Origin of the sequence: Trinickia soli (assembly GCF_002879855.1) — a bacterium.
Taxonomy (GTDB): Bacteria; Pseudomonadota; Gammaproteobacteria; order Burkholderiales; family Burkholderiaceae; genus Trinickia; species Trinickia soli.
The window spans coordinates 227,969-284,391 of the sequence record NZ_PNYB01000004.1 but is presented as its reverse complement, the minus strand read 5'-3'; the positions used below and the strand labels follow the sequence as shown (position 1 = coordinate 284,391).

Sequence of the window (56,423 nt, the reverse complement as noted above, 5' to 3'; positions counted from 1 at the left end):
GCGTCCCGCAGATAAGCGCGCGATTTCTGATACAGAAACTGGATCTTCTCGGGTGAAAAGATTTCGAGGACATGCGAAAAAATCACGCCATCGCAGCCTTGGGGCCACGAATCTGTGAACATGTCGACGGCTTCGCACGTGACGCGGTCCGACAGGCCCTGCGCCCGAATGTTCTCGCGCGCTTTCTCGATCACGGATGGCAAGTCGATCAGGGTCACCTTCAACGACGGATAGCGTTCGCAGAGGCGAATCGCATTGGTGCCGTCGCCGCCGCCGACGTCGAGCAGCCTCGTCACTTCACCGAACTCCTTCACCGCCATCATGCGCGGCGACAGCCTCGTATAAGCGCCCATCCCGTCATGAAAGAGACGTTCCAATGCGGGATCGACCGCCATGCGCCCATAGAGCGTCGGCGCATCGCCAGGGAACTCGTCGAGACCCGCGTTGCGCCCTTCGCGCAAAGCCTGCGTGAAATGCAGGCAAGCGCGATGTTGAATCTTGTCGTTCAAATGAACGAAGGGCACCATCGATTGCGCAGACCCGCGCAGCAGGCAGCGTCGCGCGAGCGCCGAGTTCGTCATCTTGCCGGTATCGTCGACTTCAATCAGCTTCAATTGCTTCAAGCCGAGCACCAGTACGCGGCAGCCATGCGCGTCGATCTCCAATTGCCGTGGCAATGAGGCCAGCGTTGCGCCGCGTTCGATCGCATCGAATACGCCAAGGTCGCATGCGCTCGAGAGCACCTGCGTCTTGATGTAGCCGTTCATCATTTCACACAGCGATTGCCACTCTTCCCACGACAATTCTTCCATTGCTGGATATCCTCGCTTCAAAAGGTTATGGATCAAGCCGTCGATCAAACGGTTGCGACGGAATCGTCAAACAACTGCGCTTTGCGTTGCGCGAGCCGCGCCTCGATGTGCTGCGCTTCACTTGTGGCCAAGCGATGCGCATTCCACCGCAGGTAGCATTCGAGTTCATGCACGCGCATGCCGAGCGACGTCGATTCGCCGTCGATGAACAGCGCATCGTGCAGCGCCATCGCGCGAATCACGAACAGCGGCACGTCCGCGCGCATCGGCCGAAATGTCGGAGAATGCGCACCGGCCACCGTGCTGGCGGGATGAAACTCGCCGAGCATCAGGCCGCACTCCATATAAAACGGCTTCAGAATTGCATGCGCGCAATCGATGAATTTGTAATAGGTGTCGGCGTTCAAGCCGATCGGAAAGATCGCGAGCGATAGCAAGTCGCTCGATTCCGCCCGCTGTGTGGCCAACTGATCGAACACTCGCGGCATTCGCATCAACGTGTCGATGTAGATATCGAACGACATGTCCGCGGCATCGAAGGCGCAAAACAGCAAAGCGCGCTCTTCATGCGCCGGCTTCGCGAAAGGGCAGACGGCGCCTTTGCGCCCAAGATCGGCATGAGGCCGCATGATGAATCGCTGCATCCACCCAAGTCCTTTGACATAGGTGGCGCGCAATGTGGGGTCCGCGATAGCGTCGATCTCGGTCGATCCGCGCAGCGATCGCTCGATCTGCGCAAGCGCGAGAGAAACCGATTCCTCACCCGGTGGCTTGGTCTTATCGTTCATATCGGGCTTCCTTAGTTAAAATCTTTGAGGTTCGTGCGTCGCTCTTCGTCGAGCATGTCCTTGAAGAGGCGCCCCCATTCGTAGTCGATTCGATCGGGATGGAACGGGAACACGCCGGCGCCTGGCGTGAAAGTCAGTTCGCCGAAAAACACTTTGCCGTCGGGCACGTAAAGGTCGACGCGTACAAAGCCGAGGCCGTCCGCGAGACGTGTGGCGAGACGAATGATTTCGTCCCAGTGCGGAGGGACGGGCAGCGGAACTCTGCTTTGCGGATAGTGGCCGACGGCGATATCGACGCGATTCCAATCGACATCGAACACGTCGCCATGCGGCGTGCCGAAACGGTCGGAAACGATGCCCGCGTAGATAATGGGTTTTCCGTTCGCGTCTCGGCCGAACATATTCATCTTCAGATCGGCCGGCACATGCCCATTGCAATCGAGCAGCAATCGTTCGAAGTAAAGCTTCGGCTTGATCGGTCGATAGTGCCGTTCGCGGGAAGCGCGTGAAAAATCCTCGGCGAGCCATTGATTGGCAAGGCAGCTCAATTCTTCGAATGAAACGCGCTGTTTATCTTCGACGATCCTGACGTAGCCGCAGCCATGATTCGCTTTCATGACGAATGCGGTGGGCAGCGCGTCGAATACGGCGCGATCGAACACGTCGGGCGTTGCGATCAGCTCGATCAGGTGTTCTTCGCCGATACGTTCTTTGACGAACTCGCGCACCGCGAGCTTATCGGCGAGCAGGGTCCAATGCGGTTCCGGATTCCGACAGCGTTGCAGGATGAATTCGTTGAACGTCTGGGGCGCAGCCAGGCGGGGAATACGGCCGACGCGACGCCAATGGGAAAGCGCGAGAAAAAGGGTGTCGGGCATGAGGCGCTTTGCGGTGCGCCATGTGGCTCGCAGGGCCGTCTCGAGCGCCACGCGCGGCGGCGAAGGCACGCGGCCGTCCGAATGCTCGCCGTTTGCCGCCGCGCGAGCCTCGACGCGCGCCGTCCGTGTCGTGCGGGCAGCGTGAAGCAGCACGAGTGCTGCGCTATCGCAGCCGGCTCGCTCGATCGGGCCCGATCGGTGCGGATCGGGTTCGGCTATGTTCGGCATGTCTATCCCTTCCCCTGACTGGCGTGTTTTGGGTTGCTTGGATGCACAGAGATAGAACCATTGCGCTTGGGGGCGAGCAACAAGGCGAGCCGGAAGTCGGGAATGTTTGGCGCTTTATGACGTGATTATTCGGCGTGTTGTTGCAGAGCAATTTTTGCTTACAGAATTAGCGAATTTGTTTAGTGTTGTTACTCATAACGTCAGCGTTATGAGACCCGCGCGCTATCGGTGATAGGTCGGATGAAAGCTTTAGTGTTGGCAAGTGTGTCATGTCCGATGTTTGGGATACGGCTTTTTCGGACAACTGTGCTGTGTATGAAAGCATGGGCACAAAAGGCGGAGAAGCTTGCAAGAAATAAATCAACAATTGAGGTCACGACGGGCCAGGTCGATGCGATTGAGTTGCGGCGGCGCTTCGGCCAAACCCAATCGGCCACGCCGGCCGTCGTGATGCCGGCGTGCGTGCTTCATTTTGCAGGAAGCGTGCCGCGCGGGACGGTAAGTGCTTGAATCGAAAGGCTGATCGGTAAGTTCGAAAGGGTGCGATTTATTGGGCAGACAAATCAATCGAACCCTCTGAACGATCTGATTTGAGCCGCTATAATGCGGCGCATCGCCTCATCCCGACTGTTCATGCCCCGATTTCTTTGCGCCTTGTTCATCTGTTTTGGTCTGATCGCACCCGCGATTGCGCAGGAGTCCGAAACATCACGCGCCAACGTAGCGGCGGCCTCGGTTGCCGCGCGCTCGGGAGGTGACCCGGTCGTCGATGAGACGCTCGCCGTGGAGCGCGCCGGCGTCGCCGCAAAGCCGGCGGCCGATGCTCCGGCTGCGGCAAGCGGCCCCGCCGTCGGGCAAATGCAGCGGGTGCGCGACCTGCTGACCCAGAAGTTCGGGCTGGCCCGCGCGAAAGCAGAGCAGATCTCGTCGGCGGTCATGTCGTCGGCTTCCAAGTACTCGTTGCCGCCGGCACTCGTGTTGGCGATCATCTCGATCGAGTCGCGCTTTCGGGATCACGCGCACGGTGCCCACGGTGCGACGGGCCTGATGCAGGTCGTGCCTGCCGCACATAAGCGTCTCGTCAAAAATCTCGACCTGACCGAGCCGGCTGCGAACATCGAAGCCGGCTCGGCCATTTTGCACGGCTACCTGGAATCGGCACGCGGCGACCTTGACGCTGCTCTCAAAAGCTATGGCGGCTCGACCGCCTATGCACGAAAGGTGAGTCTGCGCGTGAAGGATTTCCAAACGGCTGGCGCGGCGAGCGATGCCGACGCCGCCACCGGCACGAGCGCATCGCAGCAGTGAATGGCGCGGCGTCGCGTGCGCCCATTCCGCTTTCGGCTCTTTTCAGCAACACCGGTGCGCAAACCCCGCACTTTGCGCCAAGACCCCCTGATTTACCGGATATGGGACGTCGCACTTCTTGCATGCTCTGCTAGAATCCGAGACGTCATGCGGCAAAATATGCAGGACTCCAAAATAATTAGCGAATTCGCAACGCCGGGCCAATTTCGAACGTCGGGAAACAGAACATGAATTGGCTCCGTCCACTTATTGTCGCTTCGGTCGCGCTTGGCTCCATGGCCTACGCTGACGCCACCCAATGGACCGCATTGAAGAGCGCCAGCGACCTGGCCTACGCCGTCGATATCGATAGCGTTGCAACCGATTCCGACGGCTACGTCGAATACACGGCGAAAACGACCTGGAAGGCGCCCGCGATGATGCCCGGCGCGAATGCGCCCGTCGCCGTGTCGGTTATGCGATATCAAGTCGATTGCGCCGGCAAGCAGTGGCGCCCGCTCGAAACGCATTATCTGGATGCGCACGGTGCGCCGGCGGGTGCGTTGCGCTCGCCCGATTCGGCATGGGTTGCCGTCAGCCCGGGCACGGTCGTCGACACGATGTTCCGCAAGGTCTGCTGAGCGGCAGGTTGGTGCGCTCGGACGCGCGCTGTCGCTGATTGTTCTAGTATGTGGGAGGCCGCGGGTGTGATGCGGATGCGACGGCATCGGCGGCGTCTACTGACAGGGGAATAACATGCATGCAATGCGAAAGTTAAATGTCGCCGTACTGTTGTGGGCGTTCGCGTCCGGCGCTGCTCTGGCCGATACGGTCGCGCTCAAGGCGAATCTGCAACCGTCGAGCGAGGTGCCGCCCACCACATCCAAGGGGAGCGGCGCGCTGGAGGGCCAGCTAGATACGTCGAGCAAAGTGCTCAAGTGGCACATCACCTACGAAGGCCTGACGGGCCCGGCCACAGCGGCGCATTTCCACGGGCCCGCGGCCGTGGGTAGTAACGCTGCACCCGTCGTTCCTATCCCGAAAGACAAATTGGCAAGCCCGATCTCCGGCGAGCAAACCTTGACGGACCAGCAGGTAAACGAGCTCACGGCCGGCAAGTGGTACTTCAACGTCCACACCAAGGCGAACCCGGCTGGCGAGATTCGCGGCCAGGTCACACCGCAATAACGCGCGTTTAACGTTCGGGAGTGTCCGCTCGCGTCCAATACGGCGGCACCGGTGCGCTTAACATGGCGATTGTCGATCGTCATTCGTGGGGTGTGCCGCGATGAGCTGGCAAAGCGCGGTGGCCTGCTGGCTGCTCAAACGGCAGTTCCGTCCCGAAACGCTCAAACCGCATGTGAGCGTGGAGCGCGCCCGCGCCCACGCCGCTGCTCGCCTGCGACGGGTGTCGGTGCCAGCCGGCTGGCGGCTCGTCGTGCGCGATCGAGCCGCCGATGCCCCGTTGCGGGGCGAGTGGCTCGAACGCGAGGCCGACCTCGCGCAACACGTAGCAGTGCGCACGATGTTGTATTGCCACGGCGGCGGCTATTACTTCTGTTCTCCGGCCTCGCACCGGCCCCTCGTCTTTCGCCTCGCTGCGCGCTCGGGCGCGCGCACGTTTTCGCTCGATTACCGTCTGGCGCCCGAGCATCCCTTTCCTGCGGCGCTCGAGGATGCGCTGGCGGCCTATCGAGCGTTGCTCGCCGACGGCACGCCTGCCGAGTCGATCGTGATCGCCGGAGATTCGGCGGGCGGCGGCCTTGCCCTGGCGACGCTCGTTGCGTTGCGCGATGCGGGCGATCCGTTGCCGGCGGCCGGCGTACTGTTTTCTCCGTGGACCGACCTCGCGGCAACGGGGGCGACGATCGAGTCGAACGACGGGCTCGACCCGATGTTCTGCGGCGCTGCAATCGGTCGCGCGGCGCGGTTCTATATTGGCGATGCGGATCCTACCGACCCCTATCTCTCTCCGCTTTATGCCGATTTCACCGGGTTGCCGCCGCTCCTGATTCAGGTCGGCAGCACCGAAGTGTTGCTCGACGATGCGCGCCGCGTCGCCGACGGCGCACGCGCCGCGGGCGTGAAGGTCGAGTTCGAGGTGTGGCCTGCAATGCCGCATGTTTGGCATCTTTGGACGCCTTACGTGCCAGAGGCAAAGGCCGCGCTCGAGCGGGCGGCGCAATTCATCCGTCTGCACGCGGCCGAGCGCACCGCTCAGGTCGAGGTGGACTCCACGGCGCGATAGGCGGCCTGCACGGCGTCGGCGCCGTAGCGGCGTTCGAGCCGACGCACGGCGAAATGCCCGTGCGCCGTTTGCTGAAAGTGATCGATGAACACGGTGTTGACGACAGCGCCCAGCACGGCGCCGATCGCCGGGATCGACTTCGCCGCGACCTGCTCGCTCACCTGCGCCGAAAAACGCGCGGCAATGGTGTTCATCAAACGCACCAGTGCCGGCGCCCCATGCGCTGCGACGCCCTTGCTCGCCAATTCCGACGACGCTTTCGAAATCGCCTGCGCGAGTGCGCCGCGCGCAATGAAATAACCGAGGTCGGTCTCCTCATCCTTCGCGCTGCGGCCCATACCGAAGACGGCGAGGCACTGCAGCCGCGCTTCGGCGGCGCGCAAATCCTCGCCTTCGCTGCGCGCGATGTCGCAAATCGACCGGAACATCAGCGTGGTCGTCACGGGCAACTCGGCCGGCAGCGCCAGCAAGCCGAACGCGCCGCCGGCAGCTCCGGTCGTGGCGACGGCGACTTTATGCAGCCAATCGCGCGGCTTGGCGTTCTCGGCGGCGCCGGGCGCGGACGTGCCCTCGCTGCCGGTCAGATAGGGCGCGCCGAGCGTCGCAACAGCCGCCTGCAGGGTTTTGTCGAGCGCGCGCCGCGTCGCGTCGGCGATCGTGTCCTGCGCGAGCGCCGGCAACCGCGTCATGAGCCGCTCGATCGGCGCGCCGACGGCCGCGGCGAGTTTCATCGTCAGCGGCTGCGTTTCGAGCGCCCGTTTGGCCAGCGCCAGCGTGGCGAGGTCCTCGGCGGTGAGTCCTGAGACGGCGAAAGGGATCGGTTCCATTGGCGAAATTGACGAACGAACCACGAAGTTGCGTAAAGATGAGCAAGGAGCCGGCCGCGTAGCCGCCTGCGAATTGTAGGCTCTCATGCTATCATTTCGCATTCTTTGACTGATCAACGATTGCGGTTGCAAAAAATGGCCGTCTATACCGGTGCCCAGCACTCGCGCGGGCAATTGCTGCCGTTCCGGGAGTCGCTGCTGGCGATGCTCGGCATCTCGTTCGTGACGATGCTCGTCGCGTTCGATCAAACCGTGGTCGGTACCGCGCTACCGACGATCGTCGCCGAACTGCGAGGGTTCGAGCTCTACGCGTGGGTTGCCACATCGTATTTGCTGACATCGGTGATTACCGTCCCGATCTTCGGCAGACTCGGCGACTATTTCGGGCGCAAGCCGTTCGTCATCGCGTCCATCGTCGTCTTCACCGGCGCTTCGGTGCTATGCGGCGCCGCGAACAGCATGCTCTTTCTCGTGTTGGCGCGCGCGCTGCAGGGGATCGGCGGCGGCATGCTCGTCGGCACGGCATTCGCCTGCATTCCCGATCTCTTTCCGGACTCGGTGGTGCGCCTGCGCTGGCAGGTGCTCATGAGTTCCGCGTTCGGCATCGCCAATGCGATCGGCCCGTCGCTCGGTGGTTTTCTGACGCAGTACTACGGCTGGCGCTCCGCGTTCTATGTGAATCTGCCGGTCGGTTTGCTGTCGCTGATTTTCGTTTGGCGTTACCTGCCGCATCTGCGTCACATCGAAACGCGCGGCAGGATCCGCCTCGATTGGCCCGGCTCGCTGCTGATCGCAATCGCGCTCGGCTCGCTGCAGTTGTTTGTCGAATCGCTGTCGCAGCACGGTTTTTCGGCTGGCGTCGCCGCGCTGGCGGTGCTGGCCGTGGTCGCGGCAATCGGTTTGTGGAAGTGGGAAGCGCGCTCGGAGCAGCCGATTCTCCCGCCCGACATGTTCGCCAACCGTAGTCTCGCCGCGCTCTTCACGCTCTCGTTGCTGGGCGGGTTCTCGATGTTCTCGCTGATTTTCTATGCGCCGCTGCTGCTCCAGGGCGGCTTCGGGCTGTCGCCGAAGGATGCCGGCATCGTCGTCACGCCGCTTGTCGTGTTCATTACGATTGGCAGCATCGTCAACGGCCGCATCGTCACGCGCATCCGGCGCCCGAACGCGATGCTCTACATCGGCTGTGCGCTCGTGGCCTGCGCCTGCGCCGGGACCGCGCTCACCACGCGTGCCACGCCGCACGCGCTGCTGATGGGGCTCATGATGCTCTGCGGCGTGGGGCTGGGCTTCGTGTTGCCGAACCTGACCGTGTTCGCGCAGGAAACGGCCGGACGCGAGCACCTCGGCATCGCTACGGCGCTGCTGCAGTCGCTGCGCATGATCGGCGGGATGTTCGGCACGGCCGTCACGGGGACGCTGATCACGCATCTCTATGCGCGCGGCGTGCGCAACGCGCTGACCGCCGACGATGCGATGCAGTGGTGGCCGACCATGCGCGACCCGCAGATTCTCGTCAACCACGAAGCGCAACAGACGCTGCTCGGTGCGTTGGGGCGAGCGGGGCACGACGGCGCGGCACTCTTGGAACTGGCGCGCGAAGCGCTCGTCGGCGCGATTCACATGGGTATCGCCGTCGCGGCCTTGGTTGCGCTCGTCGCGCTCTGGCAGTGTCGGCGCGTGCCGCACGTCAGCATCACGCGCAGGGCGGAGCCCGCGCCCGCGGCGGAATAATCGGGAAACAAAGGTTGCATCATGGAAGATTACGTCGCCATCGTTCATCAGTTCGGCCGGACCTACCGCGCCTTCCTATCGGCCTTCGAGGCTCACGTCGGGCATGCGATGCCGCGTTGGCGCATCTTGCTCGCGTTGACCGATGCCGACGGAGAGTGGTCGCAGAAGCGGCTCGTCGAACGCTTGCGGATCGACCCGGGCGCGCTCACGCGGCAGTTGAAGGCGCTCGAGGCGATCGGCTGGATCGAGCGCAGCATCGACGCGCGCGACAACCGCATCACGAACGTGCGATTGACCGACATCGGGCGTAGCGCAGTGGACGCGAGCCTGCCGCAGCGCAATGCGTTCCTGCGTGAGACGATGGGTTCGCTGCCCGACGATGCGCTCGCCGCGCTCTCCGACGCGTTGACGAAACTCGAAACGCGCATCGGCGACGTTGCGCAATGCCTGCCGTTGTCGACCGAGGACGCCGAGTGCATCGATCCTGTCGCTGAGACGGACACGACCAACCCGCCGCAGGCCGCGCCGATCCGCTGAGGTCATCCCGATGCGATTCGCCGCAATCAGAAAAACGTTTCGATGACTTCCGTGACGCGGTAGCTCCGATCGACGACGAGCAACTGACGCCACTTGTCGAACGTCAGGCACGGGTGCGAAATGTCGAAGGAGAGCATGTCGCCCACCTTCAGATCGGCGCCCGGCGCGATGCGCAGATAGGCGTGCTGGTCCATCATCCCCGTCACTTCCCAGCCTTCGCTCTGCGCGATCGTGCGCGGCGCACGCGCGCCCGAGCCGGGCCGATAGTGGCGCGCGGGCACCGGCATGCCGGCGTCGAAGGCGGCATCGCGTTTGCCGAATCCGACGATCGCGCGATCGGCTTCGGGAATCGACTGGACGTAGGCCCAAAGCTGCAGCGCCGGCAGCAGCGCCTCGCCCATCTTCCTGGCGATCGGATTGCGCGCAAGGATCTCCGTTTGCGCTTTCTTGTAGACGCCGACGTCGTGCGTCAGATAACAGCCGGGCCGCAGGACGACTTCGATTTCGCCGGCTTTCGATTCGGCTGCGAATTCCTCCGCCACCACGTCGTACCACGCCGACCCGGCGCCCGACAGCACGGCCGGCGTGCGAGCGAATCGGCCCTCGGCGGCGAACTGCCGCGTGGCCTGCACTGCGCGGCGCAAGAACGTACGCACGGCTTGTTCGTCGGCGATGATGCCTTCATACAGCTCGATGCCCGCCAGCACGAGCGTCCCCTCATGGCCCGCGATGGCTGCCGCCACCGCTTGGAGCTGAGCTTCGTCGCGCACACCGGTGCGGCCGCCCGGTATGCCGAGTTCGATCAGCACCTGCAGCCGGCGGCCCGCCGCTTTGAAGAACGCCCCCAGTTGATTGACGCCGTCGACCGAATCGACGAGGCAGAAGAATTCGAAATCCGGGTCGCTCAGCAGTTCGGCGATCATCGCCATGTTGTGTTTGCCGACGAGCTGATTGGCCATCAGCACGCGTTCGATGCCGCCGTGGTAAGCCGCCCGTGATTGATGCGCCGTCGCAAGCGTGATGCCCCAGGCGCCCGTTTCGATCTGGCGCCGGAACAGTTGCGGAGCCATCGTCGTCTTGCCGTGCGGTGCAAGCCTGACACCGTATTCGGTAACGAAATCCTGCATCCATTTGAGGTTGTGCTCGATGCGGTCCGCGTACAGCACGGCGGCGGGCAGACTCACGTCCTCGTCCAGCAGGTTCCATTCGAGGTTCGCCGCTTGTTCGAGTGGCACGCTCGAGCTGGGGACCGTGCCGAGCCCTTTGCCGAGTGGATCGATGGAGGCGGTCGAGTAGCTCGTGATCGTCAGTGTCATTGGAATCGTCCTGATGAAATCGCACGCCAGCGCCAAAGGCGGCATACGAGGCTCCCATGGTACCGAAAGTGCGAGTAGGATTGCCCGAATCGTCGGCGTCGCGGTGCGTCGTTGCGCCCGCCGCCGTTCGGCGCCCCCTACGCCTATCCGCATTCGCAGTCGCTTTCGTATCCGGAGACGCCCCATGCATTCTCACCCCGAAGCCGCCGACACGCTGATTTACGGCGCCACGCTCTACGATGGCACGGGCAAGCCCCCTGTCGTGCGCGACCTCGCGATTCGCGGCGACAAGATCGCGGCCGTCGGCAATCTGTCGAATTGGATCGCGGAAGAAATCATCGAAGCGGACGGCCGTGCGCTTGCGCCGGGCTTCATCGACGTCCACACGCACGACGACACCCATGTCATCCGCGAGCCGCAAATGCTGCCCAAGCTCTCGCAGGGCGTGACGACGGTTATCGTCGGTAACTGCGGCATCAGCGCGTCGCCCGTGTCGCTGCGTGGGGAGCCGCCCGATCCGATGAACCTGCTCGGCGAGCGCGATACGTTTCGCTATCCGACGTTCGGCGCCTACGTCGAGGCCGTCAATGCCGCGCGTCCGGCCGTCAACGTGGCGGCGCTCGTCGGCCATACGGCCCTGCGCAGCAACCATATGGACCGGCTCGACCGTGCCGCGACGCCGGCCGAGATCGACGCCATGCGAGCGCAATTGACCGAGGCGCTCGACCATGGCGCGCTCGGACTGAGCTCAGGGCTCGCCTATGCCTCGGCGTTCAGCGCGCCGACCGAAGAAGTGATGGCGCTTGCCGAACCGCTTGCACAAGCGGGCGCGCTTTACGCGACGCACATGCGCAGCGAATTCGACGCCATCCTGGACGCCTTCGACGAAGCCTGCCGCATCGGTCGCCATGCGCGCGTGCCTGTCGTCGTCTCACATCTGAAATGCGCGGGGCCGCGCAATTGGGGGCGCAGCCTCGAGGTGCTCGCTGCGCTCGAGCACGCGCGGGCCGAACAGCGCATCGGCTGCGACTGCTACCCCTACGATCGCAGTTCCACCACGCTCGATTTGAAACAGGTTACGGGCGAGATCGAGATCACCATCACGTGGTCGACACCGCATCCCGAAGCCTCGGGCAAGCTGCTGTCAAAGATTGCGAACGAATGGGGCGTGACGCAGCAAGAGGCGGCGCAGCGCCTGCAGCCGGCCGGCGCGGTGTACCACAACATGTCCGAGCAAGATGTGCGGCGCATTCTCGCGCATCCGGCCACGATGGTGGGCTCGGACGGCCTGCCCAACGATCCGCTGCCGCATCCGCGGCTGTGGGGCACCTTCCCGCGCGTGCTCGGCCATTACGCGCGCGACGTGAAATTGATCCCGCTCGAGGAAGCGGTGCGCAAGATGACGGGGTTGTCGGCGCGACGCTTCGGTCTCGAGCGCCGTGGAGAGATCCATGTCGGCTTCCACGCCGATCTCGTGCTGTTCGATCCCGCGCGCGTGCGCGATGCAGCGACGTTCGACAACCCGCGCCAGGTAGCCGACGGCATCGACGCCGTGTGGGTGAACGGCGCGCTTTCGTATCGGGAGCGGGAAGTATCGGGCGCGCGTGCGGGCCGCTTCGTCCCACGCGGTGCGCCGGCGGCCGGCGACGCGAAGCAGGGCGCCGCCGAGCCGTTCTGAACGGAAGACAGCCGCCCGGGGTGCCCGGGTGTCCCCTCGGCCCCTCTCGCCCCGCCGCTATGGGATTCGCTACTGACGCGCCGTGCGCGCGTTGTCGGGCATCGGCAGGTTGTAGTTGGTGCGGAACGGATTGATGTCGAGCCCGCCGCGGCGCGTGTAGCGCGCATAGACGGCGAGCTTGACGGGGCGGCATTCGCGCAGGATGTCGATGAAAATCCGCTCGACGCATTGCTCGTGAAAGCCCGTGTGCGAGCGATACGAAATGATGTAGCGCAACAGGCCCGCATGGTCGATCTGCGGGCCGACGTAGTGAATCTGTACGCTGCCCCAATCGGGCTGGCCCGTCACAGGGCAATTCGACTTCAGCAGGTTCGAGTACAGCGTTTCCTCGACGGGCGCCTCGTCGAGCGCCGCTTTGAGCAGCGTCGGATCGGGCTGATAGACATCGGCGTCGAGATCGAGCCGATCGAGCGAGAGCCCGTCGAGTTCGTCGAATTCAAGCTTGGCGAACTCGGCCGGCGTGCTCAAGCGCACGGAAACGGTCGCGCCGCATGCCGCGGAGACGTCGCGCTTGAGGGTATCGCGCAGCGCGTCGATCGACTCGATGCGGGTCTGCGCGAACGAGCCGAGGTAGAGCTTGAACGACTTCGATTCGACGATGTTCGCCGATTCGGCGGGGACGAAGAACGTCGCGATCGCGATTTGCGGCTTGCCGCGCGCGTTGAGCCAGGACAGCTCGTAGGCGTTCCAGATGTCGGTACCGAAGAACGGCAGCGCGGCCGTGATGCCGATCGCCTCGCGCGCGCGGCCGCGGGCGATCGGGAACAGCAGCGCCGGATCGTACTGTTCGGTGTAGGTCGTGCTCTTGCCGAGCGGGGAGTGTTCGGGAGTCATTGCGTTCGCTTGATCAAGGGCACCGCCTGGAGCGCGCGGCGATGTCGCCTCATGCAAGAAAGAGCCGATAAACGGGATTGTCGCTCTCGTCCCAATGCGGGTAGCCGAGCGTCGACAAGAAGCGAGCGAACGCTTCGTTGTCGGCCTGCGGCACTTGAATGCCGACCAGAATCGAGCTGTAATCCGCGCCCTGGTTGCGGTAGTGGAACAGGCTGATGTTCCAGTCGGGCGCCATTGACGACAGGAACTTGATCAGCGCGCCGGGCCGTTCGGGAAATTCGAAACGGAACAGGCGCTCATCGCGCGCGAGCGGCGAGCGGCCGCCGACCATGTAGCGGATGTGCTGCTTCGAGAGCTCGTCGCCCGTCAGATCTACGGTCGCAAAACCGTGCTGCTCGAACGAGCTGGCGATCTGGGCCGATTCGCCGCGGCTCTTGATCTGCACGCCGACGAAAATATGGGCGGCGCTGGCATCGGCGATCCGGTAGTTGAACTCGGTGACGCTGCGCTCGCCGCCGACGAGTTCGCAAAACCGCTTGAAGCTGCCGCGTTCCTCGGGAATCGTCACGGCGAACACGGCTTCGCGCGCCTCGCCCACTTCGGCGCGCTCGGCCACGAAGCGCATGCGGTCGAAATTCATGTTGGCGCCCGACGTGACCGCGACGAGCGTCTGGCCCGTCACGCCCGTGCGTTCGGCGTATTGCTTCGCGCCGGCCACGGATAAAGCGCCGGCCGGTTCGAGCACGCTGCGCGTGTCCTGGAAGACGTCCTTGATCGCGGCGCACAGCGCATCGGTGTTGACGATCAGGACATCGTCGAGCAACTGCTTGCAGAGGCGGAACGTCTCTTCGCCGACGAGCTTGACCGCTGTGCCGTCGGAGAAGAGTCCCACCTCGGGCAGCGTCACGCGTTCGCCGGCTTTGACCGACTGCGCCATGGCGCACGAGTCTTCCGTTTGAACGCCGATGACTTTGATGTCGGGACGCACGGCTTTGACGTAAGCGGCGATGCCGGCGGCCAGGCCGCCGCCGCCGATCGGCACGAAGATCGCGTGAATGGGCGCCTGATGCTGGCTCAGGATCTCCATCGCGACCGTGCCCTGGCCCGCGATCACGTACGGATCGTCGAACGGATGCACGAACGTGAGCCCGCGCGCCCTCTGCAATTCGATCGCATGCGCGTAGGCGTCGCTATACGATTCGCCCGCCTGCACGACTTCCACGGTGGGGCCGCCATGCGCGCGCACGGCATCGACTTTCACCTGCGGGGTCGTGACCGGCACGACGATGACGGCTTTCACGCCCATACGCGCTGCCGAAAACGCGACGCCCTGCGCGTGGTTGCCGGCAGAAGCGGTGATCACGCCGCGCGCGAGCGCGTCGGCGTCGATATGAATCATCTTGTTGTATGCGCCGCGCAGCTTGAACGAGAAGACGGGCTGGTTGTCTTCGCGCTTCAGAAAGACGCGGTTGGATAAGCGGGCCGACAAGTGGCGCGCCGGTTCGAGTTCCGTTTCGTGCGCAACGTCATAGACGCGGGCGGTCAGGATTTTCTTCAGGTAATCGTGGGAAGACGAGGACATGGGCAGTTGCGCGTGCGGCGCTTGGCGTGACGGACGATGGGAAAACGTCAATGATAGCGCCAACGGTCGGTGCCTTTCGTCCCTTATCGGTGCAATAAAGTCCCGCCGAAGGCAAAAATGGAATTGACCGGACGGACGGTCGGTGAGTGGGGCGGCGATTGTCCGACCGCCGCGCCAGCCGGCCGTTCGGGAGGCGGGCGCGAGATACATTGACCGTCAACGTATATTGAAATGATGCGGTAGAATTCTGTTTTAAAACCAGGACCGGATAATGCGCTGGCAGCCACGGACCGCCCCACTCACCCCAGCCCCGCGGGAAGCGCGACCCGCGGCGCAGCGGCACGCCCGTCACGCACGATCGTGCGGCTAGTGCAACGCTGAGTCGTGCCGGCAACGCTTGCGCCTACCCGCGCCGCGGCCGCCCGCTCCCAACGCCCAGTTTCCAGAAATCATTGCGCGTGACGCGCATTGCCGGCCGCAAGTCGATCGACACTGTGCCCGGCTTATCGATCCGTCCGACCATGAACGCACCTCAAGTCTTCGACCCGAATGGCGCTGCGGCTTTCGTCGCCGCAGAAGCCGAGCCTCGCTTGCGCGAGATTCCGTACAACTACACCTCGTTTTCCGATCGGGAGATCGTGATTCGCCTGCTCGGCGACGAACCGTGGAGAGTGCTCGACGAGTTGCGCGCCGAGCGCCGCACGGGTCGATCGGCGCGTATGTTGTATGAGGTGCTCGGCGATATCTGGGTGGTGCGCCGCAATCCCTATCTGCAGGACGACCTGCTCGACAATCCGAAGCGGCGCGCGTTGCTGATCGAGGCGCTGAACCACCGCTTGAACGAGATCGAGAAGCGCCGTCGCGCCGATCTGATCGAGCATGGCGACGAAGCGGGGCTCGAACGTGCGGCGCGCGTCGAGATGCTCGTCGCGGCGGCGCGCAGCGCCGTCGAGGCATTCGCCGCCGAGTTCGGCGCGATGGCCGAGCTGCGCCGCCGGGCGATGAAGGTGCTCGGCCGTTGCACGCAGAAGGACAACATCCGCTTCGACGGTCTCTCGCGCGTCTCGCACGTGACCGATGCAACCGATTGGCGCGTCGAGTATCCGTTCGTCGTGTTGACGCCCGACACGGAAGCGGAGATCGCAGGTCTGATCAAAGCCTGCTTCGAACTCGGGTTGACGGTGATCCCGCGAGGCGGCGGCACGGGCTACACGGGCGGTGCGGTCCCGCTCACGCCGTTTTCGGCCGTCGTCAATACCGAAAAGCTGGAGCAGCTTGGCGCAGTCGAACTGACGGAGTTGCCCGGCGTGCCTGCCAAGACGCCGACGATCTTCTCGGGCGCCGGCGTCGTCACGCGTCGCGTGACGGAGGCGGCCGAGGCGGCCGGTTACGTGTTCGCCGTCGACCCCACTTCGCTCGACGCTTCCTGCATCGGCGGCAACGTGGCGATGAACGCGGGCGGCAAGAAGGCAGTGCTGTGGGGCACGGCGCTCGATAACCTCGCCTGGTGGCGGATGGTCGATCCGCAGGGCAACTGGCTCGAAGTCACGCGGCTCGAGCACAACCGCGGCAAGATCCACGATGTCGACGTGGCGCGCTTCGAACTGAAATGGTTCGACGGCAATTTCGGTCCGGGCGAGCGCCTGCTGCGCACGGAAACGCTCTCGATCGAAGGTCGGCGCTTCCGCAAGGAGGGACTCGGCAAGGACGTGACCGACAAATTCCTGGCGGGCCTGCCCGGCGTGCAGAAGGAAGGATGCGACGGCTTGATCACGTCGGCGCGCTGGGTGCTGCACAAGATGCCGGCCCACACGCGCACGGTCTGCCTCGAATTCTTCGGTCAGGCGCGCGAGGCGATTCCCAGCATCGTCGAAATCAAGGACTACCTGTTCGAGACGTCCAAGCGCGGCGGCGCCATCCTCGCCGGGCTCGAACATCTCGACGAGCGCTATCTGCGCGCGGTCGGCTATGCGACGAAGTCCAAGCGCAACGCGTTTCCGAAGATGGTGCTGATCGGCGATATCGTCGGCGACGACGCTGACGCGGTAGCGGCGGCGACGTCGGAGGTCGTGCGCATGGCGAACGGCAAGAGCGGCGAGGGTTTCGTGGCGGTCAACGCGGAAGCGCGCAAGCGCTTCTGGCTCGACCGTAGCCGCACGGCCGCGATCGCCAAGCATACGAATGCGTTCAAGATCAATGAAGACGTCGTGATTCCGCTGAACCGGATGGGCGAGTACACCGACGGCATCGAGCGCATCAACATCGAGCTGTCGATCAAGAACAAGCTGCAACTGATCGACGCCCTCGAATCGTTCTTCAAAGGCGGCAATCTGCCGCTCGGCAAGACCGACGACGCAAACGAAATCCCGAGCGCCGAGCTGCTCGAAGACCGCGTGCAGCAAGCGCTGGAACTCTTGCAACGCGTGCGTGGGCGCTGGACGTTCCTGCGCGACAAGCTCGATCTGTCGCTGCGCGAGGCGCAACATTATCTCGTGCAACTCGGCTACGAGGCCCTCGCGGAAAAGTTCGCCGATCGCGCGGACGCCCAGCCGGACGCGAGCGTTTTCCACGTGACGCAGGATCGAACGATTCGCGTCTCATGGAAGCAGGAAATCCGCGCGGAGCTGCGCCAGATCTTCAACGGCGGCGAGTTCAAGCCGATCCTCGACGAAGCGCAGGCGATCCACAAGCGCGTGCTGCGTGGCCGCGTGTTCGTCGCGCTGCACATGCATGCGGGCGACGGCAACGTTCACACGAACATCCCGGTCAACTCCGACAACTACGAGATGCTGCAAGACGCGCACAAAGCGGTCGAGCGCATCATGAACCTCGCGCGCTCGCTTGACGGCGTGATCTCGGGCGAGCACGGCATCGGCATTACGAAGCTCGAATTCCTGACGGAAGCCGAGATCGCCGATTTCCGCGCCTACAAAGAGCGTATCGACCCGGAGGGCCGCTTCAACAAGGGCAAACTGCTGCCGGGCGCCGATTTGCGCAATGCCTACACGCCGAGCTTCGGCCTCATGGGCTACGAATCGCTGATCATGCAGCAATCGGACATCGGCGCGATCGCCGATTCGGTGAAGGACTGCTTGCGCTGCGGCAAGTGCAAACCCGTCTGCGCGACGCACGTGCCGCGCGCGAACCTGCTCTATAGCCCGCGCAACAAGATCCTGGCCACGTCGCTGCTGATCGAAGCGTTCCTGTATGAAGAGCAAACGCGTCGCGGCGTATCGATCAAGCATTGGGACGAGTTCAACGATGTGGCGGACCATTGCACGGTCTGCCACAAGTGCGTGACGCCGTGCCCCGTGAAAATCGACTTCGGCGACGTGTCGATGAACATGCGCAACCTGCTGCGCAAGATGGGCAAGAAGAAGTTCAATCCGGGCGCAAGCGCGGGCATGTTCTTCCTCAATGCGACCAATCCGCAGACGATCAACCTCGCGCGCACGGCGATGATGGGGATCGGCTACAAGGCGCAGCGGCTGGGCAACGATCTGCTGAAGAACTTCGCGAAGAAGCAGACCGCGCATCCGCCGGCGACGACGGGTAAGGCGCCTGTGGTCCAGCAGGTGATCCACTTCGTCAATAAGAAGATGCCGGGCAACCTGCCCAAGAAGACGGCGCGCGCGCTGCTCGACATCGAGGACAACAAGATCGTGCCGATCATCCGCAATCCGAAGACGACGACCGTCGATTCGGAGGCGGTGTTCTACTTCCCGGGCTGCGGCTCCGAGCGGCTGTTCTCGCAGGTGGGGCTGGCGACGCAGGCGATGCTATGGGAGGCCGGCGTGCAAACCGTGTTGCCGCCCGGATACCTCTGCTGCGGCTACCCGCAACGCGGCGCGGGGCAATACGACAAGGCCGAGCAGATCGTCACCGACAACCGCGTGCTGTTCCACCGGGTGGCCAATACGCTCAACTACCTCGACATCAAGACGGTCGTGGTGTCGTGCGGCACCTGCTACGACCAGCTGGCCGGCTACGAATTCGAGAAGATATTCCCGGGCTGCCGCATCATCGACATCCACGAGTTCCTGCTCGAAAAAGGGATCAAGCTCGACGGCGTCAAGGGCACGCGGTACATGTACCACGACCCGTGCCACACGCCGATCAAGACGATGGACCCGGTCAAGCTCGTCAACGAATTGATGGGTTCGAGCAACGACGGCTACAAGATCGCGAAGAACGAACGCTGCTGCGGCGAGTCGGGCACCTTCGCCGTGGCCCGTCCGGACATTTCGACGCAGGTGCGCTTCCGTAAGGAAGAAGAAATCCGCAAGGGCGCGGCAAGGCTGCGCGAGATCGCGGTGACTTCGACCGCCGGTAACGGGGCCGACGCCACCGCTGCCGGGAACGGCGCGGCCGACGTCAAGGTGCTGACGAGCTGCCCTTCGTGCCTGCAGGGGCTGTCTCGCTACAACGAAGACGCGAACATCGAAGCCGACTACATCGTCGTCGAGATGGCGCGCCATGTGTTGGGAGAGAACTGGATGGCCGAGTACGTCGAGCGGGCGAACAATGGCGGGATCGAGCGCGTGCTGGTCTAATAGCGCCCACGCGCAGGTCGCGCTCACCGACGCAGGTCGAACGCCAAGGGGCGATGATGGATTGCGTATTTTGCCGTGAAGAGGGCGGGGTCCTGCTTTGGCAGGACGATGCATTGCGCGTCATTCTGGCCGACGAGCACGACTATCCGGGCTTGTGCCGGGTGGTTTGGAACGCGCACGTCGCGGAATTCTCCGATCTGCAGCCGCACGAGCGCCAGCGCGTCATGCTGGCCGTGTACGCGACCGAGCGGGCGGTACGACGCGTGCTGGCGCCCGTCAAGGTGAACCTCGCGAGCCTTGGCAATCAGGTGCCGCATGTGCATTGGCACGTCATTCCGCGGTTTACGAACGATGCGCATTTTCCTCAGCCGATCTGGGCGCCGCGCCAGCGGTCCGTCTCGGAGGCGCTTCTATCGCAGCGGCGTGCGCAAGCGACGCTGATCGCCGACGCGCTGCGGCAGGAGATGGCGCAAGCGGGCGAGTGAGCGCTGCGCTTGCGTGCGTTTCGCCGCGGCGCCGGGTGGCGCAGTGCGGTGCGATCGCTATAAGGAACGAGAGGCAAAGACATGAGCGGACTGACTTCGCAGACGCCGGTGCCCACGGGCATCGTCGTTCATGCAAAAACGCGTGCGCTGGAGTTGCAATATGCGGACGGAGCAAGCTACCGGATTCCGTTCGAATTGATGCGCGTCTACTCGCCGTCGGCCGAAGTGCGCGGGCACGGGCCGGGGCAGGAAACGCTGCAGACCGGCAAGCGCGACGTGTCGATCGTCTCGATCGAAGGGGTGGGCAACTATGCGCTGCAACCGACCTTCTCGGACGGCCATTCGACGGGTATCTACTCGTGGGATCTACTCTATGAGCTGGCGACGCGGCAGGACGACCTCTGGCGGGCTTACCTCGACAAGCTCGCGGCGGCCGGTGTGGAGCGCGACGCGCCGATGGCGGCGCCGGGCGCAGCGCGCGGCCACTGCCACTGAAACGCAGCGATGACGTTGCCGCTTCCCTTCGCGCGCCGTGCTGTTGCGGCCGGTGGCGGCGAGCCGTCCGATGGCGGCGGCGCTGCGCGCTGGTACGATCGCGCACTTATTTGAGCTTATTTGAGAATACGCGGAGGATAAACGCGATGAGCAAGACCCACTTCGGCTTCGAAACCGTCGACGAGCAGGACAAAGCGAAGAAGGTGGCGGGCGTATTTCACTCTGTCGCCAGCAATTACGACCTGATGAACGACCTGATGTCGGGCGGGCTGCATCGCGTCTGGAAGCAGTTCACGATTGCTCAGGCGAAGGTGCGCCCCGGGTTCAGGGTGCTCGACATCGCGGGCGGCACGGGCGATCTGTCCAAGGCATTCGCGAAGCAGGCGGGACCGACGGGCGAGGTCTGGCTGACCGACATCAACGAATCGATGCTGCGCGTCGGCCGCGACCGCCTGCTCGATCGCGGCCTCGTCACGCCGGCGCTGCTGTGCGACGCGGAGAAAATCCCGTTCCCCGACAACTACTTCGATGTGGCGACGGTGGCCTTCGGGCTGCGCAACATGACTCGCAAGGAAGTGGCGCTTTCTGAGATGCGGCGCGTGCTCAAGCCCGGCGGCCGCCTGCTCGTACTCGAATTCTCGAAAGTCTGGGAGCCGTTGAAGAAGGCGTACGACGTGTATTCCTTCAAGGTATTGCCGTGGCTTGGCGATAGATTCGCAAAAGATGCCGACAGTTACCGCTATCTGGCGGAGTCCATTCGGATGCACCCGGATCAGGACACGTTGAAAACGATGATGGAGCAGGCGGGGCTCGACAACGTGAAATATTACAATTTGTCAGCTGGCGTGGTAGCCTTGCACGTGGGGGTGAAATACTAGCGCCCCTAACTCATTGTTTTTATAGGGAATACCAACATGGCCGATTCGCTTCCGAAAACTTCCAAACAGCTTTCATTGCATTTTACGAAGCGGATCCGGCTCTTTGCCGTAGCCACGATGCTGGCAGCGGGCACGCTCGCGACGCTCGATGCCGAAGCCAAACGAATGGGCGGCGGCCGTAGCATCGGTCGGCAATCGCAGGCCACCGTCCAGCGCGACGTCTCGCCCGCGGGCGCTCAATCGTCGCAATCGTCGCGCTCTGCGCAGTCCGGCGCCCAGTCGCCGGCCGGTGCGCAGGCGCAGCGGGCTCAGAACCCTCAAAGCGCGCCGGCTGCGACGCCTGCTCGTTCGCGTTGGCTCGGGCCGATCGCTGGTCTCGCAGCCGGTCTTGGCATCGCGGCGCTGCTCTCCCACTTCGGTCTTGGCGCGGCGTTCGCGGGCGCCATGGCAAACGTCATTGTCGTGGCGTTGATGGCGCTGATCGGCATTTGGGTCGTGCGCAAGCTGCTGTCGCTTCGTCGCAGGAACGAAACGCCCGCGCTGGCGGCAGCCGGCGGCCCGTCGCCCATGCTGCGCGATGTGTTTTCGGGCCAACCGGCTCCGGCAGGCGGCCCGGGTTCGAGCGCGGCTGCCGCGCCTGCCGTGGTGGAAGCGGGGCATGCGGCATTTGCTCGTCCGGCCGATTTCGACGAGGCAGCGTTCCTGCATCACGCCAAGGTCAATTTCGTGCGTCTCCAAGCCGCGTGGGATGCCGGCAATCTGGATGACATCCGAGCATTCTCGACGCCGGAGATCTTCGCCGAACTGAAGCTCGACCACGCCGCGCAGGCAGGCGAGCGGCATCAGACCGATGTCGTGCAACTGAACGCAGATCTCGTCGATCTCGCGGAAGATGCGCTCGAGTATCGCGCGAGCGTTCGCTACAGCGGATTGATTCGCGAGGTGGCCGGCCACGCGGCGCAGCCGTTCGCCGAAACTTGGCAGTTGGTCAAGGCGAAGCGGGGCGGCGACGGGTGGCTGCTGGCGGGCATCGAGCAGGCGATCGCACATTGATATCGGGCAGGCCGCGGGGTCGGGGCCGTCTGGTCCGGGCCTTTCCGTCCGGGCCGTTCGGGCCGGGCTGATCGACCGACGTTAGCGCCGCGGCATCGGGCGCTACAATAGAGGCCCGCATCGGCTACCGTCGGCGCGGGCTTTTTATTACTACCCGATGACTCTTGCCGCCAAGCCCTTTGCTGCCGCCGTCAACCATTTGCTCGCTCGCGAAGCGTGGGCGCGCCAACGCCTGGCGCCGTATGCGGGCAAGACGGCTCGCATTTCGTTTTCCTCGATCGTGTTGACCTTCGCCGTCGAGTCCGAGGGATATCTGAGCGCCGTTGACGAAATCGATGCGAAAGCCGTCGATGTCTCGCTCGCGATCGGGACCGATGCGCTCCCCGCTTTCATGCAGGGCGGGCAGGCGGCCGTGATGAAGCACGTGAAAATCGAGGGCGACGCCGAATTCGCCACTCAGCTTGCGAAGCTGGCCGAGCATCTGCGCTGGGAGCCCGAAGAGGACCTGGCCAAACTGATCGGGGATGCCCCCGCGCATCGCGCCGCGGAGCTCGTGCGCGCAGCGGGCGAGCACGCGCTGCGCGCCGGTCGCAGCGTGCGCGATTCGCTGGCGGAATATCTGCTCGACGAAAGCCCGCAGCTCGTGCGTCGCGGCGCGCTCGATACGTTCAATGCGGAACTCGCACGCGCCCGCGATGCGCTCGCGCGAGTCGAAAAGCGCATCGATCGCGTCGACCAGCAGGCGATCGCACGGCAGGCAGGCGCGTTGCGCCGCGTACGTTAAGTTCGCGGGCCCGCCATGCGTCTATTGCGTTTCTTCAAGATTGCGTACACCGTCGTGCGCTTCGGGCTCGACGAAATGATGCTCAGCCGCATCAGCGACCGCCGCGTGCGCGTCCTTGTGCGCATCGCCACGATCGGGCGCCGTTTCAAGTCGCCGCCGGCCGTGCGCTTGCGGCTCGCCCTCGAAAGCCTCGGGCCGATCTTCGTGAAGTTCGGGCAGGTGCTGTCGACGCGTCGCGATCTGCTCTCGGCCGACGTGGCCATCGAACTGGCCAAGCTGCAGGATCAGGTGCCGCCGTTCGATTCGGCGGTCGCGATCGACATCATCGAAAAGTCGCTAGGCGCGCGCGTCGACGTGCTGTTCGACGAGTTCGAGCGCGTGCCGGTGGCGAGCGCCTCGATCGCGCAGGTGCATTTCGCGAAGGTCCGGTCGGGCCAACATGCCGGCAAGGACGTTGCGATCAAAGTGCTGCGGCCGAACATGCTGCCCGTCATCGATTCGGATCTCGCCTTGTTGCGCGACCTCGCCACGTGGGCGGAACGGCTCTGGGCCGACGGCAAGCGCCTCAAGCCGCGCGAGGTCGTTGCCGAATTCGACAAGTACCTGCATGACGAGCTCGACCTCATGCGCGAGGCCGCGAACGGCAGCCAGCTTCGGCGCAACTTCCTTGCGCTCGACCTGTTGCTCGTGCCCGAGATGTATTGGGAGTTCTGCACACAGAATGTCCTCGTCATGGAGCGCATGGTCGGCGTGCCGATCAGCCAGGTCGAGACGCTACGGGCGGCGGGCGTCGACATTCCGAAGCTTGCGCGGGAGGGCGTCGAGATTTTCTTTACGCAGGTGTTTCGCGACGGCTTCTTTCACGCCGACATGCATCCGGGCAACATTCAGGTAAGCCTCGATCCGGCGCATTTCGGGCGGTACATCGCGCTGGACTTCGGCATCATCGGCGCGCTGTCGGATTTCGACAAAAATTACCTGGCGCAGAACTTTCTCGCCTTCTTCAAGCGCGACTACCACCGCGTGGCCACGCTGCACCTCGAGTCGGGGTGGGTGCCGCCCAATACGCGCGTCGAAGAACTCGAAAGCGCGATTCGCGCTGTCTGCGAGCCCTATTTCGATCGCGCGCTCAAAGATATCTCGCTCGGACAGGTGTTGCTGCGGCTGTTCTCTACGTCGCGCCGCTTCAATGTCGAAATCCAGCCGCAACTCGTGTTGTTGCAAAAGACGATGCTCAACGTCGAAGGCCTCGGTCGGTCGCTCGACCCCGAACTGGACCTCTGGAAGACGGCCAAGCCTTACCTCGAGCGGTGGATGAACGAGCAGATCGGCTGGCGCGGCTGGTACGAGCGGCTCAAAGTCGAGGCGCCGCAGTGGAGCAAGACGTTGCCGCAACTGCCGCGGCTCGTCCATCACCTGCTCGCTGAGCGGCACGACGGCGCGCGCGGCATGCACGACGCGGCCATCAAGCTGCTGCTGCTCGAGCAAAAGCGCACGAACCGGCTGCTGCAGGCGCTGCTCGTATTTGGCGTGGCCATGGGCGCGGGCGTCGTGCTCGCGCGCGCATGGTTGGCTTTCGCCTATGGGGCTTGATGCGATGAGCAAGTCCATTACGGCTGCCGGCAACGACGCATCCGCAGCCACGCCCGCCCCGGCCGGCGTTGGGGCGGCGCCCGTGTTTTCGACGCGCGATCCGAACACGGCCGAGTTCTGGGACGAGCGGTTCCGCCAGGGCTTCACGCCGTGGGATCAGGCGGGGGTGCCCGCGTCGTTCTCGGCTTTTGTCGCACGCTCCGCGCCGCGGCCCGTGCTGATCCCGGGGTGCGGCAGCGCGTACGAAGCGCTCGCGTTGGCGGAAGCCGGATGGACTGTGCGCGCGATCGATTTTTCCGCGGACGCCGTGGCGGTCGCGCGCAAGCAGTTGGGGACCCAGGCCGGGCTCGTCGAGCAGGCCGATTTCTTCAACTATCGCCCACCGTTCGCGCCCGGCTGGATCTACGAGCGTGCGTTTCTGTGCGCGCTGCCGCCGTCTCGCCGCGCAGACTATGCGAGCCGCATGGCCGAATTGCTTGCTCCGGGTGGATTGCTGGCGGGCCTCTTTTTCTTCGGGGATTCCCCCAAGGGGCCGCCGTTCGGTATTTCGCGGGCCGAACTCGATGCGTTGCTCGGGCCCTCGTTCGAACTGGTCGAAGACGAAGCCGTCACCGATTCGATCTCGGTGTTCTCCGGGCGCGAGCGCTGGATGACCTGGCGCAGGCGCTGAGCGCTGCCCGCTGCCCGCTTCGGGGCGATCCGCTGCCAGCCGGCCTGGCGGTTCGATGGGGTTGATTTTCGGCATCTTCGTCCCCATGTGGCAAACCGCGCCAGCATTCACCCCTGGCCGTGGGGCTTCGCCGTGTCAGCCGGAATACGGCCAAATGCGGCTATAATTCAACGCTTTGCAAGCGCTCAACCGTTTTTTTGTCGGAAATAGTCGGGAACAGAATCATGCCGATCTACGCCTATCGTTGCGAATCGTGCGGCTTTCAGAAAGATGTGCTCCAGAAGATGAGCGATGCGCCGCTGACTCAATGTCCGCAATGCGAGAAGGACTCGTTCCGTAAACAGGTAACGGCCGCGGGCTTCCAGCTGAAGGGCTCGGGCTGGTACGTCACCGATTTCCGTGGTGGCTCGAACGGTTCGAATGCGTCGGCTGGCGCCGCGTCGTCTCAGTCGGAGGCCAAGCCCGAAGCGAAGGCCGAGGGGAAGGCCGAGGCGAAGTCGGAAAGCAGCACCGCGGCGCCACCGGCCGCCAGCAGTGCCCCGGCCGCGAGCGACGCCTAAGCATCGCATCGTCGGCACGCGCCGCCGTCCGCAGCGGCGCGCGTTTCGCGCCGCGCGCCGGGAGGTCAACGCGCGCATCGGTCCCCGGCCCGCTCAGGCGCGAGCCAACGCGCGACTATTTTCCAAAGCGGTTCTCTGGCGGTAAACATGAAAAAGACGACGCTGAAATCCGTGTTCCTGACCGGCCTGCTGGTTCTCGTGCCCCTGGCGATTACGCTTTGGGTGCTGGGGCTCATCATCGGCACGATGGATCAGACGCTGTTGCTGTTGCCCGCGTCGTGGCAGCCCGAGCGGTTGTTCGGCTTTCACCTGCCCGGCGTCGGCGCGTTGCTGACGCTCGCGTTCATCTTCGTCGTGGGCCTGTTCACGCAGAACTTCGTCGGCCAAAAGCTCGTGACGTGGTGGGATGCGATCGTGCGGCATATTCCGATCGTCGGCCCGCTCTATACGAGCGTGAAGCAGGTGTCGGATACGCTGCTTTCGAGCAGCGGCAATGCTTTCCGCAAGGCGTTGCTGATCGAATACCCGCGCCACGGCTCGTACACGATCGCGTTTTTGACCGGTACGCCTGGCGGCGATGTCGTCAATCATCTGCAAGAGGAGCACGTGAGCGTCTACGTGCCCACGACGCCGAATCCGACTTCGGGCTTTTTCCTGATGGTGCCCAAAGCAGAGGTCATCGAGCTCGACATGACCGTCGACGCCGCCCTCAAGTACATCGTCTCGATGGGCGTAGTCGCCCCGCAGGGCCCGGCGACCGCTCCGGCCCGCCGTCCGGTCGAGCCGCCCCTATAGACCCTGGCGGCGCGGCGCGGTGAAAGTCGCCCCGCGCGTTGCCTCCAAATGCCAAACGAAAGACGAATACCATGTCGATGAGATCTGAATACTGCGGTCTGGTGACCGAACACCTGCTGGGCCAAACTGTTTCGCTGTGTGGATGGGTGCATCGCCGGCGCGACCATGGCGGCGTGATTTTCATCGATCTGCGCGATCGCGAGGGCTTGGTCCAGGTCGTCTGCGACCCCGATCGCGCCGAGATGTTCAAGGCTGCCGAAGGGGTGCGCAACGAATTCTGCGTGCGCATTGTCGGCGTCGTGCGCAACCGCCCGGAAGGCACGGTCAACGCCGGCTTGAAGAGCGGCAAGATCGAGGTGCTCTGCCATGAGCTGACAGTGCTCAACGCATCGATCACGCCGCCGTTCCAACTCGACGACGACAACCTTTCCGAAACGACGCGCCTCACGCATCGCGTGCTCGACCTGCGTCGGCCGCAAATGCAGAACAATCTGCGGCTGCGCTATCGCGTGGCGATGGAAGTGCGCAAGTATCTCGACGCGCAGGGCTTCATCGACATCGAAACGCCGATGCTCACGAAGAGCACGCCTGAAGGCGCGCGCGACTATCTCGTGCCCTCGCGCGTGAACGCCGGCCAATTCTTCGCTCTGCCGCAATCGCCGCAGCTGTTCAAGCAGCTGTTGATGGTGGCGAACTTCGATCGCTACTACCAGATCGTCAAGTGCTTCCGCGACGAAGATCTGCGCGCCGATCGTCAGCCCGAATTCACGCAGATCGACTGCGAAACGTCGTTCTTGAGCGAGCAGGAAATTCGCGATCTGTTCGAGAAGATGATTCGTCACGTCTTCAAGGAAACGATCGGAGTCGCACTCGACGAGCCGTTCCCCGTCATGCAGTACTCGGAGGCGATGGCGCGGTTCGGGTCCGACAAGCCGGACCTGCGCGTCAAGCTCGAATTCACCGAGCTTACCGACGCGATGAAGGATGTCGAGTTCAAGGTGTTCAGCGCGCCGGCCAATACGAAGGACGGCCGTGTTGCGGCGCTGCGCGTGCCCAAGGGCGGCGAGCTCACGCGTGGCGACATCGACGGTTACACCGAGTTCGTGCGCATCTACGGTGCGAAGGGCCTGGCGTGGATCAAGGTCAACGAAGCGGCGAAGGGCCGTGACGGCCTGCAGAGCCCGATCGTGAAGAACCTGCACGACGCGGCGATCGCGGCGATCCTCGAGCGTACGGGCGCGCAGGACGGCGACATCATTTTCTTCGCGGCCGATCGCGCGAAGGTCGTCAACGACAGCCTGGGCGCGCTGCGCCTGAAGATCGGCCATTCCGATTTCGGCAAGGCGAACGGTCTCGTCGAAGCAGGCTGGAAGCCCTTGTGGGTCATCGATTTCCCGATGTTCGAATACGACGAGGAAGAGGCGCGCTACGTGGCGGCTCACCACCCGTTCACGAGCCCGAAGGACGAGCACCTCGAATTCCTCGAATCGGACCCGGGCCGCTGCCTCGCCAAAGCCTACGACATGGTGCTGAACGGCTGGGAGATCGGCGGCGGTTCGGTGCGGATCTATCAGGAAGACGTGCAAAGCAAGGTGTTCCGCGCGCTGAAGATCAACGACGAAGAAGCGCGGGCCAAGTTCGGCTTCCTGCTTGATGCGCTGCAATACGGCGCGCCGCCGCACGGCGGGATTGCGTTCGGCCTCGACCGCATCGTCACGATGATGGCCGGCGCCGATTCGATTCGCGACGTGATCGCCTTCCCGAAGACGCAGCGGGCACAGTGTCTGTTGACGCAAGCGCCGAGCGCTGTGGACGAGCGTCAATTGCGCGAGTTGCATATTCGTCTGCGTCAGCCGGAGCAGCCGAAGGCTTGAGGCCGCACGGCGGCGCCAAGTCGCGCCGCATGGTGCGCAAGGCGGCGCGCTCGACGTCGTCCGGTCGCTCAAAAACCCCACGTTTCTCCGAGCGTGGGGTTTTTCGTTTCCCGGCTGCCTTATCGGCGCCTGACCCGGGGGCACGGCGCCGCGGGGCTTCCCGCGTGTCGCTCTAACGCTCAGCGCACGTGTCGCAGTTCTCCTGCTCACGCGCTATGCTGACGGACAACTGCGAACGCATCGAACCCCCATGCTCAAACCGCCAAAGATTCCGGAATCCGTTCTCGTCGTCATCTACACGCCCGCCCTCGACGTGCTGATTATCGAGCGCGCCGATCGCCCTGGTTTCTGGCAGTCGGTGACAGGCTCGAAAGACCGCTTCGACGAGCCGCTCGAAGAGACCGCTATCAGGGAAGTGGCCGAGGAAACCGGCATCGTCGTCGGCAGCTCACTCGTACCCGGCCACGCACTCGTGAATTGGGGCGAGCAGATCGAATACGAGATCTATCCGGTCTGGCGGCATCGCTACGCAGAAGGCGTGACGCGCAACGTCGAACATTGGTTCGGGCTCGAAGTGCCGCACAGGCTCGAAGTCACGCTCGCACCGCGCGAGCATACGGCGCATCTTTGGCTACCGTATGAGGAAGCCGCGGCTCGCTGTTTCTCGTCGTCCAATCGTGACGCCATCCTGCAGCTGCCGCGCCGGTTGCGTGCGAGCGAGTCCGCGGGCGTTTCGCAACAGCGCACCGAGGGCGCATGAGTCGTCGCGGCGCTCGACGTCTCGCCCGTATCGGGCGCACGCTCGTATCGCGACGTCGCGCGTCACGGCTCGCATTCACGGCTGGCAACACATTACGGCTTTATAGCCGCGGCGCTGATTACTTCAACGCGCTGATCGCCTATATCGATGCAGCGCGCGCCAGTGTCGCGCTCGAGACCTATATTTTTTGCGACGACGAGGCCGGCCGGCCCGTCTCCGACGCGCTCGTGCGCGCGGCGCAACGCGGCGTGCGCGTACGCGTGATTACCGACGGCCTCGGCACCGGGCGGCTCGCCCTCTTCGACGAATGGATCGCGGCCGGGGTCGAGCATCGCATCTACAACGCCGGTTGGCGGGGCATCTTCGGCCGCTTCGGCTTGTCGCGCACGCATCGCAAGCTCGCGCTCGTCGACGAGCGCGTCGCGTTTTGCGGCGGCATCAACGTCGTCGATGATTTTGCCGCCACGGGCGGGCGCCTCGCGCATCCGCGCTGGGACTTCGCCGTCGAGCTTGCGGGGCCGATCGTCGCGCACGTCAGCGCGGCCCTCGATGCTCAATGGCGCCGGCTGACGCTCGGCCATCGGCCCTATAGGGAATCGATGTCGCGCGCGCTCGTGCCCTTTGCGCGGGCCGTTTCGACGGCCGCCGGCGGGAGGCTGCGCGCCCGTACGCGTGGAACGGAGCGCGCCCTAAAAGGGCCAAGTGTGGCATTTGTCGCCCGCGACAACTTCGTCAATCGGCGCGCGATCGAGAAGGCGTACCTCGTTGCAATCGGTCGGGCGCGGTGCGAAATCCTGCTTGCCAATCCGTACTTCATGCCCGGGCGCAAGCTGCGTCGAGCGCTCCTGCGCGCAGCGCGACGCGGGGTGGATGTACGCGTGCTGATCGGCCGCAACGAATTCGCGGCGCTCGACGTCGCCGTGCCCTATCTCTACCGCACCTTCCTCAAGGCGGGCGTTCACATCGCCGAATACGAGAAGACGATGCTGCACGGCAAGGTGGCTGTCGTCGATTCGAACTGGGCGACGGTCGGTTCGTCGAACCTTGATGCGCTGAGCCTCGTGCTGAACAATGAGGCGAACGTGGTGCTGATCGAGCACCCCGAGATCGCCGAATTGCGCGAAGCCATGCTGACGGCGTTCGACGAGGCGCGTCCGATCGATGCGACCTGCTATGCGGCGCGGACGTGGCCGGAGCGTCTGGCCAATTGGCTCGCCTACGCAACGTATCGGGCAGTGATGAAGCTGCTGACGGTAGGCGGATACGACTAGCGCCGTGCGGCCCGGCCTGAACTGCGCCGCACCCCGGCAGGTTAGATTCCGGTTTCTAATAAAGTCCTTGTTTCAGGGGCGGTCGCGCTCAATAATAGTACGGCCGTTCGATTTTTGTTGCAGAGCTATAAGAACGGTAAATGAGACGCTATGCGAAAAGGTGAACAAACGCGAGCTGCAATTCTAGATGCAGCACTCGACTTGGCGAGCCGGGATGGGCTCGAGGGCTTGACGATCGGCTTGCTCGCCGAGCGGATGCAGATGAGCAAGAGTGGCGTTTTTGCGCATTTCGGGTCGCGGGAAGATTTGCAGGTCGAGGTCGTTCGCGAGTACCACCGCCGCTTCGAGCAGGAGGTGTTTTTCCCGAGCCTTGCCGAGCCGCGTGGGTTGCCGCGTTTGCGCGCGATGCTGAGCCGCTGGATGGAGCGACGCATTCAGGAAGTCATGACCGGGTGCATCTACATCAGCGGCGCCGTCGAGTACGACGACCGGGGCGACAACCCCGTGCGCGAGCAGCTGGTGCTTAGCGTGTCGACATGGCGGGCGGCGTTGTTGCGGGCGATTTCGCAGGCTGTCGAAGAAGGGCATCTGCGCGCGGATACCGATCCGGACCTGATGCTGTTCGAACTGTATAGCTTCACGCTCGGGCTGCATCACGACGCGCGCTTCCTGCATCTGCCGGATGCTGAGCGTCTGACGTGGGCTGCGCTCGAGAAGACGATTGATTCCTATCAGAGCGCGCCGGGCCGCCCCACGCACTCTGATGATTTGTTATAGAGCGCGAGCCGCACTAGTCGCCAGACCGTGTTCGGCGCACGGCCAGGTTAGCGGTTCGAGCTCACTCGCTGGAAACCTTGGGAGGATGTCATGGGTCAGTACGCCGCGCCGCTGCGCGACATGCAATTCGTGTTGCACGAACTGCTGAATGTCGAAGAAGAAGTGAAGAGTATGCCGAAGCATGCCGATCTCGATGCCGACACGATCAACCAGGTGCTCGAAGAGGCCGGCAAGTTCTGCTCCGAGGTGCTGTTCCCGCTCAATCAGAGCGGCGACCAGGAAGGCTGCACGTACGCGGGCGATGGCGTCGTGACGACTCCGAAGGGTTTCAAGGAGGCGTATCGCCAATACGTCGAGGCCGGCTGGCCGGCGCTCGGCTGCGATCCCGAATACGGCGGCCAGGGTTTGCCCGCATTCGTGAACAACGCGCTTTACGAAATGCTGAACTCGGCGAATCAGGCATGGACGATGTATCCGGGCCTCTCGCACGGCGCCTACGAATGTCTGCACGCGCACGGCACCCCCGAGCAGCAGAAGGTCTACCTGCCCAAGCTCGTGGCAGGCGAATGGACCGGCACGATGTGCCTCACCGAGCCGCATTGCGGCACCGACCTCGGCATCTTGCGCACGAAGGCCGAATCGAACGGCGACGGCTCCTACCTCATCACGGGCACGAAGATTTTCATCTCGAGCGGTGAGCACGACCTGGCCGAGAACATCGTTCACCTCGTCCTCGCGCGCCTGCCCGATGCGCCGCCCGGAACGAAAGGCATTTCGTTGTTCATCGTCCCGAAGTTCATCCCGACAGACGCGGGCGAGCCCGGCGAGCGCAACGGCGTCAAGTGCGGTTCGATCGAGCACAAGATGGGCATCCACGCGAACGCCACGTGCGTGATCAACCTCGATAACGCGAAGGGTTGGCTGGTCGGCGAGCCGAACCGCGGCCTGCAAGCCATGTTCGTGATGATGAACGCGGCGCGTCTCGGCGTCGGCATGCAAAGCCTTGGGCTGACCGAGGTCGCATACCAGAACTCGCTCGTCTACGCGAAAGAGCGTCTGCAAATGCGTTCGCTGACGGGTCCGAAGGCGCCGGACAAGCCGGCCGATCCGATCATCGTCCACCCCGACGTGCGCCGCATGCTGCTCACGCAGAAGGCCTATGCCGAAGGCGCTCGCGCCTTCTCGTACTGGTCGGCCTTGCAGATCGACAAAGAGCTTTCGCACGGCGACGAAGCCGAGCGCAAGGAAGCTGCCGATCTCGTCGCCTTGCTGACGCCGATTCTGAAGGCGTTCCTCTCCGACAACGCGTTCGAATCCACGAACCACGCGATGCAGATTTTCGGTGGTCATGGCTTCATCAAGGAATGGGGCATGGAGCAGTACGTGCGCGATGCCCGCATCAACATGATTTACGAAGGCACGAACGCGGTGCAGTCGCTCGATCTGCTGGGCCGCAAGGTGCTCGGCGACATGGGCGCCAAGCTGCGCAAGTTCGGCAAGCTCGTGACGGACTTCGTCGAAGCCGAGGGCGTCAAGCCCGAAATGCAGGAGTTCATCAACCCGCTCGCCGACATCGGCGACAAGGTGCAGAAGCTCACGATGGAAATCGGCATGAAGGCGATGCAGAACCAGGATGAGGTGGGCGCCGCCGCCGTGCCCTATCTGCGCACGGTGGGCCACCTCGTGTTCTCGTACTTCTGGGCCCGCATGGCGCGCATCGCGCTCGACAAACAGGCATCGGGCGATCCTTTCTACCGATCGAAGCTCGCAACGGCGCGTTTCTATTTCGCGAAGCTGTTGCCCGAAACCGCCAAGACGATTCGCGAGGCGCGCGCCGGTTCGAAGACGTTGATGGAAGTCGACGAGGCGCTGTTCTGAGTTTCAAGTTGTTGCCAGGCCGAGCGGCGCGCCAGAGGGTGGCGCACCGCGTTCAACAGGTTTACCGCGGCTCGATGATCGATGGCGCAGCGTGCGACACGTCCATCGAAGCAGCGCATGCATGACTCCGAGGGAGGATAGACGTGAGCAATCTGATCATTCGCAAGGTGGCCGTGCTCGGCGCCGGCGTGATGGGCGCGCAGATCGCCGCGCACCTGATCAACGCCAAGGTGCCGGTGCTGCTGTTCGACCTTCCGGCCAAGGAAGGTCCGAAGAATGCGATCGCGTTGAAGGCGATCGAGAATCTGAAGAAGCTGTCGCCTGCGCCGTTCGGCGCCAAGGACGATGCCCGCTATGTCGAGCCCGCGAACTACGAGGACGACATCGCCAAACTGGCCGGGTGCGATCTCGTCATCGAGGCGATCGCCGAGCGGATGGACTGGAAGCACCACTTGTACAAGAAGGTCGCGCCGCATCTCGCACCGCATGCGATCTTCGCGACCAATACCTCCGGCCTGTCGATTACCGAATTGTCCGAAGGGTTTACCGACGAGTTGAAGGCGCGTTTTTGCGGCGTGCATTTCTTCAACCCGCCGCGCTATATGCACCTCGTCGAACTGATCCCGACCTCGCACACGCGGCCGGAAATCATCGACGATCTCGAATCGTTCCTGACGAGCGTCGTCGGCAAGGGCGTCGTGCGCGCGAAAGACACGCCGAACTTCATCGCGAACCGCGTCGGCGTGTTCTCGATTCTGGCCGTCGTTGCCGAAGCGGCGAAGTTCGGTCTGCGCTTCGACGAAGTCGACGATCTGACGGGCTCGCGCCTGGGTCGTGCGAAGTCGGCGACGTTCCGCACCGCCGACGTGGTCGGCCTCGATACGATGGCGCACGTCATCAAGACGATGCAGGACAACCTGCCTGACGATCCGTTCCTGTCCGTCTACGAGACGCCTGCCGTGCTGGCCGCGCTCGTCGCCAAGGGCGCACTCGGTCAGAAGAGCGGAGCCGGCTTCTACAAGAAGGAAGGCAAGGCCATCAAGGTGCTCGACGCGACGACGGGCGAGTACGTCGAAGGCGGCGCAAAGGCGGACGAGCTCGTCGGCCGCATTCTGAAGCGCCCGCCGGCCGAGCGCCTGAAGCTGCTGCGCGAGTCGGAGCATCCGCAGGCGCAATTCCTGTGGTCGATTTTCCGCGACGTGTTCCATTACATCGCGATCCATCTGGAATCGATCGCCGACAACGCGCGCGATGTCGACCTCGCGATCCGCTGGGGTTTCGGCTGGAACGAAGGCCCGTTCGAGGGCTGGCAGGCCGCGGGCTGGAAGCAGGTGGCCGAGTGGGTGCAAGCGGATATCGCGGCGGGCAAGGCGCTCGCCAACGCGCCGCTGCCGTCGTGGGTGTTCGAGGGCGCCGTTGCCGAGAAGGGTGGCGTGCATACGAGTGAAGGTTCGTGGTCGCCGGCGGCGAGCCGGTTCGAGCCGCGCTCGACGTTGCCCGTCTACCAGAAGCAGGTGTTCCGTGCGCCGCTCGTCGGCGAAACGGGCGTCGATCCGAAGCACTACGGCAAGACGCTGTTCGAGAACGATTCGGTTCGTGCATGGGTGGACGATCGTGCCGGCGAGGACGACGTCGTCATCGTCTCGTTCAAGACGAAGATGAACACGATCGGCCCCGGTGTGCTCGACGGCCTTGCGCAAGCGATCGAGTTGGCCGAGCAGTCGTACAAGGGCGTCGTCGTCTGGCAGCCTACGTCGCTCAAGCTCGGCACGCCCGGCGGCCCGTTCTCGGCCGGTGCGAATCTCGAGGAAGCGATGCCTGCATTCATGATGGGCGGCGCCAAAGGTATCGAGCCGTTCGTGAAGAAGTTCCAGCAAGGCATGTTGCGTGTGAAGTATGCGAATGTGCCTGTGGTCACGGCGGTCTCGGGCATCGCGCTCGGCGGCGGTTGCGAGCTCATGCTCCATAGCGCCAAGCGCGTGGCGCACGTCGAAAGCTACATCGGTCTCGTCGAAGTGGGCGTCGGTCTCGTGCCGGCCGGCGGCGGGCTGAAAGAAGCGGCATTGCGCGCGGCCGATGCGGCGGCTCAAGTCGGCGCGTCGAACGGCGAATTGCTGAAGTTCGTGTCGAAGTCGTTCGAGAACGCCGCGATGGCCAAGGTCTCGGGCTCGGCGCTCGAAGCGCGCGCGATGGGGTATCTCAAGCCGTCGGACACGATCGTCTTCAACGTATTCGAGTTGCTCGATACGGCGAAAAAAGAAGCGCGTGCGCTCGCCGCGGCCGGCTATCGTCCGCCGTTGCCGGCCAAGCAGGTTCCCGTCGCGGGCCGTTCTGCGATTTCGACGATCGAGGCGCAGCTCGTCAACATGCGTGACGGCAACTTCATCAGCGCGCACGACTTCCTGATCGCCTCGCGAATCGCCGAAGCCGTGTGCGGCGGCGACGTCGAAGCGGGCAGCCTCGTCGACGAAGAATGGCTGCTCACGCTCGAGCGCCGGGCGTTCGTCGATCTGCTCGGCACGCAGAAGACACAAGAGCGAATCATGGGCATGCTGCAGACCGGCAAGCCGGTGCGCAACTAATACGGCAGGAGCTCCACATGAGCAAACAATTGCAAGACGCATACATCGTCGCCGCCAGCCGCACGCCGATCGGCAAAGCGCCGCGTGGCGCATTCAAGAGCACGCGACCGGACGAGTTGCTCGTTCACGCGATCAGGTCGGCTGTGGCGCAAGTGCCCGGGCTCGACACGAAGGTGATCGAAGACGCGATCGTCGGCTGCGCGATTCCCGAAGCCGAGCAAGGCCTGAACGTCGCGCGTATCGGCGCGCTGCTCGCGGGCCTGCCGCAATCGGTCGGCGGCGTGACGGTCAACCGCTTTTGCGCATCGGGCGTGACGGCGCTCGCGATGGCGGCCGACCGCATTCGCGTCGGCGAAGCCGACGCGATGATCGCAGGCGGTTGCGAATCGATGAGCATGGTGCCGATGATGGGCAACACGCCGTCGATGTCGCCGCACATTTTCGATCGCGACGAAAACTTCGGCATTGCTTACGGCATGGGCCTGACGGCCGAGCGCGTGGCCGAGCGCTGGAAAGTGAGCCGCGAGGATCAGGACCGCTTCGCGCTGGAGTCGCATCAGAAGGCGATTGCGGGGCAGCAGGCCGGCGAGTTCAGGGACGAGATCGCCCCGTACACGATCGTCGAACGCGTGCCGGACCTTTCGACAGGCGAAGTGAAGACGAAGACGCGTGAGATTGCGCTCGACGAAGGCCCGCGTCCCGATACGACGCTCGAAGGCCTGGCGAAGCTGCGCGCCGTGTTCGCGAACAAGGGGTCGGTGACGGCCGGCAACAGCTCGCAAACGTCGGACGGCGCAGGCGCGTTGATCGTCGTCTCCGAGAAGATCCTGAAGCAGTTCGGCCTGACGCCGCTCGCGCGCTTCGTGAGCTTCGCTGTGCGCGGCGTGCCGCCCGAAGTGATGGGTATCGGGCCGAAGGAAGCGATTCCGGCTGCTTTGAAGGCGGCGGGCTTGAAGCAAGACGATCTCGATTGGATCGAGCTGAACGAAGCGTTCGCCGCGCAGTCGCTGGCCGTCATGCGCGAGCTCGGTCTCGACCCGGCCAAGGTCAATCCGCTCGGCGGCGCGATTGCGCTGGGCCACCCGCTCGGCGCGACCGGTGCGATCCGCGCGGCGACGGTCGTCCATGGGCTGCGTCGGCGCAACTTGAAGTACGGCATGGTGACGATGTGCGTCGGCACCGGCATGGGCGCAGCGGGCATCATCGAGCGGCTGTAATCGGCCTGTGACCCGGTCATGACGGTTCGTGCGTGTCGGAGCGATGCTCCGGCGCCACGGACCGTTTTTTCTTACGGAGAGAGACGATGGACATTGTGATTGAGCACAGCGCGCAAGGCGTGCTGACGATCGCGCTGAATCGCCCCGAAAAGAAGAATGCGATTACGTCGGCCATGTACCAGACGATGGCCGATGCGCTGGCTGATGCGCAGGGAGATGCGGCCGTGCGGGCCATTCTGATCCGGGGCGGCCAAGACGCGTTTAGCGCGGGCAACGATCTCGAAGATTTCATGAAGTCGCCGCCGACGAGCGAAGATGCGCCCGTCCTTCAATTTCTGAAGCGCATCAGCGAGGCGGAGAAACCGATCGTCGCATCGGTAGCGGGCGTGGCGGTCGGCATCGGTACGACCTTGCTGCTTCATTGCGATCTTGTTTATGCGTCCGATTCGGCGATGTTCTCGCTGCCGTTTTCGCAATTGGGGCTGTGTCCCGAGGCGGCGTCGAGCCTGTTGCTGCCGCGTCTTGCCGGTTATCCGCTGGCGGCCGAGAAGCTCTTGCTCGGCGAAGCGTTCGATGCACGGGAGGCGCATCGTATGGGCATCGTCAATCGTTTGCTGACGGCCGGCGAAGTCGACGCGTTTGCCTATGCCCAGGCGGTTAAGCTCGCTGCGTTGCCGGCTTCGTCGCTCCGGGTGACGAAGATGCTGATGAAGCGGGCTAGCGGCCAGGAGATCGCCGAGCGCATGAAGGAAGAGGTCGTGCATTTCGGCAAGATGCTGCTCGCACCGGAAGCGCGTGAAGCGATGATGGCGTTTTTTCAGAAGCGGAAGCCGGATTTTCGGCAGTTTGATTAGCGAGGGATGCGGGCCGTGCGGCGGCTTTGATGCTGCGTGCCCGTAAGGCAATCGCCATGGCTTGAAGACTCTCATTCGGCTCAGGCAATGGAGCGGCCGGCGAGTCGTGGTGACGTTGCTATGCGTGATTAAAGGAGGCTATACGGTGCCGCCCCCCATCGCCGAGGCCCAAAGCGTTCGAGCAAGGGAAAACTGGAAGCGGGTAAGGGAGCGCTATCTACGCAGCGGGGGCTAACGTCCATTCAGTGCCTGCCAACGCCGAGGCCCTCATGGACGGTTCGATCAGCGGCAACAATATGGGCCGAATAGGGACTTGGGCGATCGACTGGCCGAGGGACTAACGGCGGGCGAGGCCCGCGTGGATCTTATGCCCCCTCATACTCGACATACCCCGCCTCCCTGCAAAAGCTGACGAGCCGAATCCCTGCCTGCCGCGCAATCGCAATCGCCAGCGAGGACGGCGCGGAAATCGTCGCCACCATCGGTATCCCGACTCGCGCCGCCTTGCGCACGAGTTCATAGCTCGCCCGGCTCGACAGGAACACGAAACCATCGGTCGTATCGATCCTGTCCAACACGAGCCGGCCGATGAGCTTATCGAGCGCGTTATGCCGGCCCACATCTTCGAATGCATGCGAGATCCCGCCGTTGGCATCGCACCAGGCGGCCGCATGTAGTCCCCCCGTGATCCGTGTGAGCGCTTGATGCGAAGGCAACTCGCTCGCCGCCCGCGTGATCGCATCAGGCGCGAGCCGCGCCACGAACCCTGTATCCGGCACCCGCTCCGGCGACAAATCAAGCAAATCGATGCTTTCGATGCCGCACACGCCGCAGCCGGTTCGGCCTGCCATCGCCCGCCGGTGCTCCTTCAGCGCGGCGAACGCCTGCTGCACGATCGTCAGTTCCACCTGAGCGTAGGGCAACGCTACGCCTTCACGATGGAACGTGACCTCGATGTCGCGTATGTCACTGCCGCGCTCGACAATCCCCTCCGAAATCGCAAAACCGACGGCGAACGCTTCGAGTTCGCGCGGCGTGCACATCATGACGGCGTGCGAGATACCGTTGAAGACTAGCGCGACCGGCCATTCCTGACCGACATGGTCGAGCGCGGTCTCGACGTCGCCGCCGCGGTGCCGACGTACTTTTTGCTCGATGACGCCGCGTTCGTCGGCGCCGTCCAACGGGTCGTTCAAGTTCATTCCTCGTTCGGTCATGGGCGTTGCCGATCAGGGGGGCGGCAGGTAATGATCGACTCGCGCGGTCCGGCGCTTTGCCCGTAAGGTTCTAAAATACCCGAAGCGGGCGTCGCCTGCCCGCACGACCCGCCGCCAGCGCAAAGGATACCGCCATGGGATTGCACGAATCGCCGCTGCTGTTCGATTTCGAGCTCGTATCGTCGGAGGATCTCACCTACATGCCGATGTCGGTCCGCTTCAATCTCGATCGCTTCGGCCTTCGCATCTCGCTCGCGCAATGGCAGTTGCTGCCGCACGCCGATCGCACATTGCTCGCACGCTTTCCCGTCGACGAAGACGCGTCCATCGAGCCAAACTTCGATCATGCGCTGTTCGAGATGATGCGCACCCACGCGAACGTCGAGCCCGACTGGTTCACGCCCGACGCCGAGCCGGCATGGCGCAACGGCAGCGCGGTACCGGCTTCCGTCGTCGAGCACAGCCGTGCCGCGGGCGCGCCCGTACCGAGCGCCGAGCGCTGGGGGCAGCTTGATCCGTTCAAACGCTATGTGCTGTCGAAATTGACGCGCAAAAGCGAACCGAGCCACGATTTTGTGCCGGCCATGCGCGAATTCGGGCTGATGGAGTAAATCGCGGGTTCCTCCAGCCAGGAAAGGGCGTTTGTAAACAACCCTTCCCCCGACTTTTTTACACGGTGACCCTCAACCCGCGCTCAACCCTGCCGTTATTCAGAAGTTGGCGCGCAAAGGCCCGCATCGGTCCGTATCGAAGGACCGGGCGAGCGCGAAAGGTTTGGAGACTGGCAAGCCGCGCCGCCCCTCCCAGAGGGCCTCGAGTTGGAATCAGCTTCCAAGCGGGGCGCTCGCTACGACCGGCGTTCGGAATTCATGAGCTCCTTTGTATCGAAACGGCTGCTGATCAATGTCGCGGTGGCCGCAGCCGCGATTGGCGCAAATGCGTTTGTCGCCTACGGGCAGATCCGTAGCGAGCGCGCGACCGATTTGCGCACGATGCGCGCGATGAGCATCAAGCGCAACCTCGACGACTATCGTGCGACGCTCGGCGCCGGGCTCGCGGCGCTCGGCCGCTTCGAAGCAACGGGGGTTCCGATCGGCGCGACCTTCGAGCAGGACCGCGAAGCGGCGCTCGGGCGCGACAAGGCGCATCTGAAGGCGGCGCTGGCGGACGATGCGGCGATGCGCGGCCAGCTCGAAGCGCTGTTCGCACTGGCCGACGGCGTCGACCGCGAGATGCACTCGGCCCTGGACGAAGCAGCGCTACAAACCCGACAGCAGGCGAAACAGCAGATAGAACCGGCGGGGCCGAGCGCACAACAGCCCGCCGCGTCGAATCAGCCCGCCATCGCCCCCACGCAAGCTCGGGCCTGGGTGGCGCCGACCTATATGCGTGTGGCCGCGGCGCTCGACGCTGTCGATACGGCGCTGGCCAAACTGCGCCGGCGCCAGGATGAAGCGTTGGAGGCGTCGTTGGCAGCCTCGGCGCGTTCGACGCGATTCGCCACTTTGCTGCTCATCGTGACGATGGTGGCGGGCTGCGGCATGCTCATCTACTCGTTCGGCGTCCGCGAAAGCGCCGCCCGCACGAAAATTCGCATCGCGCGCGCGATGCGCCGCAGCGACGAGCGTTTCCGGGAGCTGTTCGACGCGCATCCCGTGCCGATGTGGATATACGACCGCGAAACGCTAGGCTTCCTTGCGGTCAATGCCGCAGCGGTCGAGCAATACGGCTACAGCGATAGCGACTTCCTGGGTATGACGATTCGCGAGTTGTCCTCGCCCGAAGAGACGGCCCGGCTCGAATCGCACCTCGTGCGCGGCGAGGCCGCACCGCGCCGCGGCCGGGTCGCGGCGGGTGTCTGGCGCCACCGGCGGCGCGACGGCACGCAAGTGAGCGCTGACATCACGAACCATGCGCTGACGTTCATGGGCCGCCCGGCGATGTTCGTGCTGGCCGACGACGTGACCGAGCAAATCAAGGCCGAGGCCGAAGCCCAGCGCTCGAACCAGATGCTCGAAACCGTCATCGACAATATTCCTCAGCGGATCTTCTGGAAGGATCGCGATTCGCGTTATCTCGGTTGCAATGTGGCGTTCGCGCGCGATGCGGGTCTCTCCTACACCGAGCAGGTCATCGGCAAGACCGACGACGAATTCCCGTGGGGCGCGATCGCGGACGCGTTGCGCAAGGCCGATCAGGAGGTGATCGCGACCGGCGTGCCGAAGATGAACCACGAGTTCGAGGTGATGATCGACGGCGTGCATCGGGCTGGCATCACGAGCAAGATCCCGCTGACGAACGGCGACGGCACAGTGATCGGCGTGCTCGGCTCATACACCGACGTCACCGACCGCAAGCGCTCGGACCTGGCGCTGCGCTTGCAAAGCCGGGCGCTCGATGCGAGCGTCAACGCGATTCTGATCACCGCCGCGGCCGAGAGCGGTCACGTGATCGAATACGCGAATCCGGCGTTCAAGCGCATTACGGGCTACGATCCTGCCGAAGTCGTCGGCCAGGACTGTCGCTTCCTGCAGCGCGACGATCGCGACCAGGAAGGCCTCGTCGCGATCCGAGAGGGGCTTGCCGCAAACAAGGAAGTGAGCGCCGTGCTGCGCAACTACCGAAAAGACGGCGCGCTGTTCTGGAATCAGCTCTTCATTGCGCCCGTGCCGGACCCTGACGGCAACACGACCCACCATATCGGCGTCATCAACGACGTGACCGACCTGATCCGATACCAGGAGCAGCTCGAATATCAGGCGAACTACGACGGCTTGACGCGACTGCCGAACCGCAACCTGCTGCGCGAGCGACTCGATCGGGCAATCGCGCGCGGCAAGCCGTTGGCCGCCGTCTTCATCGATCTCGACGGCTTCAAAAACGTCAACGACAGCCTCGGCCACAGCGTCGGTGACCGGCTGCTGTGCGTCGTGGCCGAGCGGCTCGCCCGCAGCGCACGCCCCAGCGACACGGTCGCGCGTCACGGCGGCGACGAGTTCGTGATCGTGCTGACCGACGCCGTGGACGAACAGACGCTGATCGGTTGGATGGAGCGCGTGCGCGCGACGATTTCGGAGCCGGTCTGGCTCGACGGCACCGAACTCTACGTCGGTTGCAGCATGGGCGCGAGCCTGTTCCCGCAAGACGGGGAAGACGTCGAGACGCTGTTGAAAAAGGCCGATCTGGCGATGTACCGGGCCAAGGATATGGGGCGCAACACGTTCCAGTTCTATCAGCCCGAAATGAATACGAGCGTCGGCACGCGACTGAATCTGGAGCGCCGCCTGCGACGCGCGCTGCGCGATGGCGAGTTTCTGCTGCACTATCAGCCGCAGGTGGACATCGGAACGGGAAAGATCGTCGGCATGGAAGCGCTCGTGCGCTGGCACGATCCCGAGGTGGGCCTCGTGCCGCCGTCGGCGTTCATTCCCGTGGCGGAAGAGAGCGGCCTCATCGGCCCGCTCTCGGAATGGGTGCTGCGCGAAGCGTGCCGGCAGAACAAAGCCTGGCAGGACGAAGGGTTACCGGCTGCGCGCGTGTCGGTGAATCTGTCGGCGCGTCAATTCCAGCAGCGCGACATCGCCAAGCACGTCATGTCGATCCTCGAGGAAACGGGCCTGCAGCCGCAGTACCTCGAACTCGAACTGACCGAGAGCGCGATCATGCGCAATGCGGAAGAAGCGGTGACGATGCTCAGCGAACTGCACGCGCTCGGCATCGGCCTCGCAATCGACGACTTCGGCACCGGCTATTCGAGCCTCAGCTATCTGAAGCGCTTCCCGGTCGATCGTTTGAAGATCGACCGCTCGTTCGTGTCGGATATCGGCGCATCGAGCGACGACGAAACGATCACCTCGGCGATCATCGCGCTCGGACATTCGCTGCATTTGCAGGTGATCGCGGAAGGGGTCGAGACGGCCGCGCAACTCGAGTTCCTGAGAGAGCGCGCCTGCAACGAAATGCAGGGCTATTTCTTCGCGCGGCCGATGCCGCACGAGGCTATTCCGGCGTTGCTCAAGAGCACGCCCACACGTCATCGAGAAAGCGAAGCCGGCGCAGTGCCGGCCTGATGCGCGGCCGCGGCGCCGGTCGGAGAGGCGTCCCGCACGCGGCACAGGCGCAGGCGCCGCCTTCCCGCGTGATGCCAGATCACGTCACTTCAATTCGGGCAACTTACGTGGGCGGCGGTCTTTGTCGGTGGCCACGTAGGTGAGCGTGGCTTCGGTGACCTTGACGAGCTCTTCGTCCAGGCTCATGCGCTGCGCGAAGACTTCGACCGACACGGTGATGGAGGTCGTGCCCGTCTTGACGATGTCGGCGTAGAAGCTGAGCAGATCGCCGACGAACACCGGCTGCTTGAACACGAACGAATTGACGGCGACCGTGGCGACGCGGCCGTTCGCGCGTCGGCTGGCAGGTATCGAGCCTGCGATATCGACTTGCGCCATGATCCAGCCGCCGAAGACGTCGCCGTGGACGTTCGCGTCCGAAGGCTGCGGCACGACGCGCAAGGCGCAGGTTTTTTGCGGGAGCAGGGGCGTGGAAATAGTCATGGGGTTCACCGGTTCTGCAACAATGGGCCGAGCCTGCGACAATACCGTCGATACGATAGCCAGAGAGCATTAGCCTGAGCATCGAAATTGTACGGGCAAAACGCATCACGAGCGCAACGGCTGTGCCGCGCCGTTGTTTGCGCAGGCGCTGCGCCCGCCAGCCTGCTGTTCCACTCGCCGCCTTGCGGCTGCGCTCCGATTCCAACCCATGCACCGCCATAGCCCCTCGTCAGAACCCGCACCGACGCCCGTCGCCGGCAGTCCACGCCGGGATTGGCAGACGATTCGTTCGCTGTTTCCCTATCTGGCGGACTACAAGTGGCGCGTTGCCGTCGCTCTGTCGTGCCTGATTGGCGCGAAGGTTGCCAATCTCGGCGTGCCGATCGTGATGAAACGGATCATCGACGGTCTTGCTTCGATGCGCCAACTGACCGCGCTCGGGCGTGCCGAGCATGAGCCCGCGATCGTGCTCGCGGGCGGCATCGGCCTGCTCGTCGTCGCTTATGCGCTCGTGCGGTTGTCGACCTCGCTGTTTACGGAATTGCGCGAGATCCTGTTCTCGAAGGTGACGGAAAGCGCGGTCCGCCAACTCGCCCTGAAGGTTTTTCGTCATTTGCATTCGCTCTCGCTGCGCTTTCATCTGGAGCGGCAAACGGGCGGCATGTCGCGCGATATCGAGCGTGGCACGCGCGGCATTTCCCAGCTCATTTCGTATTCGCTCTACAGCATCTTGCCGACGCTGGTCGAAGTCGGTCTCGTGCTGGGGTTTTTCATCGTCAAGTACGAGGCCTACTACGCGATCGTCGCGTTCGCCGCGCTGGTGGCCTATATCGTGTTCACCGTCAAAGTAACGGAATGGCGCACGCATTTTCGCCGCACGATGAACGAACTCGATTCGCGTGCCAATTCGCGCGCGATCGATTCGCTGCTCAACTACGAGACGGTCAAATATTTCGGCAACGAGGAATGGGAAGCGCGGCGTTACGACGAGAATCTGCAGCGCTACCGGGCCGCGGCGATCAAGTCGCAGAACTCGCTGTCGGCGCTCAACTTCGGTCAGCAGGCGATCATCGTTATCGGGCTCGCCCTCATCCTGTTGCGTGCGACGCAAGGCGTCATGGCCGGGCGGCTCACGCTCGGCGATCTCGTGCTCATCAATACGTTCATGCTGCAGCTCTACATTCCGCTCAATTTCCTGGGCGTCGTCTATCGCGAGCTCAAGCAGAGCCTGACCGATATGGATCGCATGTTCACGCTGCTCGGAGCCGCACGCGAGGTGCCTGATGCGCCGGGCGCGCAGCCGCTCGCGGTGGCCGGCGCCGAAGTGCGATTCGAGCACGTGCACTTCGGCTATGAGCGCTCGCGCCTGATTCTGGACGACGTGACGTTTTCGATCGCGGCGGGGACGACGACGGCCGTGGTCGGGCCGAGCGGCTCGGGCAAATCGACGCTGGCACGGCTGCTGTTTCGCTTCTACGACCTCGATCCGGCGGGAGGCGGCGCGATCACGATCGACGGCCAGGACCTGCGCGACGTGACGCAGGATTCGCTGCGCGCGGCGATCGGGATCGTGCCGCAGGACACGGTGCTGTTCAACGACACGATCTACTACAACATCGCCTATGGAAGGCCGGCGGCGACGCGCGACGAGGTGATCGCAGCCGCGCGCGCCGCCCACATCCACGATTTCATCGAGAGCCTGCCGAAGGGGTATGACACGCCGGTGGGCGAGCGCGGGTTGAAGCTGTCGGGCGGGGAGAAGCAGCGCGTGGCGATCGCTCGCACGCTGCTGAAGAATCCGCCGATTCTCGTCTTCGACGAAGCGACGTCGGCGCTCGATTCGCGCTCGGAGCGCGCGATTCAGCACGAACTCGATCAGATCGCGCGCGGGCGTACGACGCTTGTCATCGCCCACAGGCTGTCGACGATCGTGCACGCCGAGCAGATCCTCGTGATGGATCACGGGCGCATCGTCGAACGTGGCACGCATGCGCAACTGCTCGAAGCGGGCGGCGCGTTCGCGCAAATGTGGGCGTTGCAGCAGCGCGCCGCACAGCGCGCGCACACCGAGCCGGCGGCGCACGGCGAGGGCGCCTGATCGTCGCTTCGACGGGTGCTGCGCCTGCGGTCAAAGCGACCGCTGAGCGCGGGCCCGGAGCGCGATTTCCCGCCCGGTTCGACCGATGCGCGCCGGGAGCCGGTGCACGGCTCGCGGCAACCCGCTATCGGGGGGCGGCCGCGACCTGACGTAAAGCGGTGTCGAGGGCCTGCAGTTGCGCGGGCGTGCCGACGTTTTCCCAACGCCCCGCGTACAGCTCGCCGCTCGCGCGGCCGGCGGCGATCGTTTCGCGATAGTACGGCGTCAGCGCGCGGCGCTCGCCGGGCGCGAGGTCGCGAAACATGCGCGTGTCGTAAAGCCCGATGTTGCCGAACGTGTAACGCGGCTCGCCGTCGAGCGAAAGCTGCCCGGCCGCATCGAGCGCGAAATCGCCGTGCGGATGAAATGGCGGATTCGGCACCATGACCAGGTGCATGCCCGGCTGCGCGCAGGCGGCAAGACGCTCCGCCGGCCCGCGCAGACGGGCGTAGTCGAATTCGCAGAAGACATCGCCGCTGACGGCCGCGAACACGGTCGGCACGCCGTCGGTTTCAAGCAGCGGTAACGCCTGCGCGATCCCGCCCGCTGTTTCGAGCGCCTCGGCTTCAGCCGAGTACGCGAGCCGCACGCCGAATTGCGCGCCGTCGCCAAGCGACTGCTCGATCTGCTCGCCGAGCCACGCATGGTTGATGACGATCGTCGAAAAGCCCGCTTGCGCCAAGCGCTCGATCTGCCAGACGATGAGCGGCTTGCCGCCCGCTTCCAGCAAGGGCTTCGGTTTCGTATCGGTCAGCGGGCGCATCCGCTCGCCGCGGCCCGCGGCAAAAATCATGGCCGTCGTCATTGCAGGGGGCATTGAATCGTGCCGTTTTCTCAAAAGGTGTAACCGACCTGCTGCGAACGACTTTCGAGATCGTCCAGCAGGCGCGCGAACGGAACGAGCGGACGATAGCGCTCGCTGACCTTGTGTGCGTAGGCGATGAAGCGCGGCAGGTCGGCCAGGTAGCGCGGCTTGCCGTCGCGGTGATACAGGCGGGCGAACAGTCCGAGGATTTTGATATGCCGCTGCAGCCCCATCCACTCGATCTGGCGATAGAACTCGCCGAAATCGGGATCGACGGGCAGGCCCGCCTTCTTTGCGCGTTCCCAGTAGTAGGCGAAGCAGTCGAGTTCGAACTCTTCGTCCCAACTGATAAAGGCATCGCGCAGCAGCGAGGCGACGTCATAGCTGATCGGCCCTTGCACCGCGTCTTGAAAATCGAGGACGCCGGGGTTGGGCTCGCAGATCATCAGATTGCGCGGCATGTAGTCGCGCAGCATGAAGACCTGCGGCTGCGCGCGTGCGCTCGCGATCAACAGCGCGTAGGTGCGGTCGAGCACGCCGCGCATCTTCTCGTCGACCTCCCGGCCCAGATGGCGCGCCACGTACCATTCGGGCATGAGCTCCATTTCCCGGCGCAGGAAGGCTTCGTCGAATGGCGGCAACACGCCGTCGCGCGAAACGGACTGCCAGCGGATCAGCGCGTCGAGCGCCGCGCGCATGAGCGGCTTGGCGCTTCCGGTATCGTTGGGATCGAGCACGTCGATATAGCTGAGCGTGCCGAGATCCGTGACCAGCATGAAGCCGCTGTCGAGATCGCATTCGAGTACGCGTGGCGCATGCACGCCGGCATCGGACAGCATCTGGGCGACTTGCGCGAACTCGCGGCATTTTTCGGGGGGCGGCGCATCGACGGCGATCAGCGAGGCGCCGTGTTCGCTCGCGCTCGCAAGACGGAAATAGCGGCGGAAGCTGGCGTCGCTCGAAGCGGGGGCGAGGGTCGACAGGTCGAGGCCGTAGCGGCTTGCGAACGTGCCGAGCCACGCGGCGAGGGCGTCGCGCCGGGTGTCAACGGGGGAATCGGTCATTGTGGGTGCGGGCGGTAAAACGTCTTGCCATATAATACCCGACGACTTTTTGTGTTGTGCCCCAGTTCCCGTGTCGGCTTTCGCACGGTCCCGTTCGACTGCTCGTCGCTCGCGCATGTGCGCGCTTCGCGCCAGCGCGCACCGCGGCAAGCCGCCTTATGCGGCCCGTCGCGGCGATGTGCGACGGGCGCCGCGCCTGCCGCCGAGCCGATTCGCCAAACGATAGATGCCGCCTAGACCGCTCCTTTCCACGAATTTTTCCGGCGATGCACTGCCGCGCATGAGACGGCTCGTTGCGGCGCTGATCGCCGTTCCCGGCCTGATGCCCGCCGTGTCGAACGCGCAGTTGAGCGGCGCGGCCGCGCAGCCGCAACCTACCGACGCCCCTTGGGGCTTGCGGCTCGCGCCGCAGCTCACCGAGCATCCCTTGCCGGCGGGCAGCGCGCCCGCTGCGTTCGTGCTGGGCGACCGCACGAACGGCACGTCCGACCGGGACGTTTCGGCCAAAGGCTCCGCCGAGCTGCGGCGAGGCGTGGCCGTCATCAAGGCCGACGCGTTTCATTACGACCAGGACACCGATCTGGCCGATGCCTACGGCGCAGTGCGCGTGATCAACAACGGCGTGTTGTTCGCCGGGCCCGAAGCGCATCTGCGGGTCGAGGCCAGCGAAGGCTACATGCCGTCGCCGAAGTATCACTTCAGCACGAACGGCGGCTCGGGCAGCGCCGCGCGCGTCGATTTGCTCGATAGCGAGCGCTCCGAGTTCACGAGCGCGACCTATACCGCTTGCCAGTGCGCAGACCCGTCGTGGTATATCCGCGGCACGCGCTTCGATTTCGATACGGGCGCCGAAGAAGGGGTGGCGCACAACGCCGTGGTGTTCTTCCAGGGCGTGCCGATTTTCGCGAGCCCGTGGGTGTCGTTCCCGCTCACGAGCGACCGGCGCAGCGGCTTGTTGCCGCCGCAGTTCTCGGCGGGCTCGACCAACGGTTTCGAAATATCGCTGCCGTACTACTTCAACATCGCGCCGAACCGCGATCTGACGTTGACGCCGCGCCTCATTTCCAAGCGCGGCGTGCAGACGCAGGCGATGTTCCGCTACCTGTCGCCCACCTATTCGGGCACGCTCACCGGCGAGTTTCTGCCGAACGACGCGCTCAAGCACGAGAACCGCTACGCGATCTACTGGCAGCACGCTCAGAATCTCGGCGGCGGTTTCGGCGCTTACGTGTCGTACAACAAGGTGTCGGACAGCACCTACCCGCAGGATCTGTCGTCGGTCGGCAATCAGTTCCTCATCGGCACGCAGTTGCTGTTCCAGCAGGAAGCGGGCATCACGTACAACAACGGGCCCTGGTCGGTGCTCGCGCGCGAACAGCACTGGCAAACGCTGCAAGGCTCGGCGCCGCCATACGGCCGCGAGCCGCAGTTGAACGTCAAGTACGCGAAGTACAACGTCGGTGGGTTCGACTTCGGCGCGGAAGCCGACTACACGCGTTTCAGAATCACGACGGCCGATTCGACCGAGGGCGATCGTGTCGTGTTCAACCCGTACGTGTCGTACGGGATCGTCGGTCCCGGCTACTTCGTCGTGCCGAAGGCGCAGTTCCACTTCGCCTCGTACGATCTCCGCAATATCTCCAGCACCGCGCCTACCGGGCAACCCAAGGCGTTCACGGAATCGGTGCCGACCCTGAGCTTCGATACGGGGCTCGTGTTCGACCGCTCAGTCAGGCTGTTCGGCAACGATTACATCCAGACGCTCGAGCCGCGGCTCTATTACGTCTACACGCCGTACCGCAATCAGATGTTCGCGCCGCTGTTCGATACCGCGGAATCGGACTTCGGGCTTGCCGAAATCTTCACGCCGAACACGTTCGTCGGCAACGATCGGATCGCCGATGCGAACCGCCTCACGGCGGGCCTGACGACGCGCTTTATCGACGCCGCGACCGGCGACGAGCGCGCACGCTTCGTCCTGGCGCAGGAGTATTACTTCACGGATCAGCGCGTCGCGTTGTCGACGGACACGCCGACGCCGGCCACGGGGCATTCGGACCTGATTCTCGGCGCTTCTCTGAAGCTCGGCGCCGGTTTCGCCTCGGAAACGTCGTTCCAATATAATGCGGACGACAACCAGCTCGTGCGATCGAGCATCGGCTTCGGCTTCAGTCCCGACGAGCGCAAGGTCGTCAACGTTGCCTACCGTTATACGCGCGCGAATCCGACGCTTAGCAATCAGCCGATCAATCAGATCCTGCTATCGGCCGAGTGGCCGCTCACGCAGCGCCTCTATGCCGTCGGCCGGTTCAATTACGATATGCAGGGGCATCGGCTCGTCGACGGCGTTGTCGGGTTCCAGTACGATGCCGATTGCTGGATTTTTGGCTTCGGCGCGCAGCGTTATGCGAACGGCTTGAATTCGATGGGACAGCATACGTCCAATACGCGCTTTCTCGCGCAGTTGACGCTCAAGGGGTTGTCGAACGTCGACAATGGGCTCGTGGCGGCCTTCCGGGCTGGGGTGGCGGGCTATCAGCCGCCGCCGCCTCCGCCGCCGCCGCTGGCGCGTTTCACGAATTACGAGTGAGTGGGCAGCGAACGCATGTGGGATTCGTGTAAGCATGCGCAAAAAAGGGCCGTGGCAGACTGTGGCAAACCGGCCCGAGACATTTGGAGCATCTGTGGCAATCGTGAATAAAGTTCGCTTGGCAACGCTGGTAGCCGCTCTGGCCGCCGCCGTTCTTCTACCGGCTGCGCCGGCCTCGGCGCAAGCGTTGAGGAACCAGACGGGTCAAACGGTAGACTCGGTCGCCGCCGTCGTCAACGACGACGTCATCACCGTGCGCGAACTCGACGGGCGCGTCGGGCTCATCGAGCGACGGCTCGCGCAGCAGCATGCGCCCGTGCCGCCGCAAGACCAATTGCGCGCGCAGGTGCTGAACCAAATGGTGCTCGAACGCATCCAGCTCGAGAAGGCGAAGGAAGACGGCATCGTCGTCGATGACGCGGCCGTGCAAAAGACATTGCAGCGTCTGGCCGCCGCCAACAATCTGTCGCTCGACGTTTATCGCGCGCGCATCGAGGCCGAAGGCGTGCCTTGGTCGGTCTTCACGCGCGACGCGCGCAACGAGCTGACGCTATCGAAGCTGCGCGAAAAAGAGGTCGACAGCAAGGTGACCGTGTCGGACGCAGAAGTCGCGAACTACATCGCGAGCCAACGCGGGCCGGGCGCCCGTGCGCAGCAGGATTTGCGAATCGAGCACATTCTCGTGAAGGCGCCGGCCGGTGCGAGCGAGGCCGATGTCGCCGCGGCACAAAAGAAGGCCGAAGCGATCCTTCAGCAGGCCAAGGGCGGCGCGAAGTTCGAAACGCTGGCGAAGCAGAATTCGCAGGCGGCCGACGCGGCCAAGGGCGGCGATCTCGGCTTCAAGGCTCCGAGCACGCTGCCTGCGCCGTTCGTTACGGCCGCGGCGCAACTGCGCCCGGGCGAGGTCAACCCCGACGTAATCCGCACGGACGCCGGTTTCGAAGTGATGCGGCTCGTCGACCGGCGCGTCGGTGTCGGCGGTTCGGCGGCCGATGCACCGAAGCTCGTGCAAACGCACGTGCGCCACATTTTGCTGCGCGTCGGCGAAGGCCAGCCCGAAGCCGGCGCACGCCAGAAGCTGCTCGAAATTCGCCAGCAGATCGAAGCGGGCGGCGATTTCGCGAAATTCGCGAGCACCTATTCGCAGGACGGCTCCGCATCGCAAGGCGGCGATCTCGGCTGGATCAGCCCCGGAGAAACGGTGCCCGAGTTCGAGCGCGCGATGAACAATCTCAAAGACGGCGAGATCAGCGAACCCGTTCGAAGCGAGTACGGCTATCACTTGATTCAGGTTCTGGGCCGACGCGAAGCGGAAGGCTCCGTGCAGCAGCAGTTGGATCTGGCGCGCCAGGCCATCGGCCAGCGCAAGGCCGAGCAGGCGTACGCCGACTGGTTGCGCCAGCTGCGTGACTCGGCCTACGTGCAGTACAAGATCGGCGGCGCGGTCGCGCAACAGCAGTGAGCCGATAGACGATGACGACCGCCGCCCGGGCTGCCCCGCTCAAACTCGCGATCACGACCGGCGAGCCGGCCGGCGTGGGCCCGGAGCTGACGGCGATTGCGCTTGCGGGGGCGGCCGCGCATTGGCCCGGCGTCTTTTTTGAAGTACTGGGCGACGCAGGGCTGATCGAATCGCGAGCCCGTGCGGTCGGCGTCGATTGGGCGGCGCTGCTGGCCGCAGGGCAGGTCAGCGTCGCACATCGGCCGCTGGCCGTGCCGGCGCAGGCGGGGCGGCTCGACGCCGCGAATGGCCGCTACGTGCTGGATCTGCTCGACGCGGCGATCGACGGCGCGCTGGGCGGCGTATTCGATGCGATCGTCACGGCGCCGCTGCAGAAAAGCACGATCAACGATGCCGGCGTCGCGTTCACGGGGCACACGGAGTACCTTGCCGAGCGCACGTCCACGGCGCGCGTCGTCATGATGTTGACCGGCACGGGTGCGCGCCCGTTGCGCGTCGCGCTGGCAACGACGCATTTGCCTTTGAAAGACGTGCCGGGCGCGATCGACATCGACAGCCTCGTCGAAACGATCGCCATCATCGATCACGACCTGCGTCGCGATTTCGGCTTGCCCGTCCCGCGCATCCTCGTGACCGGGTTGAACCCGCATGCGGGCGAAAACGGCTACCTCGGGCGCGAAGAGATCGACGTGATCGCGCCGGCGCTTGCACTGGCCGCCCAGCGCGGCATCGATGTGCGTGGCCCGTATCCGGCGGACACGTTGTTTCAGCCGCGTTATCTCGACGAAGCCGACTGCGTGCTGGCGATGTTCCACGACCAGGGATTGCCGGTGCTCAAGTACGCGACCTTCGGCGCAGGCGTCAACATCACATTGGGGCTGCCGATCATTCGCACGTCGGTCGACCACGGCACCGCGCTCGATCTGGCCGGGACGGGGCGCGCCGATGCGGGCAGTATGATCGCTGCCATCGACACGGCTGTCACGATGGCGCGCAATCGGCGCGGCGGCTGACGCACGTCGCCTTCGGCCGCTGCGAAAGCTGCGGCGCCGTTTCCCGACTTATTTCGTTTTCCTCACGATTTCGATGTCCAACAGAGCACAGCACCAAGGCCATTTCGCGCGCAAGCGGTTTGGACAAAACTTTCTCGTCGATCTCGGCATTATCGATTCGATCGTCTCGCTGATCAGTCCGCAGCCGGGGCAGCGGATGGTCGAGATCGGCCCGGGGTTGGGCGCGCTGACCGAGCCGCTCGCTGAACGCGTCGCCACGCCCGACATGCCGCTGCATGCAGTCGAGCTCGACCGGGATCTGATCGTACGGCTCAAGGACAAGTTCGGCGAACGCCTTGCCCTGCATGCGGGCGATGCGCTGGATTTCGATTTTTCATCGCTCGTCGACACGCACGAGCGGCCGACGCTGCGCATCGTCGGCAATCTGCCTTACAACATCTCGAGTCCGCTGCTGTTTCACCTGATGTCGTTCGCACCGATCGTTATCGATCAGCATTTCATGTTGCAAAACGAGGTGGTGGAGCGAATGGTGGCCGAGCCCGGCACGAAAGCGTTCGGGCGCCTGTCGGTGATGCTGCAATACCGATACGTGATCGATAAGCTGCTCGATGTGCCGCCCGAATCGTTCCAGCCGCCGCCGAAGGTCGATTCGGCCATCGTGCGCATGATCCCTTACGCGCCGCACGAACTGGCGAGCGTCGATATGCGCCTGTTCGGCGAACTCGTGACGGCGGCGTTTTCGCAACGTCGCAAAATGCTGCGCAACACGTTGGCCGCGTATCGCGACAAGGTCGACTTCGAAGCGCTGGGCTTCGACCTCGCGCGGCGCGCCGAGGATGTGCCCGTCGACGAATACGTGCGCGTAGCGCAAGCGCTTGCGACGGCTTCGTAACGCCTACTTTGGCCCGGCGCGCCGGGCCGGCGCGTTGACTAGCACGTTTCTGTGAGCGCGAACGTCAAGACTGGTAAGAGGCGCACGCTGGATGTGCGTGTGCCTTCTACTTCGGCTATTGACTTCTTATCAGCGTTGGCGCCAGCGCTCGTTTCAATCAAACGTGACATCCCGCAGAAAGGATTTGCGCTCCTCGTTTTGCTCGGCGTTAAGCATCAACTCGGCTCCCACGAGCTTGCCGGGTTGGCTCCTACCCAGCACCGTCATGGGATCCTCAAATCCGTGAACGTAGCCTAAGGCAAACGCACCGCATTGGTAGCCCATCAGACGTAGTAACTCTTTCGGCAATGTACGGGCTATCTCGAGCGGGCAAGACAGAAACTGATTTTCCTCCTGTCGAAGCCAGCCTAGAGAGTAAGTCAGGTTGATCGCTGATCGGATGCGGTCGGATTGGTTGCTGCCACCGCCATGGTAGACCTTCCCGTCGTATACCAGCACCGAGCCCTTTTCCATTGCTGCGGGGAAGCTGTCCGCCGTCCCGAATTCGGCGCCCCGCCCCGAGCGATGACTGCCAGGCACGATGCGCGTCGCGCCCATGTCCTCGGTGTAATCGGTCATGGCCCACAGCGTGTTGCATTGCGCGTGGTAATCGGGCGGGAAGGGGAACATATCCCAGGCTACCTCGTCTTGATGCAGCGTCTGCGCCTTGGCGCCAGGATGGAGGGAGACGACCTGGGTGCAGTGGATCTGAAACGTCGTTGCATGGGCCAGGAAGCGCCGGGTAGTCTCCAGGATGGTCGGGTTCAGAATCAACTCGCGCACACTTGGCGATCGGGAGATCAGGCCGCCTGTGCGTTTTGTTCGTTTGCCGAGAATGCCGTCCGGCCCGAAGGGCGTGGCAGCCATATAAGGCTCCAGCTCTTCAGCAATACGCTCCATCATCGCAGCGGGCACAAGCTTGTCGATGATCGCGTAGCCGTGCTCGCGGAGGCATTGCTCTACATCTGACGCGGAAGCACTGTTGGGAAGATGAATCAGGGACATGGTCTATTCCATCGATGCCGGTAATTTTTCGGGCCTGTGCTATTGCAAACGCCGGGCGATCATTGCCCCACAAACGCTTTTTACACCTGAGGAACGTGCCTTGCCGGCGCATGGTGCCCCGCAGGAAATCCCGAAGGGAGAGAAGCCCGGCAAGGCGCATTCGCAGGCATGAGATCAGCGTGAACCGACCCTGGCAGGCTTGGTCGAATTGCCGTGCGCGGACTGATAAAGGTCCAGGGTTCGAGCACACATCGCGGATGGCGTGTAGCGACCCTCGACATAGGCTCGCAGCCGCGCTGGGTGAACCTTCTTCGCATGGTGGCCGGCTAGCACCTCCTTGGCTCGCGTGATCAGTGTGTGCGTGTCCTCGGCGGGGATCAGCAGCTCGGGAGTGACACCGCGCAAAATTTCCTGAAGGCCGCCGACGGCAAAGGCCACGACGGGCACACCAATGGCCAAGGCTTCGATGCTGGCTCCGCCGAATTCCTCATACATTGATGGCATGACAATGAGACGGCAGGCTGCCATCGCGAGCGGTACTTCGTGATTCGGAATGAAGCCCGTAACCGTCACACAATCTTGCAGGCCGGCTTCATCGATGGCACGTCGTAGGCGATCGCGTTGCGTTCCGTCTCCGACAATCAACAACTCGCATTCTTCTTCGCGGAGGGCCTTGGCGAGCGGGATGAGGTGCGGCCATCCCTTTTCTTTCGCGATTCGCCCGACAAAGCCCACTGTTTTCTTCCGCAGGCCATGGCGCTCGCGAAATGCCTTTACTGCCGCGAGCGGCGGCGGTGCGAACTGAGTCGTATCGACGGCGTCAGGAACGATTGCGACGCGCTGGGCATCTTTGGCGAGTACTGCGGCGGTACGCTGGGTCAGGGCCATAATCGCGAAGGCTTTCGCGATTGTCCGCCGTTCCAGCCATTGGGCCACCCGGTGTTGAAGCGCATCGAGCCAGGAAGTCGGGGTATAGACGGCGAGCCGGGAGCAATGCACTGTCACGATCAACGGGCGCCCCAATAATCGAGGAGCCAGACAAGCGACCAGCAGCGCGGGGATCTGTCCGTCCAGGTGTGCATGGACGACGTCGAAGTCCTGTCTGCGTGCTCGATGAAACAGTGCGCCCAATGTCGCTGCGGCCCAAGACTGGGTCAACGCCACCAGCCCGCTGAACTCTGATCGGATTCGTGGCATGGGGACCATCATCCGCTCGACCCACAGAAGCGGATGCAGTTGCCGCAATTTGGGCAACCCCGGGAAACCGATTGTCATGACGTGCTGATGGATGCCTGCTTCCGCAAGCCAGACCGCCTGCCGCCAGGTCTGCACCTGCATACCGCCGACCGAGTCGTATTCTCTGGGCCAGGATTCAGCATCCGGGTGGTGAAAAAAAGGTGTCAGCTTTAGAACTTTCATGTGACCGGTCGTCAGTAAGTCGTGCAATGAAGCTTCGGATGGCAGGCACCTTGATCGATGCAATTGCTCGCACGTTCGATCAGCTGATGATGTTGCCGGCGACCTTGGCATGTAGCGTCTGCGTCAACGTATCGATGCAAATCGATCGCTCAGTCGACGTCAGCATGCGGGTATGGATGTCGAGAGCCGCTTCCAGTCGGCTGAAGACTTGTTCCCAGTCGCGAGTATTCAATTCAACCCGGTGAAGGGCCGCGATTTCTGTCGGCTCGTTGCCGGTCACATTACAAATCGTGTGGATGATGAGCTGACGAATGAAGGTGGATGTCATGACCGTGGCCGCTT

49 protein-coding genes (2 of these 49 running past the window's edge) are annotated in these 56,423 nt (G+C 63.9%); 34 read left to right on the top strand and 15 right to left on the bottom strand.

Going from position 1 to position 56,423, the window contains the following annotated elements; genetic code table 11:
- The 3 genes in view from C0Z19_RS07100 to C0Z19_RS07090 are tightly spaced (at most 44 nt apart) and all read right to left on the bottom strand, a layout consistent with a single transcriptional unit that may run on beyond the window.
- A protein-coding gene (locus C0Z19_RS07100; protein WP_102609080.1) for a methyltransferase crosses the window boundary here: on the bottom strand, positions 1-812 show its 5' portion. 217 nt of this gene lie to the left of the window's left edge; only the first 812 of its 1,029 coding nucleotides appear in the window; the start codon lies at positions 810-812; its stop codon lies beyond the left edge, outside the window.
- A 44-nt stretch (positions 813-856) separates the two neighbouring features.
- Positions 857-1,600 carry a DUF6875 domain-containing protein gene (locus C0Z19_RS07095; protein ID WP_102609079.1) on the bottom strand — a complete coding sequence of 248 codons (744 nt, stop codon included), beginning with the start codon at positions 1,598-1,600 and terminating at the stop codon, positions 857-859.
- Positions 1,601-1,611: 11 nt separating this feature from the next.
- Positions 1,612-2,706 carry an ATP-grasp fold amidoligase family protein gene (locus tag C0Z19_RS07090; RefSeq protein WP_233196034.1) on the bottom strand — a complete coding sequence of 365 codons (1,095 nt, stop codon included), beginning with the start codon at positions 2,704-2,706 and terminating at the stop codon, positions 1,612-1,614.
- A gap of 315 nt (positions 2,707-3,021) precedes the next feature.
- Between C0Z19_RS07090 and C0Z19_RS07085 the strand changes: the two genes are divergently transcribed.
- The 5 genes from C0Z19_RS07085 (at position 3,022) to C0Z19_RS07065 (ending at position 6,241) form a co-directional block, all read left to right on the top strand.
- Positions 3,022-3,216: a hypothetical protein gene (locus tag C0Z19_RS07085; RefSeq protein ID WP_102609078.1), complete on the top strand. Its 195-nt coding sequence runs from the start codon at positions 3,022-3,024 to the stop codon at positions 3,214-3,216.
- 123 nt (positions 3,217-3,339) lie between these two features.
- Positions 3,340-4,014 (top strand): lytic transglycosylase domain-containing protein, encoded by a 675-nt coding sequence (locus C0Z19_RS07080; protein ID WP_102609151.1) that lies wholly within the window; start codon positions 3,340-3,342, stop codon positions 4,012-4,014.
- A gap of 227 nt (positions 4,015-4,241) precedes the next feature.
- Positions 4,242-4,634: a surface-adhesin E family protein gene (locus tag C0Z19_RS07075; RefSeq protein ID WP_102609077.1), complete on the top strand. Its 393-nt coding sequence runs from the start codon at positions 4,242-4,244 to the stop codon at positions 4,632-4,634.
- 115 nt (positions 4,635-4,749) lie between these two features.
- The gene (locus tag C0Z19_RS07070) at positions 4,750-5,181 is read left to right on the top strand and encodes a CHRD domain-containing protein (protein WP_102609076.1); all 432 of its coding nucleotides are present in this window, start codon (positions 4,750-4,752) and stop codon (positions 5,179-5,181) included.
- Positions 5,182-5,281: 100 nt separating this feature from the next.
- Positions 5,282-6,241: an alpha/beta hydrolase gene (locus C0Z19_RS07065; protein ID WP_102609075.1), complete on the top strand. Its 960-nt coding sequence runs from the start codon at positions 5,282-5,284 to the stop codon at positions 6,239-6,241.
- On the opposite strand, the gene C0Z19_RS07060 is transcribed toward C0Z19_RS07065, so the two are convergent.
- On the bottom strand, positions 6,211-7,068 hold the full coding sequence (locus C0Z19_RS07060; protein WP_102609074.1) for an EcsC family protein: 858 nt from the start codon (positions 7,066-7,068) through the stop codon (positions 6,211-6,213). The two genes, C0Z19_RS07065 and C0Z19_RS07060, sit on opposite strands and share 31 nt — an antisense overlap.
- Before the next feature lie 105 nt (positions 7,069-7,173).
- Between C0Z19_RS07060 and C0Z19_RS07055 the strand changes: the two genes are divergently transcribed.
- Both C0Z19_RS07055 and C0Z19_RS07050 read left to right on the top strand, forming a co-directional pair.
- Positions 7,174-8,799 (top strand): MDR family MFS transporter, encoded by a 1,626-nt coding sequence (locus tag C0Z19_RS07055; RefSeq protein WP_102609073.1) that lies wholly within the window; start codon positions 7,174-7,176, stop codon positions 8,797-8,799.
- A 21-nt stretch (positions 8,800-8,820) separates the two neighbouring features.
- Positions 8,821-9,336, top strand: coding sequence for a MarR family winged helix-turn-helix transcriptional regulator (locus tag C0Z19_RS07050; protein ID WP_102609072.1), 516 nt, complete (start codon positions 8,821-8,823; stop codon positions 9,334-9,336).
- Positions 9,337-9,362: 26 nt separating this feature from the next.
- Here C0Z19_RS07050 and C0Z19_RS07045 read toward each other — a convergent pair whose 3' ends face one another.
- Positions 9,363-10,652 carry an amino acid deaminase gene (locus tag C0Z19_RS07045; RefSeq protein WP_425330278.1) on the bottom strand — a complete coding sequence of 430 codons (1,290 nt, stop codon included), beginning with the start codon at positions 10,650-10,652 and terminating at the stop codon, positions 9,363-9,365.
- 184 nt (positions 10,653-10,836) lie between these two features.
- Here C0Z19_RS07045 and C0Z19_RS07040 point away from each other — a divergent pair, with 184 nt between their 5' ends.
- Entirely contained in the window at positions 10,837-12,330 is a 1,494-nt protein-coding gene (locus C0Z19_RS07040; RefSeq protein WP_102609071.1) for an N-acyl-D-amino-acid deacylase family protein, read from the top strand.
- Positions 12,331-12,399: 69 nt separating this feature from the next.
- Here the strand turns inward: C0Z19_RS07040 and queF are convergent, their stop codons facing one another.
- Together queF and ilvA are read right to left on the bottom strand one after the other, a co-directional pair.
- A complete protein-coding gene (queF, locus tag C0Z19_RS07035) occupies positions 12,400-13,224 on the bottom strand; it encodes an NADPH-dependent 7-cyano-7-deazaguanine reductase QueF (RefSeq protein ID WP_102609070.1) in 825 nt (274 codons plus the stop codon).
- A gap of 49 nt (positions 13,225-13,273) precedes the next feature.
- Complete coding sequence (ilvA, locus tag C0Z19_RS07030; RefSeq protein ID WP_102609069.1) at positions 13,274-14,806, bottom strand: threonine ammonia-lyase, biosynthetic; 1,533 nt, start codon at positions 14,804-14,806, stop codon at positions 13,274-13,276.
- A gap of 521 nt (positions 14,807-15,327) precedes the next feature.
- On the opposite strand from ilvA, the gene C0Z19_RS07025 reads away from it, so the two are divergent.
- The 18 genes from C0Z19_RS07025 to C0Z19_RS06940 all read left to right on the top strand — a co-directional run bounded on the left by C0Z19_RS07025 (position 15,328) and on the right by C0Z19_RS06940 (position 37,885).
- A complete protein-coding gene (locus C0Z19_RS07025) occupies positions 15,328-19,359 on the top strand; it encodes a DUF3683 domain-containing protein (protein WP_102609149.1) in 4,032 nt (1,343 codons plus the stop codon).
- A 56-nt stretch (positions 19,360-19,415) separates the two neighbouring features.
- Complete coding sequence (locus C0Z19_RS07020) at positions 19,416-19,844, top strand: HIT family protein (RefSeq protein ID WP_102609068.1); 429 nt, start codon at positions 19,416-19,418, stop codon at positions 19,842-19,844.
- Positions 19,845-19,925: 81 nt separating this feature from the next.
- On the top strand, positions 19,926-20,339 hold the full coding sequence (locus C0Z19_RS07015) for a gamma-butyrobetaine hydroxylase family protein (protein WP_102609067.1): 414 nt from the start codon (positions 19,926-19,928) through the stop codon (positions 20,337-20,339).
- Between the two features lie 146 nt (positions 20,340-20,485).
- Positions 20,486-21,217: a bifunctional demethylmenaquinone methyltransferase/2-methoxy-6-polyprenyl-1,4-benzoquinol methylase UbiE gene (gene ubiE, locus C0Z19_RS07010; RefSeq protein WP_102609066.1), complete on the top strand. Its 732-nt coding sequence runs from the start codon at positions 20,486-20,488 to the stop codon at positions 21,215-21,217.
- 36 nt (positions 21,218-21,253) lie between these two features.
- A complete protein-coding gene (locus C0Z19_RS07005; protein ID WP_102609065.1) occupies positions 21,254-22,270 on the top strand; it encodes a Tim44 domain-containing protein in 1,017 nt (338 codons plus the stop codon).
- A 157-nt stretch (positions 22,271-22,427) separates the two neighbouring features.
- Positions 22,428-23,054: a ubiquinone biosynthesis accessory factor UbiJ gene (locus C0Z19_RS07000; RefSeq protein WP_102609064.1), complete on the top strand. Its 627-nt coding sequence runs from the start codon at positions 22,428-22,430 to the stop codon at positions 23,052-23,054.
- A gap of 15 nt (positions 23,055-23,069) precedes the next feature.
- On the top strand, positions 23,070-24,647 hold the full coding sequence (gene ubiB, locus C0Z19_RS06995; RefSeq protein ID WP_102609063.1) for a ubiquinone biosynthesis regulatory protein kinase UbiB: 1,578 nt from the start codon (positions 23,070-23,072) through the stop codon (positions 24,645-24,647).
- Between the two features lie 4 nt (positions 24,648-24,651).
- The gene (locus tag C0Z19_RS06990) at positions 24,652-25,317 is read left to right on the top strand and encodes a methyltransferase domain-containing protein (protein WP_233196032.1); all 666 of its coding nucleotides are present in this window, start codon (positions 24,652-24,654) and stop codon (positions 25,315-25,317) included.
- Between the two features lie 224 nt (positions 25,318-25,541).
- Positions 25,542-25,877, top strand: a complete 336-nt coding sequence (locus C0Z19_RS06985; protein ID WP_102609061.1) for an FmdB family zinc ribbon protein — start codon at positions 25,542-25,544, stop codon at positions 25,875-25,877.
- 147 nt (positions 25,878-26,024) lie between these two features.
- On the top strand, positions 26,025-26,672 hold the full coding sequence (locus C0Z19_RS06980; RefSeq protein ID WP_102609060.1) for a DUF502 domain-containing protein: 648 nt from the start codon (positions 26,025-26,027) through the stop codon (positions 26,670-26,672).
- A gap of 71 nt (positions 26,673-26,743) precedes the next feature.
- On the top strand, positions 26,744-28,546 hold the full coding sequence (gene aspS / locus C0Z19_RS06975; protein ID WP_102609059.1) for an aspartate--tRNA ligase: 1,803 nt from the start codon (positions 26,744-26,746) through the stop codon (positions 28,544-28,546).
- A gap of 250 nt (positions 28,547-28,796) precedes the next feature.
- Positions 28,797-29,306 (top strand): dihydroneopterin triphosphate diphosphatase, encoded by a 510-nt coding sequence (gene nudB / locus C0Z19_RS06970; RefSeq protein WP_102609058.1) that lies wholly within the window; start codon positions 28,797-28,799, stop codon positions 29,304-29,306.
- Complete coding sequence (gene clsB, locus C0Z19_RS06965) at positions 29,303-30,577, top strand: cardiolipin synthase ClsB (protein WP_102609057.1); 1,275 nt, start codon at positions 29,303-29,305, stop codon at positions 30,575-30,577. Before nudB ends, clsB begins: the two co-directional genes overlap by 4 nt.
- Before the next feature lie 150 nt (positions 30,578-30,727).
- Positions 30,728-31,354, top strand: a complete 627-nt coding sequence (locus C0Z19_RS06960) for a TetR/AcrR family transcriptional regulator (RefSeq protein ID WP_102609056.1) — start codon at positions 30,728-30,730, stop codon at positions 31,352-31,354.
- 90 nt (positions 31,355-31,444) lie between these two features.
- A complete protein-coding gene (locus C0Z19_RS06955; protein WP_102609055.1) occupies positions 31,445-33,232 on the top strand; it encodes an acyl-CoA dehydrogenase C-terminal domain-containing protein in 1,788 nt (595 codons plus the stop codon).
- A gap of 143 nt (positions 33,233-33,375) precedes the next feature.
- Positions 33,376-35,814, top strand: coding sequence for a 3-hydroxyacyl-CoA dehydrogenase/enoyl-CoA hydratase family protein (locus tag C0Z19_RS06950; RefSeq protein WP_102609054.1), 2,439 nt, complete (start codon positions 33,376-33,378; stop codon positions 35,812-35,814).
- Between the two features lie 17 nt (positions 35,815-35,831).
- Positions 35,832-37,031 carry an acetyl-CoA C-acyltransferase gene (locus tag C0Z19_RS06945; RefSeq protein WP_102609053.1) on the top strand — a complete coding sequence of 400 codons (1,200 nt, stop codon included), beginning with the start codon at positions 35,832-35,834 and terminating at the stop codon, positions 37,029-37,031.
- A gap of 86 nt (positions 37,032-37,117) precedes the next feature.
- The gene (locus C0Z19_RS06940; RefSeq protein WP_102609052.1) at positions 37,118-37,885 is read left to right on the top strand and encodes an enoyl-CoA hydratase; all 768 of its coding nucleotides are present in this window, start codon (positions 37,118-37,120) and stop codon (positions 37,883-37,885) included.
- Between the two features lie 365 nt (positions 37,886-38,250).
- Here C0Z19_RS06940 and fdhD read toward each other — a convergent pair whose 3' ends face one another.
- Positions 38,251-39,087, bottom strand: coding sequence for a formate dehydrogenase accessory sulfurtransferase FdhD (gene fdhD, locus C0Z19_RS06935; protein WP_175084032.1), 837 nt, complete (start codon positions 39,085-39,087; stop codon positions 38,251-38,253).
- A 149-nt stretch (positions 39,088-39,236) separates the two neighbouring features.
- On the opposite strand from fdhD, the gene C0Z19_RS06930 reads away from it, so the two are divergent.
- Both C0Z19_RS06930 and C0Z19_RS06925 read left to right on the top strand, forming a co-directional pair.
- Positions 39,237-39,713: a nitrate reductase associated protein gene (locus tag C0Z19_RS06930; RefSeq protein WP_102609051.1), complete on the top strand. Its 477-nt coding sequence runs from the start codon at positions 39,237-39,239 to the stop codon at positions 39,711-39,713.
- A gap of 258 nt (positions 39,714-39,971) precedes the next feature.
- Positions 39,972-43,172: a sensor domain-containing protein gene (locus C0Z19_RS06925; RefSeq protein WP_102609050.1), complete on the top strand. Its 3,201-nt coding sequence runs from the start codon at positions 39,972-39,974 to the stop codon at positions 43,170-43,172.
- A gap of 84 nt (positions 43,173-43,256) precedes the next feature.
- Here the strand turns inward: C0Z19_RS06925 and C0Z19_RS06920 are convergent, their stop codons facing one another.
- Positions 43,257-43,655 carry an acyl-CoA thioesterase gene (locus C0Z19_RS06920; RefSeq protein WP_102609049.1) on the bottom strand — a complete coding sequence of 133 codons (399 nt, stop codon included), beginning with the start codon at positions 43,653-43,655 and terminating at the stop codon, positions 43,257-43,259.
- 208 nt (positions 43,656-43,863) lie between these two features.
- Here C0Z19_RS06920 and C0Z19_RS06915 point away from each other — a divergent pair, with 208 nt between their 5' ends.
- Positions 43,864-45,753 (top strand): ABCB family ABC transporter ATP-binding protein/permease, encoded by a 1,890-nt coding sequence (locus tag C0Z19_RS06915; RefSeq protein ID WP_102609048.1) that lies wholly within the window; start codon positions 43,864-43,866, stop codon positions 45,751-45,753.
- A 124-nt stretch (positions 45,754-45,877) separates the two neighbouring features.
- Here C0Z19_RS06915 and murU read toward each other — a convergent pair whose 3' ends face one another.
- Together murU and C0Z19_RS06905 are read right to left on the bottom strand one after the other, a co-directional pair.
- Complete coding sequence (gene murU, locus C0Z19_RS06910) at positions 45,878-46,609, bottom strand: N-acetylmuramate alpha-1-phosphate uridylyltransferase MurU (RefSeq protein ID WP_102609047.1); 732 nt, start codon at positions 46,607-46,609, stop codon at positions 45,878-45,880.
- 17 nt (positions 46,610-46,626) lie between these two features.
- Positions 46,627-47,661 (bottom strand): aminoglycoside phosphotransferase family protein, encoded by a 1,035-nt coding sequence (locus tag C0Z19_RS06905; RefSeq protein ID WP_102609046.1) that lies wholly within the window; start codon positions 47,659-47,661, stop codon positions 46,627-46,629.
- Positions 47,662-47,887: 226 nt separating this feature from the next.
- Here C0Z19_RS06905 and C0Z19_RS06900 point away from each other — a divergent pair, with 226 nt between their 5' ends.
- The 4 genes from C0Z19_RS06900 (at position 47,888) to rsmA (ending at position 53,618) form a co-directional block, all read left to right on the top strand.
- Entirely contained in the window at positions 47,888-50,251 is a 2,364-nt protein-coding gene (locus tag C0Z19_RS06900; protein WP_102609045.1) for an LPS-assembly protein LptD, read from the top strand.
- 94 nt (positions 50,252-50,345) lie between these two features.
- Complete coding sequence (locus C0Z19_RS06895) at positions 50,346-51,713, top strand: peptidylprolyl isomerase (protein WP_175084033.1); 1,368 nt, start codon at positions 50,346-50,348, stop codon at positions 51,711-51,713.
- An 11-nt stretch (positions 51,714-51,724) separates the two neighbouring features.
- Entirely contained in the window at positions 51,725-52,726 is a 1,002-nt protein-coding gene (pdxA, locus tag C0Z19_RS06890; RefSeq protein WP_102609043.1) for a 4-hydroxythreonine-4-phosphate dehydrogenase PdxA, read from the top strand.
- Positions 52,727-52,799: 73 nt separating this feature from the next.
- On the top strand, positions 52,800-53,618 hold the full coding sequence (rsmA, locus tag C0Z19_RS06885) for a 16S rRNA (adenine(1518)-N(6)/adenine(1519)-N(6))-dimethyltransferase RsmA (protein ID WP_102609042.1): 819 nt from the start codon (positions 52,800-52,802) through the stop codon (positions 53,616-53,618).
- A 153-nt stretch (positions 53,619-53,771) separates the two neighbouring features.
- Here the strand turns inward: rsmA and C0Z19_RS06880 are convergent, their stop codons facing one another.
- The gene (locus C0Z19_RS06880; protein WP_102609041.1) at positions 53,772-54,662 is read right to left on the bottom strand and encodes a phytanoyl-CoA dioxygenase family protein; all 891 of its coding nucleotides are present in this window, start codon (positions 54,660-54,662) and stop codon (positions 53,772-53,774) included.
- On the opposite strand from C0Z19_RS06880, the gene C0Z19_RS28190 reads away from it, so the two are divergent.
- On the top strand, positions 54,661-54,834 hold the full coding sequence (locus tag C0Z19_RS28190; protein WP_158242949.1) for a hypothetical protein: 174 nt from the start codon (positions 54,661-54,663) through the stop codon (positions 54,832-54,834). The genes C0Z19_RS06880 and C0Z19_RS28190 overlap by 2 nt on opposite strands.
- Before the next feature lie 2 nt (positions 54,835-54,836).
- Here C0Z19_RS28190 and C0Z19_RS06875 read toward each other — a convergent pair whose 3' ends face one another.
- From C0Z19_RS06875 to C0Z19_RS06865, 3 genes are all read right to left on the bottom strand, one after another.
- On the bottom strand, positions 54,837-56,081 hold the full coding sequence (locus tag C0Z19_RS06875; protein WP_158242948.1) for a glycosyltransferase: 1,245 nt from the start codon (positions 56,079-56,081) through the stop codon (positions 54,837-54,839).
- Between the two features lie 79 nt (positions 56,082-56,160).
- Positions 56,161-56,409, bottom strand: coding sequence for a DUF6137 domain-containing protein (locus C0Z19_RS06870; protein ID WP_102609039.1), 249 nt, complete (start codon positions 56,407-56,409; stop codon positions 56,161-56,163).
- A 13-nt stretch (positions 56,410-56,422) separates the two neighbouring features.
- On the bottom strand, position 56,423 holds a 1-nt sliver of the coding sequence (locus C0Z19_RS06865; protein ID WP_158242947.1) for a GMC oxidoreductase. The gene runs 1,526 nt beyond the window's last position; only 1 of the gene's 1,527 nt is visible here; its start codon lies beyond the right edge, outside the window; only part of the stop codon is in view: it crosses the right edge, with 1 base visible at position 56,423.

What these genes read in the sequence shown, in the direction of transcription:
- C0Z19_RS07095 (WP_102609079.1), bottom strand. Translation starts at nt 1,600, where the DNA reads ATGAACGATAAGACCAAGCCACCGGGTGAGGAATCGGTTTCTCTCGCG.
- C0Z19_RS07090 (WP_233196034.1), bottom strand. Translation starts at nt 2,706, where the DNA reads ATGCCGAACATAGCCGAACCCGATCCGCACCGATCGGGCCCGATCGAG.
- C0Z19_RS07085 (WP_102609078.1), top strand. Translation starts at nt 3,022, where the DNA reads ATGAAAGCATGGGCACAAAAGGCGGAGAAGCTTGCAAGAAATAAATCA.
- C0Z19_RS07080 (WP_102609151.1), top strand. Translation starts at nt 3,340, where the DNA reads ATGCCCCGATTTCTTTGCGCCTTGTTCATCTGTTTTGGTCTGATCGCA.
- C0Z19_RS07075 (WP_102609077.1), top strand. Translation starts at nt 4,242, where the DNA reads ATGAATTGGCTCCGTCCACTTATTGTCGCTTCGGTCGCGCTTGGCTCC.
- C0Z19_RS07070 (WP_102609076.1), top strand. Translation starts at nt 4,750, where the DNA reads ATGCATGCAATGCGAAAGTTAAATGTCGCCGTACTGTTGTGGGCGTTC.
- C0Z19_RS07065 (WP_102609075.1), top strand. Translation starts at nt 5,282, where the DNA reads ATGAGCTGGCAAAGCGCGGTGGCCTGCTGGCTGCTCAAACGGCAGTTC.
- C0Z19_RS07060 (WP_102609074.1), bottom strand. Translation starts at nt 7,068, where the DNA reads ATGGAACCGATCCCTTTCGCCGTCTCAGGACTCACCGCCGAGGACCTC.
- C0Z19_RS07050 (WP_102609072.1), top strand. Translation starts at nt 8,821, where the DNA reads ATGGAAGATTACGTCGCCATCGTTCATCAGTTCGGCCGGACCTACCGC.
- C0Z19_RS07045 (WP_425330278.1), bottom strand. Translation starts at nt 10,652, where the DNA reads ATGACACTGACGATCACGAGCTACTCGACCGCCTCCATCGATCCACTC.
- C0Z19_RS07040 (WP_102609071.1), top strand. Translation starts at nt 10,837, where the DNA reads ATGCATTCTCACCCCGAAGCCGCCGACACGCTGATTTACGGCGCCACG.
- queF (WP_102609070.1), bottom strand. Translation starts at nt 13,224, where the DNA reads ATGACTCCCGAACACTCCCCGCTCGGCAAGAGCACGACCTACACCGAA.
- ilvA (WP_102609069.1), bottom strand. Translation starts at nt 14,806, where the DNA reads ATGTCCTCGTCTTCCCACGATTACCTGAAGAAAATCCTGACCGCCCGC.
- C0Z19_RS07025 (WP_102609149.1), top strand. Translation starts at nt 15,328, where the DNA reads ATGAACGCACCTCAAGTCTTCGACCCGAATGGCGCTGCGGCTTTCGTC.
- C0Z19_RS07020 (WP_102609068.1), top strand. Translation starts at nt 19,416, where the DNA reads ATGGATTGCGTATTTTGCCGTGAAGAGGGCGGGGTCCTGCTTTGGCAG.
- C0Z19_RS07015 (WP_102609067.1), top strand. Translation starts at nt 19,926, where the DNA reads ATGAGCGGACTGACTTCGCAGACGCCGGTGCCCACGGGCATCGTCGTT.
- ubiE (WP_102609066.1), top strand. Translation starts at nt 20,486, where the DNA reads ATGAGCAAGACCCACTTCGGCTTCGAAACCGTCGACGAGCAGGACAAA.
- C0Z19_RS07005 (WP_102609065.1), top strand. Translation starts at nt 21,254, where the DNA reads ATGGCCGATTCGCTTCCGAAAACTTCCAAACAGCTTTCATTGCATTTT.
- C0Z19_RS07000 (WP_102609064.1), top strand. Translation starts at nt 22,428, where the DNA reads ATGACTCTTGCCGCCAAGCCCTTTGCTGCCGCCGTCAACCATTTGCTC.
- ubiB (WP_102609063.1), top strand. Translation starts at nt 23,070, where the DNA reads ATGCGTCTATTGCGTTTCTTCAAGATTGCGTACACCGTCGTGCGCTTC.
- C0Z19_RS06990 (WP_233196032.1), top strand. Translation starts at nt 24,652, where the DNA reads ATGAGCAAGTCCATTACGGCTGCCGGCAACGACGCATCCGCAGCCACG.
- C0Z19_RS06985 (WP_102609061.1), top strand. Translation starts at nt 25,542, where the DNA reads ATGCCGATCTACGCCTATCGTTGCGAATCGTGCGGCTTTCAGAAAGAT.
- C0Z19_RS06980 (WP_102609060.1), top strand. Translation starts at nt 26,025, where the DNA reads ATGAAAAAGACGACGCTGAAATCCGTGTTCCTGACCGGCCTGCTGGTT.
- aspS (WP_102609059.1), top strand. Translation starts at nt 26,744, where the DNA reads ATGTCGATGAGATCTGAATACTGCGGTCTGGTGACCGAACACCTGCTG.
- nudB (WP_102609058.1), top strand. Translation starts at nt 28,797, where the DNA reads ATGCTCAAACCGCCAAAGATTCCGGAATCCGTTCTCGTCGTCATCTAC.
- clsB (WP_102609057.1), top strand. Translation starts at nt 29,303, where the DNA reads ATGAGTCGTCGCGGCGCTCGACGTCTCGCCCGTATCGGGCGCACGCTC.
- C0Z19_RS06960 (WP_102609056.1), top strand. Translation starts at nt 30,728, where the DNA reads ATGCGAAAAGGTGAACAAACGCGAGCTGCAATTCTAGATGCAGCACTC.
- C0Z19_RS06955 (WP_102609055.1), top strand. Translation starts at nt 31,445, where the DNA reads ATGGGTCAGTACGCCGCGCCGCTGCGCGACATGCAATTCGTGTTGCAC.
- C0Z19_RS06945 (WP_102609053.1), top strand. Translation starts at nt 35,832, where the DNA reads ATGAGCAAACAATTGCAAGACGCATACATCGTCGCCGCCAGCCGCACG.
- C0Z19_RS06940 (WP_102609052.1), top strand. Translation starts at nt 37,118, where the DNA reads ATGGACATTGTGATTGAGCACAGCGCGCAAGGCGTGCTGACGATCGCG.
- fdhD (WP_175084032.1), bottom strand. Translation starts at nt 39,087, where the DNA reads ATGAACTTGAACGACCCGTTGGACGGCGCCGACGAACGCGGCGTCATC.
- C0Z19_RS06930 (WP_102609051.1), top strand. Translation starts at nt 39,237, where the DNA reads ATGGGATTGCACGAATCGCCGCTGCTGTTCGATTTCGAGCTCGTATCG.
- C0Z19_RS06925 (WP_102609050.1), top strand. Translation starts at nt 39,972, where the DNA reads ATGAGCTCCTTTGTATCGAAACGGCTGCTGATCAATGTCGCGGTGGCC.
- C0Z19_RS06920 (WP_102609049.1), bottom strand. Translation starts at nt 43,655, where the DNA reads ATGACTATTTCCACGCCCCTGCTCCCGCAAAAAACCTGCGCCTTGCGC.
- C0Z19_RS06915 (WP_102609048.1), top strand. Translation starts at nt 43,864, where the DNA reads ATGCACCGCCATAGCCCCTCGTCAGAACCCGCACCGACGCCCGTCGCC.
- murU (WP_102609047.1), bottom strand. Translation starts at nt 46,609, where the DNA reads ATGCCCCCTGCAATGACGACGGCCATGATTTTTGCCGCGGGCCGCGGC.
- C0Z19_RS06905 (WP_102609046.1), bottom strand. Translation starts at nt 47,661, where the DNA reads ATGACCGATTCCCCCGTTGACACCCGGCGCGACGCCCTCGCCGCGTGG.
- C0Z19_RS06900 (WP_102609045.1), top strand. Translation starts at nt 47,888, where the DNA reads ATGCCGCCTAGACCGCTCCTTTCCACGAATTTTTCCGGCGATGCACTG.
- pdxA (WP_102609043.1), top strand. Translation starts at nt 51,725, where the DNA reads ATGACGACCGCCGCCCGGGCTGCCCCGCTCAAACTCGCGATCACGACC.
- rsmA (WP_102609042.1), top strand. Translation starts at nt 52,800, where the DNA reads ATGTCCAACAGAGCACAGCACCAAGGCCATTTCGCGCGCAAGCGGTTT.
- C0Z19_RS28190 (WP_158242949.1), top strand. Translation starts at nt 54,661, where the DNA reads ATGGTCTATTCCATCGATGCCGGTAATTTTTCGGGCCTGTGCTATTGC.
- C0Z19_RS06880 (WP_102609041.1), bottom strand. Translation starts at nt 54,662, where the DNA reads ATGTCCCTGATTCATCTTCCCAACAGTGCTTCCGCGTCAGATGTAGAG.
- C0Z19_RS06875 (WP_158242948.1), bottom strand. Translation starts at nt 56,081, where the DNA reads ATGAAAGTTCTAAAGCTGACACCTTTTTTTCACCACCCGGATGCTGAA.
- C0Z19_RS06870 (WP_102609039.1), bottom strand. Translation starts at nt 56,409, where the DNA reads ATGACATCCACCTTCATTCGTCAGCTCATCATCCACACGATTTGTAAT.